We start from the raw sequence: 54,561 nt of genomic DNA, 5'->3' as shown, positions 1-54,561 counted from the left end.
GGCGGGGATGATGTTGGTCAGGAAGCCGACCAGCGTCGTCTCGTGCGCCTTGGCGGCGTAGCCGGAGACGGCCTTGGGGTCGAGCGTGGCGGGGTCCACGTTCAGCCCGGCGCCGGGCTGCACGATGTTGGCCACGATCAGCCCGACGATCAGCGCCAGGGTGGAGAAGACCAGGAAGTAGAGCATCGCCTTGCCGGCGACGCGGCCGACCTTGCCGATGTCGCGCACCCCGGCGATGCCGGTGACCACGGTGAGGAAGATGACGGGCGCGATGACCATCTTCACGAGCTTGATGAAGGCGTCGCCCAGCGGCTTCATGTCCGCGCCGGTCTGCGGATAGAAGTGCCCGAGCAGGATGCCGACGGCGATGGCGAAGAGAACCTGCACATACAGGTGCTGGTAGAATTTGCGCGGCGCGCCGGGCGCGGTCGCCGCTTGGATGGGTGCATAGGCCATGGATATCCCCCCCTGCCTGAAGTTCCGGCGTGGCCGTGCCGCCGCGCCGGCGGTGTCGTTCCGTGGTGTGGACCGCCGCGAGGGCGGTGCTCGGAACCCCCATGGCAAGGGGGGTGCCAGAGCGGGCAGGGTCCGGCCGCTCTGGCTTACTCCTTGATCTTATACATGTTTGTGCGGCGGCGTGGCCGGCACGCCGGCGCTGATCGTGCGGATTTCCGCACAGCTTCCAGAGGCGTTGTGCGGTTTTCCGCCCGGCCTGACGGGCATCCGGCATGAGCGCCGCGCCCGGCGCGGCCCGCCTATGGCGGAGCCTGTTCCAGGTTGTCGCGGCCCTGGCCGTGCTGCTCGCGCTCGACCGTGGCGCCGACCATCTGGCGCGGCGCTGGGTGCTGGCCGACCTCGCCGCCTCGGCCGGCGCCGCCGCCGAGCTGCGCGGCGCCGTGCTGCAGGCCGAGATCGAGAAGCAGCGCAGCCTGCCCCTCATCCTGGCGCAGGACCCCGACCTGCGGGAGGCGCTCGCCGCCCCCAGCCCGGCGCGGCTGGAGGCGCTGAACGCCAAGCTGGAGGCGCTGGCCCAGGGCACCCGCACCGCCGTGATCTACGCGCTGGACCGCACCGGCGTGGCGCTGGCCGCCAGCAACTGGCGCACCGGCACCAGCTTCGTCGGCAGCGACTATGCCTTCCGCCCCTATTTCCGCGATGCGCTGCGCGAGGGCGCGGCGGAGCACTTCGCCCTCGGCACCGTCAGCAACCGCCCCGGCCTCTACCTGGCGCGGCGGCTGGACGGGCGGGACGGGCCGGTCGGCGTCATCGTCGTCAAGGCGGAGTTCGAGGCGGTGGAGGAAGCCTGGCGCCGGCTGCCCGGTCCCGTCCTGGCCACGGACCCGCGCGGCATCGTCACCGTCACCAGCGTGCCGGCCTGGCACTTCCTGGCCACCCGGCCGCTGGCGGGGCCGGAGCGCGAGGCGATCCGCGAGAGCCTGCAATTCGGCAATGCGCCGCTCGGCGACCTCCGCCTCGCGCCGCTGGCCGGCGATGCCACGCTGCGCCGCCTGCCGCCCGGCGCCCGGCCGGAGGACAGCCCGGCCCTGCCCGTCACCCGCCCCGTGCCCGGCACCGGCTGGACACTCACCCTGCTGGCCCCGGTGCGCCCGGTGCTGGAGCCGGCCCGGCTGGCGGCCCGGCTGGGCGCGCTGCTGCTGGGCGGGGCGGGGCTGGCGGGCATGGCGCTGGCGCTGCGGCGGCGCGGCCGGCTGCGCCGCGACCTGGCGCGCGACGCCGCCCGCCGGCAGGAGCTGGAGGAGCAGGTGAGCCTCCGCACCGCCGAGCTGCGCACCGCCAATGCAAGGCTGCGCGCCGAGGCGGTGGAACGCCAGCGCGCCGAGGCCACGCTGCACGGGCTGCGCGACGAGCTGGCCCAGGCCAACCGCCTGGCCATCCTCGGCCAGATCACCGCCAGCGTGGCGCATGAGATCAACCAGCCGCTGGCCGCCATCCGCACCTTCGCCGACAACGCGCTGAAGCTGCTGGGGCGCGGCGACGCGGCCACGGCCGGGCGCGCGGTGGAGACGATCGCCGGGCTGACAGGGCGGATCGGCACCATCACCGAGGGGCTGCGCGGCTTCGCCCGCAAGGGTGGCGGCGAGAGCGAGCCGGTGGCCCTGCGCGCCGCCATCGAGGGGGCGCTGCTGCTGGTCGGCCACCGGCTGCGGCAGCACGGCGTCGCGGTGGAGGTGTCGGTGGAGGGCGAGCCCCGGCTCCGCGCCGAGCGGGTGCGGCTGGAGCAGGTGCTGGTGAACCTCGTCCAGAACGCCATCGAGGCGTTGCAGGGCCGCGCCGATGGCCGCATCCGCATCAGCGCCGCCGCCGCGCCGGAGGGCGGCGCCACGCTGCGGGTGGCCGATAACGGCCCCGGCCTCGCCCCCGTGGTGCGCCGCTCATTGTTCATGCCCTTCACCACCACCAAATCCGCCGGTCTCGGCCTGGGGCTGGTGATCTGCCGCGACATCGTGGCCGATCTCGGCGGCACGCTGGAGGCGCCGGAACGCCCGGAGGGCGCGGAAGGCGCGGAATTCGTCATGACCTTCGGGAAGGCGCTGTGATGGACGTTGTGTTCGTCGACGACGACGACACCCTGCGGGAGGCCAACCTGCAGAGCTTCGCGCTGGAGGGGCTGACGGCCATGGCCGTGCCCTCCGCCGCGCGGGCGCTCGACGTGCTGGACGCCGAATTCCCCGGCGTGGTGGTGACCGACATCCGCATGCCGGGCATGGACGGGCTGGCCCTGTTCCGCCGCCTGCGCGCCCTGGACCCGGACCTGCCGGTCATCCTCATCACCGGGCATGGCGACATCCCGATGGCGGTCGGCGCCATCCGCGAGGGGGCCTACCACTTCCTGCCCAAGCCCTACCCGGCCGAGCAGCTCCTCGCCGCCGTGCGCCACGCGCTGGAGAAGCGGCGGCTGGTGCTGGAGAACCGGCGCCTGGCCCGGGCGGTGGAGGCGGCCGGGGCGGAGGACGGGGCCTTCCTCGGCGCCGCGCCGGCCATGCGCCGCCTGCGGGAGACGCTGCGCCAGGTGGCCGACGCGGCGGTGGACGTGCTGGTGGAGGGGGAGACGGGCAGCGGCAAGGACGTGGTGGCGCGCCAGCTCCACGCGCTGAGCCGCCGCGCCGCCCGCCCCTTCGTGGCGCTGAACTGCGGCGCCCTGCCCGAGAGCGTGATGGAGAGCGAGCTGTTCGGCCACGAGGCCGGCGCCTTCACCGGCGCGCAGAAGCGCCGCGTCGGCCGCATCGAGCATGCCGATGGCGGCACGCTGTTCCTCGACGAGATCGAGGCCATGACGCCCGCCATGCAGGTGAAGCTGCTGCGGGTGCTGGAGAGCCGCGAGATCGCCCCCCTCGGCACCAACGAGGTGCGGCGGCTCGACCTGCGCGTGGTGGCCGCCACCAAGGTGGGTCTGGCCGAGCTGGTGCGGCAGGGCGCCTTCCGCGAGGATCTCTACTACCGGCTGCATGTGGTGACGCTGCGGGTGCCGCCGCTGCGCGAGCGGCGGGAGGATATCCCGCTGCTGTTCGCGCATTTCCTGGCCCGCGCCGCGGCGCGCTTCGAGCGGCCCGCGCCGGCGATCGACGCCGCCACGCGGCGCCATCTGGAGAGCCATGCCTGGCCCGGCAATGTGCGCGAGCTCTCCCACTTCGCCGAGCGGGTGGCGCTGGGCCTGGCCGATCTGCCTGCCGCGGCCGGGGCGGCCCCGGCTGGGGCGATGGCGGGGGCTGCCTCCCTGCCGGAGCGCGTCGATGCCTATGAGGCGGCGCTGCTGGCGGAGGCGATGGCGGCGCACCAGGGCGATGTGCGGCAGGCCGTCGCCGCCCTCGGCATTCCGCGCAAGACCTTCTACGACAAGCTCAAGCGCCACGGCATCGCGCCGCAGGACTACCGCGGCGGCAGGGAGGAGGGCGCGGCCGGGTGAGGCGCCCCGCCCGCCGCCGGGCGTTCAGTCGATGCGGCGCAGCCCCTTGGCGAAGCGGCGCCAGTTCCGCACGTAGTTCTCGGCCGAGGCGCGCAGGCCGGCGATCGCCGCCTCGTCCAGCTCCCGCGCGGCCTTGGCGGGCGAGCCGATGATCAGCGAGTTGTCGGGGAATTCCTTGCCCTCGGTCACCAGGGCATTGGCGCCGATCAGGCAGTTGCGGCCGACCCGCGCATTGTTCAGCACCGTGGCCCCCATGCCCACCAGCGTGCCGTCGCCGATGGTGCAGCCATGCACGATGGCATGGTGGCCGACCGTCACCCCGGCGCCGATGGTCAGCGGCGCACCGGGATCGGCGTGCAGCATCGCGCCCTCCTGGATGTTGGTGCCGGCGCCGACGATGATGGGCGTCCGGTCCCCGCGCAGCACGGCGCCGAACCAGATGCCCACATCCTCGCCCAGCGTCACGTCGCCGATCACATGCGCGTCGGGGGCGATCCAGTAGCGGCCGGCCTCCGGCAGGCGGGGCGCGATTCCATCCAGTTCATAGAGCGGCATGGCGTTTCCTGTGTTCTTCCCGGCGGGGTGGCCCCCGTCCGCGCGGCAGGATGCGTCAGGGGGCGGCAATGGTCCAGCACCCCCCTCCCCCGCGCGCCAGGGCCCCTTGCCCCTGCCGCCGGAAGCCTCTAGCGACGGCGGCATGACCCGGTCCGCCTCCGCCATCACAGTGCTCGGCGCCTCGGGGCGCACTGGCGCGGCCCTCTGCCGCGCCCTCCTCGCCCGCGGCGACAGCGTCATCCCCGTGGTGCGCAACCCGGCCCGCTGGGCGGCGCGCGGCATCCCGCTCGAGCCCCGCCTGGCCGAGATCGGCGACCACAAGGCGCTGGCGCGGGCGCTGGAGGGGGCGGAGCGCATCGTCTCCACCGCCCATGCGCGCTGGGCGGCCGCCATCCAGCGGGCGGCGCCGCCGGGGGCCACGCTGGTGCTGATCGGTTCCACGCGCCGCTTCTCGCGCTGGCCGGACGCGCATGGCGATGGCGTGCGTGCCGGGGAGGCCGCCTTCCTGTCGGGGCCCCAGCCGGGGGTGATGCTGCACCCCACCATGATCTACGGCGCCCAGGGCGAGAACAACGTGCAGCGCCTGGCGGCCCTGCTGCGCCGGCTGCCCGTGGCGCCGCTGCCGGGGGGCGGCCGCGCCCTGGTGCAGCCCATCTACCAGGACGACCTGACCGCCTGCCTGCTGGCGGCGCTGGACCGCGACTGGCCCACCCCCCGCACCCTGGTGGTGGCCGGCCCGGAGCCCGTCGCCTACCGGGATTTCCTGGCGGCGGTGGCCCATGCCGCCGGGCGCCGGGCGCCGCCGGTGCTGCCCATGCCGCTGGCGCCGCTCGTCCTGCTGGGCCGCGTGGCCGCGCTGGTGCCCGGCCTGCCGCGCATCGGCCCGGACGAGTTGCGCCGCCTGACCGAGGACAAGGCCTTCGACATCGCCGAGATGCGCGCCACGCTGGGGGTCTCGCCCCGGTCGCTGGCGGAAGGGCTGGCCGAAACCTTCGCCCACGCCACGGGTTGAGGGCGGCGGCCGCCCGGGCCGGTGCTGTGGCAGAAAGGTTACGCCTTCTGCCATGTCGGTCATCATGACGGTGCAGCCGCAACCGTACGTTGTTCCGCTCCGTTATCCTGCCGAGACGCAAGCGCCCGGGAGGGCGAAGCCCGTGACTGATGACAGGCCACAGACGATGAAGACGCAAGCTCCGCCCGCCCTCCGCAGCCTGCCCGACCGGGCGCTGGATGCCTGGCTGCGGGCCAATCTCGAGCAGCCTGCCGCCCTGGAGCAGGACGAGGATCTTCCGGCCGAGCTGGTGGCGCTGGTGCGCCATGCCAGCTTGAACTGACCGCCGCCTCCGCCTGAGGGAGAGCCACGCCGCTCTCCCTCCTCTCCACGCCTTCAGCGGGTGGCCGCGCAGAGCAGCTCCACCGCCTCGGCCCGCCCCAGCACCACGGGCCGGCGCCAGCCCGCCAGTTCCTCGGCGGCGCCGAACCCCGCGAAATCCTCCCACCCTTCTGCGCCAAGGGTGCGGATGGTGCCCCCCGCCGCCTGCACCAGCGCGAACCCGCCGGCCACGTCCCAGGCATTGGGCCGCTCGAACCGGGCCACTTCCAGCAGCCCCGCCGCGATGAAGGCGCATTCGATCGCGGCCGAGCCGGTCCGCCGCACCTCCCAGGCGGAGGGGATGTTCGGCGCATGGTTGGCCAGCCCGGCGAGGCGCCGGCGGATCGCTGGATTGTAGGCGCGGGCGACGGGCTCCTCCTCGAAGCGCAACGTGCTCTGCACCGTCGCGTGATAGACACCGGCGCGCAGCGCGTGGCTCGAGGCGCACCACACCGCGCCCGCGATCGGCCGGCCGTCCAGCAACACGCCCACGGAGCCGGAGAAAAGCGGAAAGCCGTTGATGAAGTTGGCGGTACCGTCCACGGGGTCCACAGCCCAGACGAAGCGGCTGCCGAAGGCGGGGCGGTCCGGCATCTCCTCGCCGAGCACGTCATGGTCGGGAAAGCGCTCCGCCAGCCGGGCGCGCATCAGCACTTCCACGGCGCGGTCCACTTCCGAGACCGGGTCGCGCAGGCTGAGCTGCCCGGCGGGATCGCTCTTGTATTCCACGGCCAGGGTATGGCCCAGCGCCTGCGCCATCTGCGTCCCGGCCAGACGGGCCAGTTCCAGCGCCATCGCCTCGATCTCGGCCAGAAGGGCGGGGCTCAACCCATCCGGCAGCCCGGCTCCGGCGGCGCTCATGCCACGCCCTCCGCCGCGGCGGGAACCAGCACGGTGAGCGCCTCCTGCTCCAGCCCCAGGCGGATTTCCTCGGGCAGCGTCTCGTCGCGGCACGTGTCGTCCTGCCGCACCGGGCCGGCGGGCCATGAGAGGACGATCTCATGCGCGGCGCGGCTTAACGTCGGCGGCGGCCCCTGCTCGGGGGCGTGCAGCCACGCGATCATGGCCTCGCGCCGCTCGGGTGGCAGCACCACAAGGTCCAGCCGGCCGTCTCCGGGGCGGGCCTGCGGCGCGATGGCCAGGTTGGGGCCGAAGAGCGGGATGTTCATGGCTTCGGCGAACAGGCTTTCCCCTTCCCATGGCTCGCCGTCCAGCAGGGCCCGGAAGCGCCGCGGCTCGGCATGGGAGAGGATGGTGCGGAAGGCGGCACGCCCGGCCTCGATGCCTTCCGTGCCGCTCTTGTCGGCATGGTCCACAGCGCGCGCGAGCGCACCGAAGCCCACCGCCTCCAGGAAGCGCTGGCGCTCGCCCAGGCCTTCCACGAAGGCGCGGTCGAGCCGGACCTGGCGGGCCTGCCTCCAGGATTCGGCGAAGGCCCGATGCGAATCCCACAGCCCCAGGGAGCGTGCCAGGTTGTTGGCGGTGCCGAAGGGCAGGATGGCCAGATGGGCCCTGTTGGGCATCCGCGTGGCGATGCGCCCGACCGTGCCGTCGCCGCCGGCCACGATGACCAGATCCGGCGCCGTCTCCAACGCGCTGGCGACGGCCTCGCCCTTGCTGGGACAGACGCGCAGGGAGAGGCCGGCTCTCTCGAGCGCCGCCGTGAGCTCCCGCAGGGAATGGTCGCCCTGCCCCGCGGAAGGATTGTGGAACAGAAGAGCTTGCATGCCGAGGTAACACAGCATGGACGCCGCCGTTCCCCGGCCCCTTGAAGGGAGGAGGGGATGGCGCTTCTCAACTTCGCGCGCGGACCGCAAACAACTGTAGAAAAAAACGGACGAAGCGCGTTAATTCATCGCCATCAAAACAAATTCTATCAATTCTTCCGCGCATGCGGTTATCATGTCGCTTCACCAGTCATGTTAGTATCCAACAGCGGGCCGCCGAGAAGCGAACCCACCGCTCCCGCACGGACCGGCTTCGGAGGACAAAAGTTTCGTGAACCTGACGCCTGAAGAGGCCGCCATTGCGAAGGCGCGCGGCTGCCGCCTGATCGCGGCTGATGCACAACAGGTGGCTGTGTTGTCGATGCAACGGCGCGTGTTCTGGATCCAGGGCGAGCCCTGGCTGATCATGCGGGAGGATGGCTTCTTCGAAACGGCCGCCACGCTCCGGCATCTTCTGGAACAGCCCGGGCCCGTGGCGGTTCCCGCGCCCGAGGCGCCCGCTGCTCCTGCCGCGCCGGCTCCCGCCGCCGCGGATGCCACCGCTTCCGACATCGCCGCGTCCGAGCCGCCCGCCGCCGAGCCGCCCGCCGCCGAACCACTTCCGGCGGCAGTCCCTGCCGGCATGGCCGCGGCGCAGGAACCGGCGGAGATGCCGGCGGATGCCGGGGCGCCGGAAGCGGAGGACACGCCGCCCCTGCCTTCTCCGCCGCTGCCTTCTCCATCCCTGGCTTTTCCGCCGCTGCCCGTGCCGCCGGACCTGCCGATCGCCGGTGGCATCCTGGCGCTCGGGGCGCAGGATGCCCCGCCACGGACCATTCCGGCGGCGCTGGTGATCACCGCGAACATCGTCTCGCGCTATGTCGCCGCCACGCCGGTGGACACGAAGGACCTGCCGGACCTGATCCGCAGCATCCATCGCAGTGTTTGTGCGTTGCAACCAAGCAAGGAAGGGGCCTGATCCCGGCTTCCTTCCGCGCGGTTTCCTCCGCGGTGCCGGGAGCAGCCCTGCCGCCCGGATGATCGGAGGCGCGCACAACGCTGAAAGGATGACCGTGACGCTTGCGCTGCATGGCCTGGACAGGTTGATCCGCCTGCGCCAGCGCTGGAGCCGCCTGTTCGTCGGCGCGCCGGAAGGCCCCGCGGATGATGGCCGCCTGAACGAGATCGCCGATTTCGGCGAAAACCCGGGCGCGCTACGGATGCTCGTCCATGTGCCGGCCGCGCTCCGCCCCGGCGCGCCGCTGGTGGTGGCGCTGCATGGCTGCACCCAGACCGCTGCGGGCTATGACCGCGGCTGCGGCTGGTCCGCCATGGCGGACCGCCTCGGCTTCGCCCTGCTGCTGCCCGAGCAGCGCAGCGAGAACAACCCCAAGCGCTGCTTCAACTGGTTCGCCCCGGACGATACGCGCCGCGATTCCGGCGAGGCCGCCTCCATCCGCCAGATGGTGGACCACATGCTGCGCGAGCACCGGCTGGACCCGCACCGCGTCTTCGTCACCGGCCTGTCGGCGGGCGGCGGCATGAGCTCGGCTCTTCTGGCCTGCTATCCGGAGGTGTTCGCGGCCGGGGCCATTCTCGCGGGCCTGCCCCATGGCGCCGCCGCCAGCGTACCGCAGGCCTTCGAGGCCATGTTCCAACCGAAAATCCTGAGCGCCGAGGAACGGGCCGCGCCGGTGCGGGCCGCGTCCGGCCATGCCGGGCCCTGGCCGCGGATATCCGTCTGGCAGGGTGCCGCGGACCGGACGGTGGCCCCGGCCAATGCCGACGAGATCCTGAAGCAGTGGCTGGCGCTGCACGGGCAGGACCTGGAGCGGCCGGCCGGCAGCGCCACGGCCGATGGCGTGACGCACCGTCTGTGGCTGGCGCCGGACGGCCGGCGGCTGGTCGAGGCCTACAGCATCGACAGCCTGGCGCATGGCGTGCCGCTGCACCCGCCCGGCGAGGCGCAGGAGCATGAGGGCCGGATCGGCGAGGCCGGCCCCTACATGCTGGATGTCGGCCTTTCCTCCACCCATGCCATCCTGGATTTCTGGGGTCTGGCACCGGCCCCGCAAAGGGCTTTCGTGGTCAGCCGCGGCGGCGAGGCACGGGAGGTGACGGAGCGCCCCTCCCTGGCCGCCCGCCTGCTGCGCAAGGCCCGGCGTCTGGCCGGGCTGGGGAGCGATTGACCGACCCGCCCGGCCCGCGCCACAAAGCACGCGGGCGCCATGACGGGGCGTCCGCAACCATGGCGGGTGGACCCCTTGACGAATCCCTATCTCGGTCTTCCGGACCACGCCTTCTGGTCGCGCGCCGTCTCGCGCCCGGCGGCGCGGGATGCGGTCGATCCGCTGGCCGGCACCCCCTTCACCATCGGCCCGCGCGACGCCGTGGCCACGGCCGGGAGCTGCTTCGCCCAGCACATCGCGCGGCATCTGGTGGCGCAGGGCTTCAGCTATCTCCGCGCGGAGAGCGGCGGCGACCCGGAGGCCGACCCGCATGGCTACGACCTGTTCTCCGCCCGCTACGGCAACATCTACACCTGCCGGCAATTGCTGCAGACCTTCAACCGCGCCTACAGCCTGTTCGAGCCGCAGGACGATGTCTGGCAGCGGCCGGACGGGCGGTATGTCGACGCCTTCCGCCCGCGCATCCTGGAGACGGGGCATGACAGCCCGGAGGCGGTGCGGCGGGCGCGGGAGCCGCATCTGCAGGCGATCCGCCGCGCCTTCGAGGAATGCGACGTCTTCGTCTTCACCCTGGGGCTGACGGAGGGCTGGGTCAGCCGGCTGGACGGCGCGGCCTATCCGCTGGCGCCCGGCGTGGTCGGCGCGGGCCGGCCGGCGGAGGACTACGCCTTCCACAACTTCACCGCCGCCGAGACGCGCGCCGACCTCGCCACCTTCCTGGCCCGCCTGCGGGCGGTGAACCCCCGGGTGCGGGTGATCCTGACGGTCTCGCCCGTCTCGCTGATCGCCACCTACACGGCGCAGCACGTGCTGCCGGCCACGGTCTACAGCAAGTCCGTGCTGCGGGTGGCCGCGCAGGAGGTGGCCGACGGCCTGCCGGGCGTCCTCTACTTCCCCTCCTTCGAGATCATCACCGGCCCGCAAGCCCGTGGCCGGTACTACGAGGAGGATCTGCGCTCCGTGACGCCGGAGGGCGTGGCGGCGGTGATGGACGTGTTCAGCCGGCACCTGCTGCGCGCGGCGGAGGAGGAGGATGGCGAGGCCGCGGCGGCCGAGCCCTTTCCGCTGCCGGAGGAGCCCCCCGCCGGGCCGCCGCCGTCCGATACCGGGGCTGGCACGGTGCCGCCCTCCCTGCGGCAGGACTATGCCGCCGAATACGCGCAGAACCTCGACATCATCTGCGACGAGGAGGAGATCGAGCGCAGCCTGCGCTGAGGCGCCGCCGGTTTCCTATGTTTTCCTGCCCGGCCGAAGGCGCCGGGCGATGCGCCACGGGTCCTGAAGAGGTGTCAGACGTCGAGATGAAAATTCTGCTCATCGGCAATTGCCAGACGGGCTCCTTCCGGGACGCGCTCCAGATCTGGCTGCCGGGGGCGCGGATCGACCACTTCCCGACCACGCGCCCGGATACCGCCCGCCAGGCGAAGGAGATCGCCGCCGCCATTCCCGGCTACGACCATGCCTTCGTCCAGCCGATCGGCGGCGCCCGCTTCGGCCCGCTGCGCCGCCAGGCGCTGGCGCAGGCGGCGCACGCCAACCTGCACTTCATCCCCGGCGTGACCTTCGGCGGCTACCATCCGGACTGCGTCTCCCTCGGCGACACCGCGGGGAACATCCAGGGGCCGATGGGCACCGGCAATTCCGCCCTGATCGCCGCCGCCTTCGTGGCCGGCCTGCCGCCCGAGCGCACGGCCCGCATGTTCAACAGCTTCGTCTATGCCCGGCTCGGCTATTTCGACGAGTTCGCGCTGGCGAGCCAGGCCTTCACCGCCCACATGGCGGGCTTCGGCCTCGACGGCGCCGCCCTGCTGCAGGGCTGGCGGGGCCGCGCCTTCATGCACACCGTGATCCACCCCAAGCCCTACGTCATCTCGGACATCGCCCATGCGGTGCTGCGGCGGCTCGGCCTGGTGGAGGAGCACACCGGCGAGCTGGGCGATGCGCTGGGCGACCGGCTGCTCAATCATCCGGTCTGGCCCGTCTATCCCGAGATCGGCCGCCGGCTGGGCCTCCGGGGGCACCTGCATTTCCGCGGCTCGATCACCGGCAAGGGGGACCGGGAGCTCAACGTGATGGACCTCCCGGCCTATATCGCGCGCAGCTACGAGCATTACGCCACCATGCCGGAGCGGGTGGCGCAGGCGGTGGCCGGCCACCGCCGCGCCGCCGCCGCGCTGGCGCTGCTGCGCGCCGAGCTGAACCTGGCGGAGGCCGCCATCGGCGCCGCCTGAGCGCGGCGCCGCGGCACGCTCAGAACATGGCGGTGGGCGCCACGGTGGAGCCGGTGCCGCCGCTGATCTTCAGCGGCTGCAGCATGAAGGCGAACTCCGACTGGCCGCGCCGCGCCAGCTCGTCCAGCTTCATGTTCTCCAGCAGGTGCACGCCATGCACCACCAGCGCCAGCTGATGCACCGGCAGGCTGGCATCCGGCATGGTCTTGGAGGGCGCGCATTCCACCGGCCAGTTGTCGGAGCCCATCAGCATCGGGTTGCGCTGCAGGATCCACTGCGCCGCCGCCACGCCGATGCCGGGGCAGCCGGCGACGTAGCGCGCATTCTCGCGGCCCCAGAGCAGGCCCCAGCCGGTGTGGATGATGACGGCGTCGCCCTCCTCCAGCGCCACGCCCTGCCGTTGCAGCGCCTGCTCCAGGTCGGCCACGGTGATCTCGTAGTCGTCGGGCAGGGTCTGCACCCCCTTCAGCCCGGCCACGTCGATCAGCACGCCGCGGGTGAAGATGGTGCCGACCCGGTCCACCCCCATCTCGCGGAAGCCGTCGCGGCCGGCGATGTCCTCGTACTTGACGCAGTTGTACACCTCGTCGCCGATGGTCTGGTGCGGGAAGGCGTCGAGCTGCGTGCCGACCTGGCCGATCTCGGAGACCACCAGCTCCTCGTTGCTGCCGCGCCGGTTGGCCTGGGGGTTCATGAAGGTGCGCTTCAGGTGCACGTCGAAGCGGCGGGTGCCGAAGAAGGGCATGGTCTGCGCCAGGGTGTGGCCCAGCTCCACCATGGTGCCGTTGCGCACCAGCCCGGCGGCGCGCTTGGCGCGCTCCGGCGTCATCAGGTTCATGCTGCCGCGCCGGTCCTGCGGGCCCCAGCGGGAGGGGCAGCGCTCACCCGAGGCCGGCGGGCTCCAGCGCGGGGAAGAGGTGGACTGGGCCTGGGCCGGCGTGGCGCGCAACCCGAGATGCGCGCCGCCACAGCCGAGGCAGGCCGCGCCGAGCAGGAACCGGCGGGAGAGGGATTTCACGGCATATCCTCCACAGGGCTTGCTTCATGGGCGGCCTCTTGCGGGCCGCGCCTTCAGCCTGCGGGCGTGGCGGGAGGATGGCCAGAGCCAAGCCGGGGCGGCCGGGCCCGCTCAAGATTTTGTGACGAGTCCGAACCGAAAAGGCTCAGCGGCGCGTGCTCCGGTAGAGCGTGCCGTTCCAGGCGGCGCGCCGCCAGGGGCCGTTGACGAAGCGCATCTCCAGATCCTGCCAGCCCTGGCTGCGCTCGCCGGCCAGCCGCACCCGGTCGGCGAAGAAGGTGCCGATCTCGACATGGCGGCCATCGGGCTGGCGCTGCAGCACCAGCATCGGGCAATCCGCCCGGCCGAGCGGCGCGCAGCCGCGCGGGGTGGAGAGGCGGGCCAGGATCTCCGGCTCGCCATCGCCGTTCAGGTCGAGGCGCAGAGTCTCGACCTCCACTGGCAGGCCGTTGGCCCGGACACGGACCAGCAGGGGGCCGCGCGCCTGCTCCACCGCCGACAGCGCCGCCGGGTCGGCCGCCGCGAAGCGGGGCATGGGCGCCTCGGCCCGGGCCGGGCCGGCCGCCGTGAACCCCTCCAGCGCCGGGCCGAGCCCGGTGCCCAGCACCGCGCCCAGCGCCAGCATCCCCAGGCCCCGCATCATCCATCCGCCGCGCATCGCTCCGCCCTCCTGGCCCGGCATCGTCCGCCCGGCCGGCAGGATGGCGCGGCAATGCTTGCGGCGCGGTGAAGGCGGCGCCGCGCGCGCTCAGCCCGCGCGGTGGAACAGCGGCATCAGGTTGTTGGCCGGCATCTCCTCCACCGGGCCGGGGCGGAAGCCGGCGGCGACGGCGGCGGCGGTGACCGCCTCCAGGTCGCGCACGCCCCATTCCGGGTCGCGCTGGCGCAGGCTCTCGTCGAAGGCGGCGTTGCCGGGGGCGGTGTGGGCTCCGCCCCGCCGGTAGGGGCCATAGAGCAGCAGCGGCGCCCCGGGCGGCAGGCAGCGCGCGGCGCCCGCCATCAGCGCCGGCGTCGCCGCCCAGGGGGCGATGTGGATCATGTTGACGCAGAGCACGGCATCCGCCCGCGTCACCGGCCAATCCGGCGCCCGCACGTCGAGCGCCAGGGGCGGGCGGAGGTTGGGCAGGCCCGTCTCGGCCAGCCGGGCGGCGAGGCTGGCGCGTGCCTCCGGCGTCGGGTCGGTGGGCTGCACCGTCCAGCCGGGCAGGTGGGCGGCGAAGTGCACCGCGTGCTCGCCGCCGCCGCTGGCGATCTCCAGCAGCAGCCCGGCGGGCGGCAGGTGGCGGCGCAGCACCGCCAGGATGGGGTCGCGGTTGCGCAGCGCGGCGGGGGAGGAGATGCGGGGGTCTTCGCTCATCCCCCTCACCTTCCCCGCCCGGGCGGCGCCGTCAAGCGGCGCGGCTCAGCCGCGGCCGAGCAGCGCCGCGCCCATGCGGCGCAGGCCGAGCACCTGCTGGCGCCACCAGCCGCCGGTGGCCAGCGCCTCCGGCAGCGAGGATTCGCCGGTGGGGCGGAACACGTCGCGGCGGAAATCGGCGGTGCCGAACATCCAGTCCCACACCGGCAGCAGCACGCCGTAGTTGCGGCCTTCCTCGCCCGGCGCCAGCTCGCTGTGGTGCAGCCGGTGGAAGCGCGGCGAGACCAGCAGCCGCTCCCCCACCCGGCCGAAGGAGAGGCGCACATTGGCGTGGCTCAGCGCCTCCGCCAGCCGCAGCACCAGCACCACGATGGGGAAGTGCCCCGGCGGCACGCCGATCAGCAGCGCGATGCCGCCGAACCAGACGGCGCCGATGACGTCGTCCAGGATGTGGTTGCGGTCATCCGTCCAGAAGGTCATCTGGCGCTGGGCGTGGTGGATGGAATGCAGCGCCCACCACCAGCCGAAGGTGTGCTGGAAGCGGTGCCGCCAGTACTCGCCGAAATCCAGCACCACGATGTAGACGGCCAGCGCCAGCAGCGGCCAGTCCCGCAGGATCGGGAAGAGGGTCTCCAGCGTCGGCGGCACCCAGCCGCTGTCGGCCACCGAGGCCTCCCACCAGGCGCCGAGCGAGGCGAAGGCGATGAAGGCCAGCAGCGGCAGCAGCCCGAGCCGGGTGAGCACGGTGTAGAAGACATCCGTGCGGATGCTGCGCCCGTCGGTGCGCGGCTCCACCGGCTTCCAGGCCTCCAGCGGCCGGCACACGGCGTAGATCACCAGCACCTGCACCACGCCGAACAGCGCGAAGTTCATCCACTCGAAGGCGTCCTCGGCCCATTCCATCAGGCCGAGCGCGTAGAGCGCGGGCTGGACCAGCACCTCGAACAGCCAGCCCTGGCCCATGTTCCAGGCATCCTGCAGCGCGTCGATCATGCGCGCCCTCCTCTTTCCTCAGGCACCGCGTGTCGTCTCAGGCACCCGGCCTTCTCAAGCACCCGGTCTTCTCAAGCACCCGGTCTTCTCAAGCACCCGGTCTTCTCAAGCACCTTGGGCCGGCAGGGTGGCGAAGCAGAAGCCCTTCGCCAGCAGCCCGTCCAGCAAGGCAGGAAAAACCAGCCCGTAGGGCTCGCGCCGGCTGCGCACGCCCCAGTGCATCACCAGCACCTCGCCATCGCGAATGGCGCCCAGGGCGCGGGCGAGCAGCGCGGCGTTGGGGTGGGCGGCGCTGTCCAGCTCGTCGCCCAGGAAGCCGTTCGCGGTCCAGCCCTGGTGGCGCAGGCCGCAGGCGGCGGCCAGGCGCAGCGCGTTGGGGCTGGTGCGGCCGCCCGGCGCGCGCCACAGCGGCAGGATCCGGGCCTCCGGCGCCATGGCGCGCAGCGCATCGACCGGCCGCGCCAGCTCGGCGCAGAGGCCGGCGCCATCCAGCACCACCGCCCCCTCCCCCCGGCGGGAGGCGTAGCGCACCCGCCCCAGCCCGGGATCGGCGCCGAAATACCAGTGGCGGAAGGTGTGGCTGGCGAAGGCGTGGCCCTCCGCCGCGCGGGCGCGCCAGAACGGCGCCCAGCCCTCGCCCAGGGTGCGGCCGCCGCGGTAATCCGGCTCGTCGGCGACGAAGAGGGTGGCGCGCACGTCCCGCGCGCGCATGGCGGCGGCGATGTCCTCCGCCTCCCGGCCCCAGCCCGTGTCGATGGTGAGGTAGAGCGTGCCGGCGCGGCATTGCGCCAGGGCCGGCCTGGAGAGGGGCGGTTGCGCCAGGGCCTGGCTGGCGGCCGGCAGGGCGGCCAGCCCGCCCAGCGCCACGCGCAGCAGGCCCCGGCGGGAGGATGGCACCGGCATGCCGCTCAACGGGCCGGGGCGGCCGGCGCCCCGGCGGCGGGCGGAGCGGCCACTGCGGGCGCGGGCGGCGGAGCTGCCGCCGGGGCAGCCCCGGGGGCCGTGCCAGGCGCCTTCGCCGGAGCCGTGACAGGGGCCACGGCGGGCGCCGGCGCCGGGCTTGCGGTGGCCGCCGGCGTGGCGGGAGCGGCGCTCCCGGCGGCCGTGTTCCCGGCGGCCTCCGGCGCGGCGCTGGCCGCGGCCGCGTAGAGGATGCCGTGCGGCGAGCGGCCGACGCGCTGCGTCTCCAGCTTGCCGGTCTCGACATCCAGCACGCCGATGCGGCCCTGCCAGCGCAGCGTCACCCAGAGCCGGCCCTGCGGGTCGATGCTGATGCAGTCCGGCCCGCCCGGCACCTTCAGGCTGCGCACCACCTCGAGGCTGGCCGGGTCGAGCAGCGTGATGCGGCTGTCCACCCGGCTGGTGACGTAGATCGTGCTGCCGTCCGGCGAGGGGAACAGCGCGTGCGCGCCGCGCCCGACCGAGACGGTGCGCTCCACCGCCTGGGTGGCGGGGTCCAGCACCGCCACGTGGTCGCTGCCCATGATGCCGACCAGCAGCCTGTCCCGGTGCCAGATGATGCCGGCCGGCTCCGGCCCCACCGGCACGGTCCAGAGCGGCTCCAGCGTCTCCAGGCTGATGGCGGCGACGGTGCCGCTGCCCTGGAGGGTGACATAGACCACGCGGTTGTCCGGGCTGTAGGCGAGGTGGCTCGGCATGTCCGGCATGCCAAGCCGCTTGGCCAGGGTCAGCGCCGCGCCGTCCCAGCGGTAGATGTCCACCTGGTCCCGCCGCAGGCTGGTGATGACCAGGAAGCGGCCATCCGGGCTGAAGCCCAGGTGGTAGGGGTTGGAGAGCGCCTCGCGCCGGATCAGCTCGCCCGTGGCGGGGTTGATCATCAGCATCTCGTTGGCGCCGGAATCGCCCACCATCAGAGTGCCGCCATCCGGCGTCAGGGCCAGGTGGTGCACCTCGCGCAGCACGGGGATGCGGCGCACCTCCGCCCGCGTCTCGGCATCCAGCACCTGGATGGTGGCGTCGCCCGAGTTCAACACATAGACCAGCCCGGCGGCGCGCGGCGCGGCGGGCGCGCCCAGCAGCAGCGCCAGGGCCGGCAGGGCCGCCAGCCAGGGATGGGTCAGGCGCAGTCGGGGCATCCGCATCAGGCGAGGCTTTCGGGAAACGGCGGGCCGGGAGGACCAGGAGGAAGCACAGGAAAGGCGCGGCGGCCAGGATAGCAGCTTCGCCCCCCGGCCTGCCAGCGAGGCCATTCGCCTCGCCCACGCATGGTGGCCGCGCTCAGCCGCGGCCGAGGCGGCGCGGCTCCACCGGCTCCGGCAGCGCCGCCGCGACGGCGAAGCGCCCGACATTGGCCGAGGCGGCATGATGCGCCGCCACCTCCCCCACCGTCGCCACCCAGGCCTCCGGCTCCGCGGTGACGCGCGCCAGCAGCCGCTCCAGCAGCACCAGCTGCTGCGCCCGGCCGGAGATCCAGTCATGCACCGTCACGGTCATCATCTGGCCCAGCCGGTGCAGCGCCGCCCATTCGTCCAGCCAGCCCTCCAGCACCGGGCCGGGCGCCATGGGCGGGCCGCGATCCGTTGGCAGGGCGGAGAACTTGAAGTGCACCGCGTCGTCGATCGCCCACTGCACCGGCACCTCCACCACGCCCTCCATCTCGTAGGGGTGGTCGGCGCCCATCAGCGAGCTGTCATAGAGGCCGTGGCGGCGCAGCTCGGCCAGCATGTGCGGCGTCATCTCCCAGGCGGGGGAGCGGAAGCCGCGCGGCGCGGCGCCCGTCTGCCGGCGGAACAGGCCGAGCGAGGCCTCCAGCGCCGCAGTGAACTCGGCATCGCTGCTCTGCGCCACGATCTCGTGGAACCAGCCATGCAGCCCCACCTCGTGCCCGCGCTCCAGGAAGGCGGGCAGCAGGTGCGGGTTGGCCTCGGCCACCACGCCGGGGACGAAGAAGCTGCCCTTCACCCCGAAGCGGTCCAGCAGGTCGAGCAGGCGCCAGATGCCCTGCCGCAGGCCGAAGCGGCGCTGCTCCAGCTGGCCCAGCATGCGGGCATCCTCCGGCCGGCGCTGCGCCCAGAGATAGGGCGCGTCCGCGTCGACATCGACGCTGAGGCAGAAGGCACTGCGCTTCCCCTCCGGCCACTGGTAGGCCGGCCAGGGGCCCCGCTCCGCCCCGCTCACAGCGCCGACTTCTTGTCCTGGTGCACGGCGAGCGAGCCGATGGAGTTGCCGCCATCCACCGTCATGGTGCCGCCCGTCATGTAGGCGGAGGCGCTGCTGGCCAGGTAGACCAGCGCGTTGCCGACATCCTCGGGCGAGCTGCCGCGGCCGAGCGGAATGGCCGCCACGGTGGCCTCCACATGCGCCGCCGTCAGCGGGCTGGCGGTGCTGCCGGGGGCAAAGCCGGGCTCCAGCGCGTTCACGCGGATGCCGTATTCCGCCAGCTCGATGGCGAAGCCCTTGGTCAGCCGGTCCAGCGCCGTCTTGGAGACGCAGTAGGGCACCACCGAGCGGCGCATCTTGCGCGAGGCGCCGGAGGAGATGTTGATGATGCTGCCCTTCACCCCCTGCCCCACCATCTGCCGCGCCAGGGCGCGGGTCAGCACGAAGGGCGCGCGCAGGTTGACATCCATGATGCGGTCCCACTCCGCCGCGTCGATGTCGAGCAGGAAGCCGCTGGGATAGACGCCGGCATTGTTCACCAGCACCTCGGCCGCGCCCCAGCGCGCGCCGATCTCGGCGGCCAGCGCCTCGATGGCGGCGGCGTCGGTCAGGTCCACGGCGCGGGCGAAGCCGCCCTCGCCCAGCGGCGTGGCGGCGGCCAGCGCCTCCAGCCCGGCGGCGTCGGCGTCCGTCAGGCAGAGCCGCGCGCCGGCGCGGGCGAAGGTATCCACGATCCAGCGGCCCACCACGCCGCAGGCACCCGTCACCACCACCCGCCGGCCGGCCAGTTCCTGCGTGAAATCCATGGAGGTCGCTCCTCTTGCTGGCGAAGGCTCCGGGGCTATCCGAGCGAGAGAGAAGTGAAAAGGGCGGGGGAAGGAATTCCCCCGCGCCCCCATCTTTTTTCTGTCAGGTGCGGCGGGGCCAGTCGCCGGATTCGAAGCGGGCCGCGTCCATGGTGGGCAGGTCGAAATGGTCGCGCGTGCGGGCATAGGCGTGGCCGCCCATGCGGCCCACCGCGTCCAGCCCCGCCGGGTCCACATGCAGGCTGTCGTTGACGATGCCGGCGTGCAGATGGGCGTGCACCACCTCGCCCAGCACGATCTCGCGCGAGGCGCCGATCTCCAGGAAGGAGTGCAGCCGGCATTCCAGCGCCGCCGGCGCGGCGGCGATGCGCGGGCTGGCCACCGCCGTGCCGGGCAGCAGCGCCAGGCCCGCGCGCTCCAGCTCGTCCACCCCCGGGGGGAAGGGCACGGCGCAGACATTCATCGCCTCCAGCAGCGCGTCCGAGACGATGTGGACGGTGAAGCAGCCCGTCTCGCGGATGTTGCGCCCCGTGTCCTTGGGCGAGCCGTCGGCGCGGAACTCGATGCCGAGCGCCACGATCGCCGGGTCGGCCGAGAGGCAGTTGAAGAAGCTATAGGGCGCGGCGTTCGGCCGGCCGGCACCGTCCACCGTCACCACCCAGGCGATCGGGCGCGGCACCACGGTGCCGATCAGCAGCTTGTAGCGCTCGCGCGGGGTGAGGCTGGCGAAGTCGAAGTCACGCGTCTCGGTCATGCGGCGGCCCTGGGCTGGGTGGGGAGGGTCGGGAGGGGATGGGCGGGCGCGCGGGCCGGGGCGGTTCCGCCCCCTCCTGGCAGGGCCTGCGGGAATCGCATACCGTGCCCGGGCCGGGCGCGCCAGGGCGTGGCCGCGGCCCCACCCCCGACGCCGTCCTGGCCCTGCCGGAGCCTGCCCGCCGCATGACCGCGCTGCCCGTCACCTCCCTCTACGCCGCCCTCTCCGGGCTGCTGCTGCTGGCGCTCTCCCTGCTGGTGATCCGCGCGCGGCTGGCCGCGCGCGTGGCGCTCGGGCTCGGCGAGGATGTCCGGCTGCTGCGGGCCAGCCGGGCGCAGGGCAACTTCACCGAATACGCGCCGCTGACCCTGCTGCTCCTGCTGCTGCTGGAGGCCGCCGGCAGCGGGCCCGCCCTGCTGCACCTGCTGGGCGGCCTGGCGCTGGCGGGCCGGGTCCTGCACGCCATCGGCATCTCGCGCGAGCCGGAGACGCTGATCCTGCGCCAGGCCGGCATGGCGCTGACCTTCGCGGTGCTGGGCCTGGCGGCGCCGCTGCTGCTCCTGCGGCTCGCCGCCGGCTAGCCGCGCCCCGCACCCCCTTTGTCCCCGCGCGGCGCCGCCGCCAGCCCCGGAAGGCCCCATGACCCAGGATCTGCTGATCACCGACATCCGCCCGATGGGCGGCACCCCCGCCGCCCTGCTGATCCAGGGCGGCCGCATCGCCGGCCTCGGGCCGGAGGTGACGGCGCCGCCCGGCGTGCCGGTGGAGGCCGGCGGCGGCGCCCTGCTGATCCCCGGCCTGGTCGAGGCGCACACCCATCTCGACAAGTCGCTGCTCGGCATGGGCTGGCGGCCGCACCAGGCCGGCCCGGCGCTGATCGACAAGATCGACACGGAGCGGCGGCTGAAGCGCGAATGGGGCATCGACCCGGCGCGGCAATCGGCGCGGCAGGTGGTGCAGTCGCTGCGCCACGGCACCACCCATATCCGCAGCCATGTCGATATCGACACCGAGCTGGGGCTGGAGGGGCTGGAAGGCGTGCTGGCGACGCGCGACGCCTACCGGGAGGCGATGGACATCGAGACCGTCGCCTTCCCGCAATCCGGCCTGCTGGCGCGCCCGGGCACGCTGGCGCTGCTGGAGGCCGGGATGCGCATGGGCGCCGACGTGGTGGGCGGCCTCGACCCCTGCGCCATCGACCGCGACCCGAAGGGGCATCTCGACGCGGTGTTCGGCCTGGCCGAGCGCTTCGGCAAGCCGGTGGACATCCACCTGCACGAGCCCGGCCTGCTCGGCGCCTTCAGCCTGGAGCTGATCTTCGAGCGCACCCTGGCGCTGGGCATGCAGGGGCAGGTGGTGGTCAGCCACGCCTTCTGCCTGGGCGATGCCGACACCGCCATGGTGGACGGGCTGCTCGACCAGATCGCGGCGCTCGACATCGGCATCATGACCACGGGCTCCGCCAGCCGCCCCGTGCCGCCCGTGGCGCGGCTGCGGGCGCGCGGCATCCGCGTCTGCTCGGGCTCGGACGGCATCCGCGACACCTGGGGCCCCTACGGCAATGCCGACATGCTGGAGCGCGCCATGCTGCTCGGCCTGCGCAACAACTTCCGGCGCGACGACGAGGTGGAGATGGCGCTCTCCGTCTGCACCGAGGGCGGCGCGGCGGTGATGCGCCTGCCGCATTACGGCCTGCGCGTCGGCGATTTCGGCGATGTGGTGCTGGTGGAGGCGGAGACGCTGGCCGAGGCGGTGGTGGCCCACCCGCCGCGCCGGCTGGTGGTCAAGCGGGGCCGGGTGGTGGCGCGCGGCGGCGTGGCGCTGGTGCAGGCGCCCTGACGCGCCGGCCTGCCCCTGGTCAGGCCGCGCGCCGCCCCCAGATGCGGCGGAGAGGCAGGGCAAGGGGAACAGGGCCATGGATCGTCCGCAGCGCGTCGAGCCGGGGCCGGGGCAGGAATCGGTGTGGGACTATCCGCGTCCGCCCCGGCTGGAGCCGGTGCCGGAGCGGCTGCGCGTGGTCTTCGCCGGGCAGGTGGTCGCCGAGACCACCGCCGGGTGGCGCGTGCTGGAGACCAGCCACCCGCCCGTCTACTACTTCCCGCCAGCCGACATCCGCCCCGGCGTGCTGCAGCCCGCCCCCGGCCAGTCCTGGTGCGAGTGGAAGGGCCGCGCCGCCTACTGGACCCTGGCGCTGGACGGCCACACCGCCCCCGAGGCGGCCTGGAGCTATCCGGAACCGGTGCCCGCCTTCCGGCCCATCGCCGGCCACCTCGCCTTCTATGCCGGCCGCGTCGACTCCTGCTGGGTGGGGGAGGAGCAGGCGCGGCCACAGCCCGGCGGCTTCTATGGCGGCTGGGTGACCAGCCGTGTCACCGGCCCCTTCAAGGGCGAGCCGGGCACGCGCGGATGGTGAGCCGCCGCGCCCTGCTGGCCGGCCTCGCCTTCTCCGCCACGGCCCGCGCCGAGGCGCCCGACCTCTGGGCGGCGCTGCGCGCGGGCGGCCATGTGGCGCTGATGCGCCACGCCACGGCCCCTGGCGTGGGCGACCCGCCCGGCTTCCGGCTGGAGGAGTGCGCCACGCAGCGCAACCTCTCCGAGGCCGGCCAGCAGGAGGCGGCGCGCATCGGCGCGGCCTTCCGCGCGCAGGGGCTCGGCGCGCTGCCGGTCTGGTCCAGCCAGTGGTGCCGCTGCCTGGAGACGGCCCGCCTGCTCGGCCTCGGCCCGGTGGAGGCGCTGCCGGCGCTGAATTCCTTCTTCCGGGACAGCGCGGCGCAGCCGGAGGCCACCGCCGCGCTGCGCCGCTGGATCGCCGACCGCGCGCCGCGCGGCGCCGCCCTGCTGGTGACGCACCAGGTGAACATCACCGCGCTGACAGGCCTCTTCCCCGCCTCCGGCGAGGTGGCGGTGCTGCGCGCCGACAGCAGCCCGCTCGGCCGCTGGCGCCTGCCCGGCTGAGCCGCGCCCCTCCCGCCCCGGCTCGACGGCCGCGCCGGAAGCCGACATGGTGGCCGCCGGAGCACCCGGGAGGACACCACACCGCATGACGACGCAGGGCGCGATCCTGGCGCTGGACCAGGGCACCACCTCGACCCGCGCCATCCTGTTCCGCCCGCCGGCGCTGGAGCCGCTGGCCGTGGCGCAGGAGGAGTTCCCGCAGCACTACCCCGCCCCCGGCTGGGTGGAGCACGACGCGGAGGACCTCTGGCGCACCGCCCTCTCGACCCTGCGCGGCGCGCTGGCGAAGGCCGGGCTGGCGGCGGGCGCCGTCGCCGCCCTCGGCATCGCCAACCAGCGCGAGACGGTGGTGATCTGGGACCGCGCAACGGGCCGCCCCATCCACAACGCCATCGTCTGGCAGGACCGGCGCACGGCGCGGGCCTGCGCCGAACTCCGCCGCGGGGGCCATGCCGGGGCGGTGGCCGCCAGCACCGGCCTGCTGATCGACCCCTATTTCTCCGCCACCAAGATCGCCTGGCTGCTCGACCATGTGGAGGGCGCCCGCGCCGCCGCCGAGGCCGGGCGGCTGGCCTTCGGCACGGTGGACAGCTTCCTGCTCTGGCGCCTCACCGGCGGAAGGGTGCACGCCACGGACGCCACCAACGCCGCCCGCACCCTGCTCTACGACATCCATGCCGGGCGCTGGGACCCGGCGATGCTGGACCTGTTCCGCGTGCCCGCCGCCCTGCTGCCCGAGGTGCGGGACTGCGCCACGGAATTCGGCCACACCGAGCCGGGGCTGCTCGGCGCCGCCATCCCCATCCGCGGCATCGCCGGAGACCAGCAGGCGGCCACCATCGGCCAGGCCTGCTTCACGCCGGGCATGGTGAAATCCACCTACGGCACCGGCTGCTTCGCGCTGCTCAACACGGGGGCCGAGCCGGTGCGCTCCGGACACCGGCTGCTCACCACCATCGCCTACCAGTTCCACGGGCGGCGGGCCTATGCGCTGGAGGGGGCGATCTTCGTCGCCGGCGCGGCGGTGCAATGGCTGCGCGACGGGCTGGGGCTGATCCGCGCCGCCGCCGAGAGCGGGGAGCTGGCGGCGCGCTCGGAGGCCGCGCGGCGGCTCTACATGGTGCCCGCCTTCGTCGGCCTCGGCGCGCCGCACTGGGATGCGGAGGCGCGCGGCGCCGTCTTCGGCCTCACCCGCGATTCCGGCCCGGCCGATTTCGCCCGCGCCGCGCTGGAGAGCATCGGCTACCAGACGCGCGACCTGATCGAGGCTATGCACGCCGACTGGGCCGCGAGCCAGACGGCGCCGGGCGAGATCCCGGTGCTGCGCGTCGATGGCGGCCTCGCCGCCTCGGACTGGACGATGCAGTTCCTGGCCGATGTGCTCGACGCGCCGGTGGACCGCCCCGCGGTGCAGGAGACCACGGCGCTGGGCGCGGCCTATCTGGCCGGGCTGCAATCCGGCCTCTGCCCGGAGCCGGAGGGCTTCGCGGCGGGGTGGCGGCTGGAGCGGCGCTTCACGCCCGACATGCCGGCCCGGGCGCGCGCGGCCGCCTATGCCGGCTGGAAGGATGCGGTGCGGCGCACCCTGTCCTCCCCCGGCTAGGCAAGGGCGCGGGCCGCCGCCTGTTGCCCCGCCGCGTGCAGGCCGCGTAAGGACGGGCGACCATGCGCCACTTCCCCATCTTCCTGGACCTCCAGGGCCGCGACGTGCTGCTGCTGGGCGCCGGCGAGGCGCTGGAGGCCAAGGCCGCGCTGCTCGCCGCCGCCGGCGCCCGCCCGCGCCATGCCGCCCGCTTCTCGCCCGCGCTGCTGGAAGGCATCGCGCTGGCCTGCGCCGCCGGCGCGCCGGAAGAGGATCTGCGCGCCCTGGCGGAAGCCTGCCGCGCCCGCGGCATCCCGGTGAACGTGGTGGACCGGCCGGAGCTGTGCGGCTTCATCACCCCCGCCATCGTGGACCGCGACCCGATCACCATCGCCATCGGCTCGGGCGGCGCGGCGCCGGCGCTGGTGCGCATGGTGCGGCAGCGGATCGAGACGGTGCTGGCGCCGGGCCTCGGGCGGGTGGCGGCGCTGGCGCGGCACTTCCAGCGCGCCGTGCGCGCCCGCCTGCCCGACCTCGCTGCGCGCCGCCGCTTCCTCGACGCCGCGCTGACCGGCCCCGCCGCGCAACTGGCCGAGGCCGGGCGCGAGGCCGAGGCGCGCGCCGCCTTCGCCGCCGCGCTGGATGCGGCCGAGGCGGCGCCGGCCGGCAGCGTGCATCTGGTCGGCGCCGGGCCGGGCGCCGCCGACCTCCTCACCCTGCGCGCGCTGCGCCTGCTGGGCGAGGCCGATGTCATCGTGCATGACCGCCTGGTGCCGGCGGAGGTGCTGGAGATGGCGCGGCGCGACGCGCGGCGCATCTATGTCGGCAAGGTGCGGTCGCATCACTGCGTGCCGCAGGCGGAGATCAACGCGCTGCTGGTCCGCCTGGCGCGGGAGGGCATGAAGGTCGTGCGGCTGAAGGGCGGCGACCCCTTCATCTTCGGCCGCGGCGGCGAGGAGAAGGAGGCGGTGGAGGCCGCCGGCCTTGTCTGCGAGGTGGTGCCCGGCATCACCGCGGCGCTGGCCTGCGCCGCGCAGGCGGGCATTCCCCTCACCCACCGCGACGCCGCCCGCAGCCTCACCCTCGTCACCGGCCACACGCGGGAGGGCCGGCTGGATGTGAACTTTGCCAGCCTGGCCCAGCCGGGGCAGACGGTCGCGGTCTATATGGGCGTCACCACCCTGCCGGCGCTGTTCGCGGGCATCGTGGCGGCGGGGGGCGACCCTTCGCAGCCGGCGGCCTTCATCGAGCGCGGCGGCACGTCGCGGCAGCGCGTGCTGCGCGGCAGCTTCGCCGAGGTGGCGCGGCAGGCGCAGGGCTGGGTGGAGGACGGCCCCGCCCTGCTGCTGCTGGGCGAGGCCTGCGCGCGCGGCGGCCTGCCGCTGGCCGCCGCCGCCGAGGAGCACGCGAGCCCCGCCCCTTGACCGCACCTTGACCGCTCACGCAACCGGGCCCATGGCCGCGCGTTGCCAATGGCCGGTGCGCCGCCGGCGGAACAAGGATGAACGACAATGCGGCTGGATGGTCCGGAAAGCCGGAATATCGAGGATCGGCGGGGCCAGGGTGGCAGCCGGGGCGGCGGCCGGGGCCTCGCCGTGGGCGGCGGGCTGGGCGGCGTGGTGCTGGTGGTGATCTGCCTGGCGCTGGGCATCGACCCTTCCGTGCTGTTCATGGATGAGGGCGGCGTGCCCACGCAGCAGACCCAGCAGACCCAGCAGGCCCGCCCCGGCCCGGGCGGCGAGGCCACCGCCGGCGGCGATGCGGAACGCCGCTTCGTCGCCCAGGTGCTGGGCGACACGGAGCTGGTCTGGAAGGCGCAGTTCCGCCAGCTCGGCCGGCCCTACCAGGACCCGGTGCTGGTGCTGTTCAACGGCGCCGTGCAGTCCGGCTGCGGCGCGGCGCAGTCCCAGGTCGGCCCGTTCTACTGCCCGAACGACCAGCGCATCTACATCGACCTCGACTTCATGGCACAGCTGCAGCGCCAGCTCGGCGCCAATGGCGATTTCGCCGCCGCCTACATCGTGGCGCATGAGGTGGGGCACCATGTGCAGCAGCAGCTCGGCATCCTCGACCTGACGCGCTCCCTGCAGCAGCAGGCGGGCGAGCAGACGGAGGCCAACGCCATCCAGGTGCGGGTGGAGCTGCAGGCCGATTGCTTCGCCGGGCTCTGGGCCAGGCAGGCCGACCAGGCGCGCGCCATCCTGGAGAAGGGCGACGTGGAGGAAGGGCTGAACGCCGCCGCCGCCGTGGGCGACGACCGCCTGCAACGCCGTGCCCAGGGCCAGGTGCAGCCCGAGAGCTTCACCCACGGCTCCTCGCAGGACCGGGTGCGCTGGTTCCGCACCGGGCTGGAGCGTGGCGAGCTGGCCGCCTGCGACACCTTCGCGGGCCTGCGCTGACACCACCGGCCTTGACGCCTGCCGGCGCGTGGTGGCCCATGCTGCCACCACACGCCGGATGCCGACTCTTCCCATGACCCTACCGCCGCCCCTGGCCCTGACGATGGGCGAACCCGCCGGGATCGGCGGCGAGATCGCGGCGCGCGCCTGGGCGGCGCTGCGGGAGAGCGGCCCGGCCTTCCTGTTCCTGGGCGACGTGGCGCTGCTGCCCGGCATCCCCACCCGCACGGTGACGGAGCCGGCGGAGGCTGCTGGCCTGTTCCGGGAGGCCCTGCCGGTGCTGCCGCTGCCGCTGGCCGCCCCCGTGCGGCCCGGCCGGCCGGATGCGCGCAACGCGCCCCCCGTCATCGCCGCCATCGAGCGGGCCGTGGCGCTGGCCCTCGAAGGGCGCGTGGGCGGGGTGGTGACCAACCCGATCCAGAAATCCGTGCTCACCGCCGCCGGCTTCCGCCACCCCGGCCACACCGAGTTCCTCGCCGCCCTGGCGCCGGGAGACGGCCCGCCGGTGATGCTGCTGACCGCCGCCGGGCTGCGCGCCGTGCCGGTCACCATCCACCAGTCGCTGCGCAGCGCCATCGAGAGCCTGACGGTGGAGAGGATCGTCGCCATCGGCCGCGCCACGGCGGCCGGGCTGCGCCAGGATTTCGGCATCGCCGCGCCGCGTCTGGCGCTGGCCGGGCTGAACCCCCATGCCGGCGAGGACGGCACCATGGGCACGGAGGACCGCGACATCGTCGCCCCCGCCGTGGCCGCGCTGCGCGCCTGGGGTATCGACGCGCGCGGCCCCTACCCGGCCGACACGCTGTTCACCCCCCAGGCCCGCGCCGGCTACGACGCGGCGCTCGGCATGTATCACGACCAGGCGCTGATCCCGGTGAAGACGCTCGACATGCATGGCGGGGTGAACGTCACCCTCGGCCTGTCGGTGGTCCGCACCAGCCCGGACCACGGCACGGCGCTCGACATCGCCGGCCAGGACCGGGCCGATCCCGGCAGCCTGATCGCCGCGCTGCGGCTGGCCGCAGAGCTCGCCGCGCATCGCCAGAGGAGAGAGTGTCCGTGAAGCCGCTGCGCCTTTCGGTCAATGTCGACCACGTCGCCACGCTGCGCAACGCGCGGGGCGGCCGCTTCCCCTGCCCGGTGGAGGCGGCGCGCGCCTGCCTTGCCGCCGGGGCGGACGGCATCACCATCCATCTGCGCGAGGACCGGCGCCACATCCGTGACGAGGATGCCCGCCGCATGGCGGCCGAGCCGGGGCTGCGGCTGAACTTCGAGATGGCGGCCACCGAGGAGATGGTGGGCATCGCCCTCTCCCTCGCCCCCGCCGCCTGCTGCCTGGTGCCGGAGAAGCGCGCCGAGCTGACCACCGAGGGCGGGCTCGACGTGCTGCGCGCCGGCCCTTCCCTGGCCGAGGCGGTGCACCGGCTCGCGGGCGCCGGCATCGAGGTCTCGCTCTTCGTGGAGCCCGACCCGGCGCAGATCGACGCGGTGGCCGCGCTCGGCGCGCAGGCGATCGAGCTGCACACCGGCACCTATGCCGACACCGCGCCCGGGGCGCGCGGCCCGCTCCTCGCCCGGCTGCGCGCCGCCGCCGGGCACGCCGCCGGCCTCGGCCTCGCCTGCCATGCCGGGCATGGGCTGGACTATGAAAGCGTGGTCGGCATCGCCGCCATCCCGCAGGTGGAGGAGGTGAGCATCGGCCACTTCCTGATCGGCGCCGCGGTGTTCGAGGGGCTGCCGGGCGCCGTGGCGCGGATGCGCGCGGCGATCGCCGCCGGCCGCTCGGAAACCGGCCATTGAGGAAAGAAGCACCGGGGCAGGAACGCCCAGGTTGAAAATTGTCTCGCGGATTTATAGCATTCGGATGTCGAGACTGCGTGGCAAAGCGAGTACGATCACACTGACCGTGTCGCCGGGCAGAGGCTGAGCGGCACCAGACCTTCCAGAAAGGGGGCCGGGTGGAAGCACAGGGTAGCCGCCATGCAAGGCGGAGCGGGTGGGCGAATCGCCCGGCCCGGCTTTGCCGGAGATGCCCTTGCCCGATCCATCCCTAGGACCGGGCCGGGGGCGGCCAGCACCGGGCGCCGTCGGGCGCCGCCCCAGGCGCTCCCTCGCCTTCTATCTGTTCCTGCTGTGCTTCGTGCTGCTGGTGCCGGTCGTGTTGCTCTCCGGGTTGATGCTGCACGGCCTGTTCGAGGCCGAGCGGGAGCGCCTGTGGCGCGCCGCGCATGACCGCGCCCGGGCCATCACCATCGTGCTGGAGCGGGATCTGGCGAGCCGCATTGCCGCGCTGCAGGCGCTCGCCGCCTCGCCGGAACTGGACGAGGCCGTGCCGGAGCCATCCATGCTGGAGGGATTCGCCCGCCAGGCGCGCGCCATCGAGACCCTGCTGGACGGCAGCGTCACCCTGCTCGACCCGGCCGGCCACTTCGCCGACCCGCGCGGCACGGCTGCGGCGGACGGGGACAGGCCAACACTGCCCGGCTTCCTGGAGGTGCGGGCCGATGAAGGCGCGCCGCTGCGGCTGGTCGTGCCGGTGTCGCGGGGGGGCCGGCTGCTTCGGGCGCTGAGCCTTGACATGAGCCCGGACTGGCTGCGCCGGCAGTTGCTGCAGGCCCGGCTGCCACCGGGCTGGATCGCCGTGGCGGTCGACAGGGACGGGCGGCTGATGGCGCGCACGGAACGGCAGGAGGAGTTCCAGGGCCAGCGGATCGACGCCGCGCTGGTGCTGGCGGATGAGCAGACCACCCTCTGGCAGACCCGCAGCCTGACCGGCGAGCGGGTGCTGGTGGGCTATGCCGTTTCCGAGCTGTTCGGCTGGCGGGTGGGCGTGCTGGCCCCGGTGCGGCTGGTGGAGGACGCCCTCTATCCCTCCAGGACCTTCATGGGTGCGGCCTTCCTGCTCCTGGCGCTGGTGGCGGTCCTGCTGGCGCTGCTCTTCGCCCGGCGGATCGCCCGGCCGGTGCGGGCCCTGGCGGAGGCGGCGAAGGCGCTGGGCCAGGGCCGCGCGGTGCGGCTGCCGAACCTGCCGGTGCGGGAGCTGAACGATGTGGGGGCCGCCCTGGCCGAGGCCAGCCAGGCGCTGCAACGCCGGACCGCCGCCCTGGCCGAGAGCGAGGCGCGGCTGGCGCGCGCCCTGAAGGCGGGCCGGATCGCCACATGGGAATGGGAGGCGGCGGGCGACACCCTCACCGGCTCCCCGGGGCGGGAGGCGCTCTATGGCCGCCCGCCCGGCAGCCTCGGGGACCACGCGGCGCTGCTGGCGGCAACCCATCCCGAGGATCGGCCCCGCCTGCGCGCGACCATCGCCGCCGCGCTGGCGCCGGATGGCCCCGACCTCTACGACGTGAAGTTCCGCATCCTCCGCCCGGAAGGCACGGTGCGCTGGCTGCGCAGCCAGGGCGCGGTGGTGGAGCGCGAGGCCGACGGCCGCCCGGCCCGGCTCAGCGGCGTGGTGATGGACATCACCGCCGCGCAGAAGGCGATCGAGCGCGAGCAGGTGTTGGTGAGCGAGGTGGACCACCGCGCGCGCAACGTGCTGACCGTGGTGCAGTCGCTGCTGCGCATGAGCCGGGCCGACGACCCGGCCGACTTCGCCGAGGCGGTGCGCGGCCGGGTCGGTGCCCTGGCCAAGGCGCACACCCTGCTGGCGCGGGAGCGCTGGAGCGGCGGCGAGTGGCATGCCCTGCTGCACGAAACCCTGGCCGCCTACCAGGCGGGGAAGCGCGTCCTGCGGCAGGGGCCGCCACTGACGCTCGCGGCGCACAGCGTGCAGCCCCTGGCGATGGTGCTGCACGAGCTGGCCAGCAATGCCGCCCGGCACGGCGCCCTCTCGCACGAGGGCGGGCGGGTGGAACTGTCCTGGTTCGTGCGGGAGGGCCGGCTGACCCTGCTCTGGGCGGAGCATGGCGGACCGGCCCTGGCCGGGCCGCCCCTGCCCGGCTTCGGGCTGCGGCTGGTGGAAAGCACCATCCGCCGGCAGTTGGGCGGCGGGGTCGAGCTGGGCACAGCCGGCAACGTCCTGACCTGCCGCATCAGCCTGCCGGCGGAGCGGGTGCTGCGCGACGACAGCATGCCGCCGACCGCCTTCAGCCCCAGCGAGGCGGCTATCGCCCGCTTCGGCTGAGGCGGCGCGCCTCGGCGGCGTTCACAGCGCCTTCGGGCAGGGTGCCGGCGGCGAGGGCGGCCACCTGCCGCACCGTGTCCATCGCCTGGTGCTCGGTGGCCGCGCGCGTCAGGCCGCCGATATGCGGGGTGGCCACCACATCCGGCCGGTGGGCCAGGGCGGGGCTCGGCATCTGGTCCGGCGCGCGGCCGACATCGAGCGCGGCACCGCCGAGGTGGCCGCGCTCCAGCGCCGCCGCCAGGGCGGCCTCGTCCACCAGCTCGCCGCGCGCCAGGTTGATGAAGAAGGCACCGCGCCGCATCCGCGCGAAGGCGGCCTCGTCCATCAGGTCGCGGGTCTCCGGCGTGGCGGGGGCGAGGCAGACGACGAAATCGGCCTCGGCCAGCAGCGCCGGCAGGTCCAGGAAGGTCACATCCTCCGTGGCCGGCGGATGGGGGTCGTTGGCCAGCACCCGCATGCCGCAGGCCCGGGCCAGCGCCCCCAGCCGCTGCGCGATGCGGCCATAGCCCACCAGCCCCAGCGTGGCGCCGCGCAGCTGCGTGCCCATGGCCGGCACCATGGCCTGCCCGGCCCGCGCCGCCCGCACGGCGGTGGAGACGCCGCGCGCCAGGTCGATCATCAGCCCGAGGCCCAGCTCAGCCACGGAATCGGTGAAGCCCGGCGTGGCCCGCGTCACCAGCACCCCGGCCGCCGAGGCGGCGGCGACGTCGATGGTGCTGATGTCGACCGCGCAGCGCAGGAAGGCCACGAGATCGGGCGCGGCGGCGAAGGTCTCGGCCAGGCCCGGCGTGGCGCGGTCGGCCACGATGGCGTGGCAGCCGGCCGCGGCCTCGGCCAGGGCGGCGCCCTGCAGCACGCGGCCGGTGGGGTTGCGCACCACCTCGGCGTGGCGGCGCAGCGCCGCCAGCGGGCGCTCGCCATAGTAGTTGGCGAAGGCCGTCTCGGTGTGGGTCAGGAAAACCTTCATCGGACGGCCCCCTCGCCGCTCAGCCCAGCGCGCCCGCGCGCGGGTCGTGGCGCGCCACGCGGGCGAGCAGGTACTCCACCTCGGCCTTGGCCTTGGCGGTGAGGCTGGCGCCCGGCTTGCGCTGCGCGTCGGAGGCGATGATGCCGCGCCGCGCCATGACGTACTTGCGCACGGCCAGCCCCGTCGGGCCCTGCTGCTGCTCGTAGCGCAGCAGCGGCAGGTGGGCGTCGAACAGGTCGTGCGCCGCGTCGCGCTGGCCCTCGGCCTGCAGCCGCACCACGTCGCACAGCATGTCGGGGAAGGCGTAGCCGGTCATCGCGCCATCGGCGCCGCGCTCCACCTCGAAGTCGAGGAACAGCCCGCCATTGCCGCAGAGGATGGAGATGGGGCGCATCGAGCCATCCGCCTGGAAGCCGCGCAGGGCGGAGATCTTCTCCAGGCCCGGCCAGTCCTCGTGCTTCAGCATCACGCAGGCCGCGTTCTCCTGCACGATGCGGCGGATGACGGCGTTGGTCATCACCACGGAGAAGGTCTGCGGGAAGTCCTGGATGACGAAGGGCACGTCCTCGCCGATCGCCTCGGAGGCCTGGCGGTAGTAGGTGGTGATCTGGTCGTCCGTGCGCAGCGTGTTGGGCGGCGCGATCATCACGCCGGCGGCGCCGGCCTCCATCGCGTTGCGGGCCAGGGCGCGCATCGCCGCGAAGCCGGGGGCGGAGACGCCGACGATCACCGGCAGCCCCTCGGCGCGGCGGATGAAGCGGCGGGCGATCTCCAGCGCCTCGGCGCCGTCGAGCTTCGGCGCCTCGCCCATCACGCCCAGCACCGTCATGCCGGTGCTGCCGACCGAGCGGTAGAAATCCGTCATGCGGTCGATCGAGGCGTAGTCCACCTGGCCATCGGCATGGAACGGGGTGGGAGCGATCGGGTAGACACCCTTGGCGGTGTGATCGAGCGGCATGCGGGAATTCCCTCCGGTACGGTGCGGATTCCTTTACCCGAGAAGCACCGGCAGGCAAACCGCGCCCCGGCGCGCCACTCTTGCGGGCGCGCAGCGCTGTGGCAGGGTGGGGGCATGGCCAGACGCAGCAAGGATGCGCTCGGGAAAGCCGCCCGTCACGCGGCGATTCTCGAGGCGCTCGCGACCGACCCCACCGTCCGCATCAGCACGCTGGCGGATGGCTTCAACGTCTCCGCCGAGACGGTGCGGCGCGATGTGGAGGAGCTTTCCGCCCGGGGCATGGTGCGCCGCACCTATGGCGGCGCCTCCGCCTCGCACCCCGCTGTGCAGCCGGGCCTCGGCGAGCGCGAGCGCGTGCTGGTGGCCGAGCGCTCGCGCATCGGGCGGGAGGCGGCGGCGCTGGTGGAGGAGGGCGCGGTGGTGATGCTGGATGCCGGCAGCACCACCACCCATTTCGCCCGCGCCCTCGCCGCGCGCGGCGTGCGCGCCACGCTGCTGACCAACAGCCTGGACGCGGCGCTGGCCGCCGGCACCTCCGAGGCGCTGCGCGTGCTGGTGGCGCCGGGGGAGCTGAGCGTGGTGGAGCGCGGCCTCTACGGCGCCGAGACCCATGCCTTCCTGCGGCGCTTCAACGTGGACATGGCGGTGATCGGCGCCTCCGGCCTCACCGAGGAAGGGCCGTGCGAAGCGGAGAGCCGCGCCGCCTGGGTCAAGCGCGCCATGCTGGAGCGGGCGGAGCGGCGGCTGCTGCTTGTGGACTCTTCCAAGTTCGGCCGCGCCTTCCTGGAAGTGCTGGCACCGCTGGAGAGCCTGACCGACGTGGTCACGGAGGCCCCGCCCCCGGCGGCGCTGGAGGCGGCGCTGGGGCGATGTGGGACTCGCCTCACAATCGCCGTGGAATCCTGAAAAACCTGTTTGACCTGCCACATTGAAGCGTGGCAGTTGTGTCATATATATGACACAAGAATCCGCCCCTCCCCGGCCGCTCAGCGACGCCCCCGCCACAGGGCTGGCGGGGCTGCGCTACGTGCTGACCGACATCGACGACACCCTGACCACCGATGGCCGCCTGCCGGCCGAGGCCTATTCGGCGTTGCAGGCGCTGGACGCCGCCGGCATCGCCGTCATCCCCGTCACCGGCCGCCCGGCCGGGTGGTGCGACGCCATCGCCCGGCATTGGCCGGTGGCCGCGGTGGTGGGGGAGAATGGCGCGCTGTGGTACGCGCTGGACCGCCAGGCGCGGCGGATGCTCCGCTGGCAGGCCCAGACCGAGGCGGAGCGCCTGGCCAACCGCGCGCGGCTGATGGCGCTGGCCGATGCGGCCATGGCCGCCGTGCCGGGCGCCGCCATCGCCGCCGACCAGCCCTTCCGCCTCTTCGATGTGGCGGTGGATTTCTGCGAGGATGCCGGGCCGCTCGACCTCGGCGCCGCGCGGCGCATCGCGCAGGTGTTCCTGGACGGCGGCGCCGAGGCCAAGGTCTCCTCCATCCACGTCAATGCCTGGATCGGCGGCTGGGACAAGCGCGCGGGCATCGAGGCGCTGTTCGCCGCCCGCTTCCGCCCCTTCGCCGCGCTGCGCGACAGCGTGGCCTTCGTGGGCGACAGCGGCAATGACGCGCCGCTCTTCGGCGCTGTGCCTTTCTCCGTGGGGGTGGCGAATGTCGCCCCCTTCCTGGCCGGCATGGCGACGCCGCCGGCCTACATCACCCGTGCCGAGGGCGGCGCGGGCTTTGCCGAATTCGCCGACGCGCTGCTCCAGGCGCGTGGCGCGATGCGAGAGGAAACGGCCGCATGAAGAACACGATCCTGGCGAGCACCGCGCTCGCCCTCACCCTCTGGGCCCTGCCCGGCGCGGCGCCCGCCCTGGCGCAGGACGGCGCCTGCGCCTTCCGCGGTTCGCTCGACGAAGGCTATTGCGACGCCAACCGCGACATGGTGGCCGACACCCCGGCCGACGCCTCGAAGCTGCGCGACCCCTCCACCATCGTCTTCACCTACACCCCCGTGGAGGACCCGGCGCTCTATTCCAGCCAGTTCCGCCCCTTCCTGGAATACCTCGGCAAGTGCACCGGAAAGCGCGCCGTGTACTTCCAGGTGACCTCGAACGCCGCCCAGGTGGAGGCGATGCGCTCCGGCCGGCTGCATGTGGCGGGCTTCTCCACCGGCCCCACCGCCTTCGCGGTGAACCTCGCCGGCGCCGTGCCCTTCGCCGTGAAGGGCAACGCGGATGGCTTCGAGAGCTACAAGGTCGTCATGCTGGTGAAGGCGGACAGCCCCTACAGGACGCTGGCCGACCTCAAGGGCAAGCGCGTGGCGCACACCTCCGCCACCTCCAACTCGGGCAACCTGGCGCCGCGCGCCTTCTTCCCCGGCCTCGGCCTGACGCCGGAGACCGATTACCAGGTGGTCTATTCCGGCGGGCATGACCGCAGCGTGATGGGCGTCAACGCCGGCGACTACGATGCGGCGCCCGTGGCCTCCGACGTCTGGACCCGCATGGTGGCGCGCGGCCAGGTGAAGCGCGAGAACTTCCGCATCCTGTGGGAGAGCGAGCCCTTCCCCACCAGCGGCTTCGCCGTGGCGCACGACCTGAAGCCGGAACTCTCCCAGAAGATCCGCCAGTGCTTCCTCGACTACCGCTTCCCCGAGCAGATGGCCAAGGACCTCGGCGGCAATGACCGCTTCTGGCCCGCCACCTATGCCGAGCAGTGGGCCCCGGTGCGCGCCGTGGCCGATGCCGTGAACGCGCCCTACAACCGCGCCGCCTTCGACGCCGAGGCCCGCAAGGAGCTGGAGGCCGAGGCCCGCAAGCGCGCCCAGCAGCAGCCCGCCGCCCCCACCCATGTCGCGCCCACGGGTGCCGCCCCCGCGGCACGCTGAGCGCCGGAAAGCCAACGCCATGTCCGCCACGCTGACCGCCGCGCCGCCGCCGGCAACCCGCCTCGAGCATGCCCTGGAGATCCGGGGCCTGTTCAAGGAGTACACCGCCGGCAAGCCGGTGCTGAAGGGCATCGACCTCGCGGTCGCGGCCGAGGGGATCACCGCCATCATCGGCCCCTCCGGCACCGGCAAGTCCACCCTGCTGCGCTGCATCAACCGGCTGGTCGAGCCGACGCGGGGCGAGATCCGCCTGCGCGGCACCGAGCTGACCGGGCTGCGCGGCAGGGACCTGCGGCTGGCGCGGCGGCGCATCGGCATGGTGTTCCAGGAATACAACCTGGTGGAGCGCCTGACGGTGATGGAGAACGTGCTGAGCGGAAGGCTCGGCTACGTGCCGTTCTGGCGCGCCTGGCTGCGCAAGTACCCGGAGGCCGACATCCAGCGCGCCTTCATGCTGCTGGACGCGGTGGGCCTGCCTGAGCACGCCACCCGCCGCGCCGACGCGCTCTCGGGCGGCCAGCGCCAGCGCGTCGGCATCGCCCGCGCGCTGATGCAGCGCCCCGAGATCCTGCTCGCCGACGAGCCCACCTCCTCGCTCGACCCGCGCACCGCGGTCGAGGTGCTGGAGCTGCTGGCGAAGCTGACGGCGGCGGAGAACGTGCCGGTCATCATCAACATCCACAACGTCGATCTCGCCAAGCGCTACGCCCGCCGCATCGTCGGCATGGCCGGCGGCAGCGTGATCTTCGACGGCCCGCCGGAGGCCCTGCAGACCCACCACCTGCAGGCCATCTATGGCGGCGAGGATTGGCTGTGAGCGCCACGCATCCCTCGCCGGAGGCGGCGCGGCGCGTCGCCTTCGCGCCCAACTGGCCGATGCGGCTGGCGCTGCTGGCGATCGTCGCCTACGCCATCTGGGCCAGCTCGCGCCTGGGCCTTAGCTGGGACCGGCTGGGGCACGGCCTCGGCGAGGGCGGGCGGCTGCTCGCCCGCATGGTGCCACCCAATTTCGAGCGCTGGGGCCTGCTGCTGGAAGGCATGCTGGAAAGCCTGCAGATCGCGGTGCTGGCCTCGGCCATCGGCATCGCCATCTCGCTGCCGCTCGGCGTGCTGGCGGCGCGCAACCTCTCGCCCTGGTGGATCTCGGGGCCGGTGCGCGCGGTGATCGCCGTCTGCCGCTCGCTGCACTACGTCATCGTCGCCATCCTCTTCGTCAAGGCGATCGGCTTCGGCGCGCTGGCCGGCACGGCGGCGCTGGTGGTGGCCTCGGTCGGCTTCATCGCCAAGCTCTTCGCCGAGGCGATCGAGGAGATCTCGATGAAGCAGGTGGAGGCGATCCGCGCCACGGGCGCGGGCGTGATGAAGGTGCTGGCCTATGCGGTGCTGCCGCAGGTGGCCTCGCGCTTCATCGGCTTCTGCCTCTACCAGCTCGACAGCAACCTGCGGAACTCCACCCTGGTCGGCATCGTCGGCGCGGGCGGCATCGGCGGCACGCTGTTCGCGGCGTTCAAGCGCTTCGACTACGACTTCGTCGCCGCCATCCTGCTCTCCATCATCGCCCTCATCTTCCTGGCCGAGATCATCTCCGGCCGCGTCCGGGCCGCCCTGCGATGAACAGCATGACCTCCCCCTCCTTCGGCGACCCGATGGCGCCGCTGCGGCGTGAATGGACGCGCCACACGCCGGGCCAACGGCTCTCGCGCTTCGCGGTGTGGCTGGTCTGCGTCGCCGCCATCGTCTGGGCGGTGCGCAGCATCGACATCATCCCGGAGTTCCTGGCCGACGCGCCGGAGCAGATGGCCGACCTGCTGATCCGCATGTGGCCGCCCAATGTGGCGCACTACTACCCCGAGGTGCACAACGCGCTGATCGAGACGCTGCACATCGCGACGCTCGGCACGCTGTTCTGCTTCATCCTCGCCGTGCCGCTGGCGCTGATGGCGGCGCGCAACATCTGCCCGATCAAGCCCCTCAACGTGGTGGCGCAGTTCAGCCTGGTGGCCTCGCGCTCGGTCAACTCGCTGGTCTGGGCGCTGCTCTTCGTCGCCATCTTCGGCCCCGGCGCGGCGGCGGGCGTCTTCGCCATCGCCTTCCGCTCGGTAGGCTTCGTCGGCAAGCTGCTCTCCGAGGCGCTGGAGGAGACCAACCACGGCCCGCGCGAGGCGCTGCGCGCCGCCGGTGCCTCCTGGGGGGCCGAGATGCTGAAGGGCGTCTGGCCGCAGGTGCAGCCGGCCTTCTGGGGCATCGCCCTGTTCCGCTGGGACATCAACGTGCGCGAGAGCGCCGTGCTGGGGCTGGTGGGCGCCGGCGGCATCGGGCTGGTGCTGGACGACGCCATCAACTTCTTCCAGTGGGACCGCGTCTCCACTGTGCTGCTGGCGATCCTGGCCGTGGTGCTGGTGGCCGAGATCATCGTCACCCGTCTCCGTTCGAGGCTTCTCTGATGACCACCGACACTGTCGATCTGCTGGTGATCGGCGGCGGCGCCAATGGCGCCGGCATCGCGCGCGACGCGGCGGGGCGGGGCCTCTCAGTTCTGCTCGCCGAGCGCGGCGACCTGGGCGGCGCCACCTCCTCCGCCTCCTCCAAGCTGGTGCATGGCGGCCTGCGCTACCTGGAGCACTACGAGTTCCGCCTGGTGCGCGAGGCGCTGGGCGAGCGCGAGGTGCTGCTGCGCCTCGCCCCGCACATCGTCTGGCCGATGCGCTTCGTGCTGCCCCACCTGGCGGGCATGCGCCCGCGCTGGATGCTGCGCGCCGGCCTCTTCCTCTACGACAACCTCGCCCGGCGCGTGACCCTGCCGGCGAGCGAGGCGCTGGATTTCCGAACCCACCCCTGGGGCGCGCCGCTGAACGGCGAATCCCGCCATGGCTTCGCCTATTCCGATGCCTGGGTGGAGGATGCGCGCCTCGTCATCCTCAACGCGCGGGACGCTGCGGCGCGCGGCGCCACCATCCTGGTGCGTACCGCCTTCACCGGCGCGAAGCGCGATGCCCAGGGCTGGACCGCCACGCTGCGCGAGGAGGGCGGCGAGGTACGCACCGTGCGCGCCCGTGCCATCGCCAACGCGGCCGGGCCGTGGGTGATGCAGGCGCTGGGCGAGACGGGCGTGGCGGCGAAGGACCGCATCCGCCTCGTGCGCGGCAGCCACATCGTGGTGCCCGCGCTCTACGAGGGCGACCAGGCCTATATCCTGCAGAATGACGACCGCCGCGTGGTCTTCGTCATCCCCTACGAGGGCCGCTTCACCCTGATCGGCACCACCGACGTCCCGCACGACGCCGATGCCGGCGCGCCGCGCTGCACGCCGGAGGAGGCGGCCTATCTCTGCCGCGCCGTCTCCCGCCAGTTCCGCCGCCCCGTCTCGCCCTCGGACATCGTCTGGAGCTATTCCGGCGTGCGGCCGCTGCACGATGACGGCGCCGAGAACCCCTCCGCCGTGACGCGCGACTACGTGCTCAAGATGAACACGGACGGCGCGCCACTGCTCTCCGTCTTCGGTGGCAAGATCACCACCTACCGCCGCCTCGCCGAGGATGCGGCAGGGCAGATCGCCACGGCGCTCGGCCATGCGGGGGCGGCCTGGACGGCGGGCGCCACCCTGCCGGGCGGCGACCTCGGCGGCCGCTCCAGCGCCGAGTTCCTGGCCGAGGCGGCGCGGCGCTACCCGTTCCTGCCGGCGGCCCAGCTCCGCCGGCTGTTCCACTGCTATGGTGGCGAACTGGATGCCGTACTGGGGCAGGCGCGAAGCGCCGCCGACCTCGGCCGCGACCTCGGCGGCGGCATCACCGAGCGCGAGCTGGACTGGATGGTGCGCCAGGAATGGGTGCGCACGCCCGAGGACGCCCTGTGGCGCCGCACCAAGCGCGGGCTGCACATGACGGAGGCGGAGCGCCAGGATTTCGCGCGCAGCTTCCAGGAAGTGCGGCAGGCGGCCTGAGGCAGGCTGGGGGAAGGAATTCCCCCAGACCCCCATCTTTTTTCTGCAGGTTCAGTCCGTGCCGGCGCAGTGCAGGCGGTTGCCGGAAAGACGGCTGATCCAGGCAGGGGCATCGGGCGTCATCTGCCGCACCGCCTCCAGCTCCAGGTCGCGCAGGATCACCACCAGCGCCTCGGGCGTGCGCGGGCCGCGCGGCATCGGCACCATCGGGCTGAACAGCGTGCCGACGCCCTGCACCAGCACGGCTAGGCCGGGCTGCTCGGGCGGGTGCAGGAAGCCCTTCACCCGCAGCAGCCGGTCCCCGGCAAAGGCGGCGAGGTTCTCCAGCCAGTCCATCCGGTCCTCCCAGCTCGCCTCGGATGTGAACCTTGCCAGCAGCACCGAGACGCGGGGATGCGCGCCCGCCTCCCCCTCCGGCAGGGCGGAAGGGCGGCCGGGCGGGGCGGTGAAGGCGGCCAGCGCCCGGCGCGCGCAGTCCGCTTCCAGAACGGTCGTGGCCAGCGGGTTGATCGATTCCACCAGGGCCAGGGCGGCCTCGGGCGGAGTCTGGTCCAGCTTGGTGAAGACAACCGTATCGGCGGCGGCGATCTGGGCGGCGAACTCCTCGAAATGCGCGGCGCGCTCAGCGGCCTGGGCGGCGTCGCAGGTGGCCACCACACGCACTCGCAGCCCGTGTGGCGCGAGCGGCCCCAGCGAGCGCAGGATCGGCCCCGGCCTCGACAGGCCGCTGCATTCCAGGATGATCCGGCGGAAGGGCGCGCCCCCCGCCTCCTGCCGCTGGCGCAGCAGGTTCTCCACGGTGAAGACGAGGTCGTTGGTCAGCGAGCAGCAGACGCAGCCATTGCTCAGCAGCGCCAGCGGCAGCGTGCCCTCCGCCGCGATCACCGCGCCATCGACGTCGATCTGCCCCGCCTCGTTGACGATCACCGCCGTGTCCGCCGCCTCCGGCAGGCGCAGCCACTCGGTCAGCAGCGTGGTCTTGCCGCTGCCGAGGAAGCCGGCGAGCAGGATGAACTCCGCCGGCGCGTCCTCCGCCTCCCTCATGCGGGCGTGGGCGCCTTCGCCGCCTCCGCCTCCACCGCCTTCTGCTCGGCCACCATGCGGCGCAGATCGGCCAGCAGCTCCGGCACGTCCAGCACCAGACCGGCGCGGATGGTGTGGCGCAGCGCCTGGCGCCATTCGGGCTGGCCGGTCGCGTCATTCAGCCGCAGCGCGCCGGTGCCGTAGAGCAGCTTGAAGTCCTCCAGCGGGTTCTCGTCCAGCACCAGCAGGTCGGCGCGCTTGCCGACCTCGACGCTGCCCGTCTCGCCATCGATGCCGAGCAGCTCGGCGCCCTGCAGCGTGGCCGAGCGCAGCACCTCCAGCGGGTTGAAGCCCGCCTCCTGCAGCAGCTCCAGCTCGCGCACATAGCCGAAGCCGAAGGTCTGGAAGATGAAGCCGGAATCGCTGCCGGTGCAGACCCGCCCGCCACGGTTCTTGTACTCGTTGAGGAAGGTCATCCAGAGCTTGTAGTGGGTCTTCCAGTCCACCTCGTTGCCGATGGTCCAGCGGAACCAGTAGGAGCCGTGGCCGCCGCGCGCGGGCTGGAAGAAGCGCCACATGCTGGGCCAGGTGTAGGCATCGTGCCAGTCGGCGCGGCGGGTGCGCATGACGTCGCGGTTGGCGTCGTAGATCGTCATGGTCGGGACGAAGGTGAAGTCGAGGTCGAGGAAGCGCTGCATCACCGCGTTCCACTTGGCGCTGCCGGGCTCGGCCGCCTGCTGGAAGGTCTGGCCGGCGGAGGAGAAGCGGAAATACTCGTCGTTGTAGTTGTAGCCGTTGGGGTAGCTCTGGACGATGCGGTTGTCGTAGAGCGCCTCGGGCAGGCCGTAATAGTGCTCCGCGCTGGTCAGGCCCCATTCGGCGGTGGTTAGCGCGTTCATCCGCGTCACCGCCTGCTGCGCGTGGTGGCAGCCGCTGCGCAGGCCGAGGCTGCGGCACTCCTCCAGCGCCGCCTTCATGATGGCGGGCGGCGCGCCGAAGAACTTCACGCCATCCGCGCCACGCTCGGCCAGGCGGCGCAGCCAGGCGCGCCCCTCCTCCGGCGTGTGGATGGTCTTCAGCATGTCGTTGACGGCGGGGAAGTAGGAATGCGCGACGATGTTGGGCGCGGCGATGCGGTTGGCCGCTGAGGCCGCCTTCTGCTCCAGCATCCAGCCCAGCCCGCTGAAGCTGCCCATCTCGCGGATGGTGGTGACGCCATGCGCCAGCCACAGCTTGTACACGTAGTCCGCCGGCGCCGGCGTGCCGTGCAGCGCGTGGTAGGGCACGCCGGTGTGGGTGTGGCAGTCGATCAGGCCCGGCGTCACGAACTTGCCGTGGCAGTCGATCTCCACCTCGCCCTCGGGCGGGCGGCGGGAGGGGCTGATCGGCTTGCCCGGCACGCCGACCGCGACGATGGCGGCGATGCGGTCGCGCTCGATGACGATGTCGGCTGGCCCCCAGGGTGGCGCGCCGGTGCCGTCGATGATGGTGGCGCCGCGCAGCACCAGCCGCCCATAGGGCCCCTGCCCGCGGTCGCGCGACGTCGCCGCCGGGACCGGCGGCATGCCCATCTTCAGGTTGCGCCCGGTGATTTCCTCACCGACATTCGTCATCTCCGCCATGGTTGGCGTTTCCTTCCAGGCTGTGGGCGTCACGCCGCGCGGTAGCGGCGGCCGAGCAGGGTGCTGCCGACCACCGTCAGCACCAGGGTCACCGCGAGCAGGATGAAGGCCAGCGCCGCGCCGAAGGGCCAGTTGTTGCCGCGCACGAACTGGTCGTAGACGGCGGGCGCCATCATCTTGAACTGCGGCCCGCCGAGCAGAACCGGCGTGGCGTAGGCGTTCATGCACAGGATGAACACCAGCACCGAGCCCGCCACCACGCCCGGCAGCGCCAGCGGCAGCACGACGCGGCGGAACACCGTCATCGGCCGGCCGCCGAGATTGGCCGCCGCCTCCTCCGCCTGGCGCGGGATGCCCTCGATGACGGCAGCCAGCGTCAGGATCATGTAGGGCAGCACCACGGCGACGATGCCCACCACCACCGCGCCGCCATTGTAGAGCAGCGGCAGCGGCCCGCCGGTGATGCCGGCCCCCATCAGCGCCGCGTTGATGGCGCCCTCATTGCCGAGCAGCGCCATCCACCCGGCCGAGCGGACGACGTTGCCCACCAGCAGCGGGAACAGCACGAGGATGGTGGCGAGGCTCTTCCAGCGGCTTTCCATCCGCGCCAGCCAGTAGGCGGCGGGAAAGCCGAGGGCGAGGGCCAGCACGGTGCAGCCCAGCGCCACGCCCAGCGTGGTGCCGAGCACCTGCTGGTAGTAGGGGTCCTGCACCGCGCGCCAGTAGTTCTCCGCGGTCGTCGCCTCCACCATCAGTTCGGTCGGGCTGAAGCGGTTGAGCGAGATGCGCGCCAGCAGCGCCATCGGCGCCACCAGCAGCATGACCACCAGCAACCCGGCGGGAAGGACGAGCGCGGCCATCGGTTACGCCTTGAACTGCTTGTTCCAGAAATCCAGGATCTCGCTGTGCGACTTCAGCAGGTAGTCGTAGTCCGGCGCGCGCAGGCGCTCCTGCTCGGCCTCGCTGAGGCTGATCTGCTGGGCGATCGCGGCCGGCAGCGGCGCGTCCTTCACCGTGGGCAGGTAGCCCATGCGGTCGGCGAAGGCGGCCTGGGCGGAGGGCTGCAGCATCGCGTCCAGATAGGTGTAGGCGTTGTCCTTGTTGCGGCTGTTCTTCGGGATCGCCGCCTCGAAGACGATGGCGTAGGCGCCCTCCTTCGGCACCACATGCTTCACTGGGATGCCGGCCTTCTGCCACATGAAGCCGCGCGCCAGCCACATCGGCGTCAGCCACACCTCCTCGGACTTCAGGGCGCCGGCCAGCGCCTCGTTCGAGGGGTAGATGCGGGCATCGAGCGAGCGCATCTCCATCAGCTTCTTCTTGGCGGGCTCGTAATCGCTGAAGCTGCCGCCGCCGGCCATGGCGGCAGAGAAGGTGTTGGTGCTGTAGAGGATGTCCGAGAAGCCGACGCGGCCGCGGTACTTCGGGTCCCACATGTCGGCGAAGCCGGTGGGCGGCGTGGTCACCTTGCTCGGGTTGTAGAGCAGCACCAGCGCGGAATAGATGTGCGGCACCGCATAGGGCTTGGCCAGCGCCGGCAGGATGGCGGAGCCGCGCTTCAGCTTGCCCATCTCCAGCGGCTCGAACACGTTCTGCGCCGCCACCATGTGCATGTCGGTGTCTGACAGGCAGGCGATGTCGTAGGTGCCGCGGCGGGCCTGGCGCTCGGCCAGCAGCTTGGTCTTGCGCGGGTCGGCCACCGCGATGTCCTGCAGCACCTCGATGCCCTGCGGCACCACCAGGGGCTGGTCGATGTTCTGGCGCAGCAGCTCGCCATAGTCGCCGCCCCAGGTGCCGACCACCACCTGCTTCGACTGGGCGCGGGCCAAGCCGGGCAGGCCGGCGGTGAGGGATGCGAGGGCGGCAGCGCTGCCGGTCAGCGCCGCGCGGCGGGTTGTCGTCATGCCTTGTCTCCCGTTGTTTTTGGGCATCGTCGTCGTCATTCGGCGGGCAGCAGCCGCGCGGCGGCGGCATCCCAGCTGAGCACCACCGCATCCCCCACCGCAAGCCGCCGCAGCGGGTCGCCGAGCGGCGCGGTCGGGCGGGCCACCAGCAGCGCCGTGCCGTCCTGCTCCACATGGTACTCGGTCTGCGCGCCGAGATAGGTGACGGCGGTGATGCGCGCGCGCCCCGCCGGGTCCGGCGCCAGCCCGATCCGCTCCGGCCGCAGCGCCAGCAGCGCCGCGCCGGTGGGGGCGGGGCCGGGGGCGGCACCGCTGTCGCAATGGAGCAGCGCGCCGCTCTCGGCGCGGAAGGCGTCCGCCGCCTCCAGCCGCCCGGGGATCAGGTTGCAGCGGCCGACGAAGCCGGCCACGAAGGGGTCGGCCGGGTGCTCGTAGAGCTCCTCGGCGGTGCCCACCTGCCGCACCCGGCCGCGCTCCATCACCACCAGCCGGTCGGCCATGGTCAGCGCCTCCTCCTGGTCGTGCGTCACGATCAGGGTGGTGAGGCCGAGGCGCTGCTGCAGCGCGCGGATCTCCATCCGCACCTCGCCGCGCAGCTTGGCGTCGAGGTTGGAGAGCGGCTCGTCGAGCAGGAACACGGCCGGGTTCACCACCAGGGCGCGGGCCAGCGCCACGCGCTGCTGCTGGCCGCCCGAGAGCTGGCGCGGCAGCCGGTCCGCCAGATGGTCGAGCCGCACCAGGCGCAGCGCCTCCATCACGCGGGCGTCGCGCTCGGCGCGACCGACCTTCCGCATCTCCAGCCCGAAAGCGACGTTCTGCGCCACGCTCATATGCGGGAACAGCGCGTAGGACTGGAACACCATGCCCGTGTCGCGCGCATAGGGCGGCGTGTGCGTCACGTCCTGGCCGCCGATGATGACGCGGCCGGCGGTGGGCGGAATGAAGCCCGCCACCATGCGCAGCGTCGTCGTCTTGCCGCAGCCGGAGGGGCCAAGCAGCGCCACCATCTCGCCTTGCGTCACCTCCAGGTCGACCCGCTCCACCGCGGTGGAGGAGCCATAGCGCTTGCTCAGCGCCTCCAGCACCAGGCTGCCCATCAGCTCTCGTCCTCAGCCCGGTGTGGCACGGTCAGACAACCCTCGACAGTTTCACGAAGCGGTCGGTGATGAGCATCAGCCCGGCCACCAGCACGATCTGCACCGTGGCGACGGCGGCGAGCGTCGGGTCGATGCGGAATTCCAGGTAGCTCAGCATGGCCACCGGCAGGGTGGTGCGCCCCGGCCCCACCAGCAGCAGCGTCAGCTCCAGATTCTCGAAGCTCTGGATGAAGGAGAACAGCGCGGCGGCGACGATGCCGGGGCGGAGCATGGGCAGCGTCACGCGGCGGAACACGGTGAGCGGACGGGCGCCGAGATTGGCCGCCGCCTCCTCCGCCGCGCGGTCCAGCCCCTGCAGGCTGGCCGAGACCAGCCGCACCGTCCAGGGGATGGTCAGCAGCACATGCGCGGCGACCAGCCCCTCCAGCGTCGCCGTCAGGTCCCGGTCCAGCCAGAACTCGGCGCGCAGGTAGAACATGTAGAGCGCGGTGCCCGCCACCACGCCGGGCACGGCCAGCGGCCCCAGCAGCAGCGTGTTCAGCGCGCCCTTGCCGCGGATGGCGCTGCGCTGCAGGGCCAGCGCCGCCGCCGTGCCCAGCGGCACGCCGATGGCCGTGGCCAGCAGCGCCACCTGCAGGCTGGTGACGAAGCCGCGCGCGAATTCCTGCCGCGCCCAGGCGTTCACGTACCATTCCAGCGTCAGGCCGGGCGGCGGGAAGCTGACGATCTCCTGCCGGAACACGCTGATGACCATCACCATCGCGACCGGCGCCAGCATCAGCAGGAAGGCCGCGCCGATCGCGGTGCGGAACAGCAGGGTGCGGGGAGCGGGCAGAAGCATGCGGTGGAACCTCCGGGCCGTAAATTGCCCGTGCCGGCCGCCCGCGTCGAGGGCGGCGCGGCCGGCGCCGGCCATGGCCGCCGGGTCTCGCAATTGCCGTGCCGGTTTGCAAGCGGCGTGGCCGGCGGCATCATGCCGGCATGACCGCCCCGGCCCTGAACCTGCTGACCGACATCCCCGGCCTCGCCGTCGGCCATGCCACCGACCTGCGGCTGGGCTCGGGCGTCACGGTGGTGCTGTTCGATACCCCGGTGGTCGCCGCCGTGCGAATCAGCGGCGGCGCCCCCGGCACGCGGGACACCGCCCTGCTCGACAGCGACGCCACGCTCGACCGGGTGGACGCCATCGTGCTCTCCGGCGGCTCCACCTTCGGGCTGGACGCGGGGGGCGGGGTGCAGGCCTGGCTGCGCGAGCAGGGGCGCGGCCAGGTTTTCGCCAGGATGCCCATTCCGCTGGCACCCCAGGCCATCCTGTTCGACCTGCTGAATGGCGGGGACAAGGATTGGGGCCGCTTCCCGCCCTATCGCGAGCTGGGCTACGCGGCGGCGCGGGAGGCGGCGCCGGGGGCCTTCGCGCTGGGCAGCGTTGGCGCCGGCACGGGCGCCACCACCGCCACGGTGAAGGGCGGGCTAGGCTCCGCCAGCGGCGTCACCGCCAGCGGGCATTGCGTGGCGGCGCTCGTCGCGGTCAACGCCGTCGGCTCGCCGCTGGTGGGGGACGGGCCGCATTTCTGGGCGGCGCCCTTCGAGCAGGGGGCGGAGTTCGGCGGCCTCGGCCTGCCGGCGCGCTTCACGCCGGCGGATCTCGCCCCCCGGCTGAAGGGCGGCGCGCCCAGCGCCACCACCATCGGCCTGGTCGTCACCGACGCGGCGCTGAGCAAGGCGCAGGCGAAGCGCCTCGCCATCATGGCCGATGACGGGCTGGCGCGCGCCGTGCTGCCGGCGCATGCCCCCAATGACGGCGACACGATTTTCGCCGCCGCCACGAGCGCGAAGCCGGGCGCCGACCTCACCGCGCTCGGCCATCTGGCGACCCAGGTGATGGCGCGGGCCATCGCGCGCGGCGTGCATGCCGCCACGGCGCTCCCCTGGGCGGGGGCGCAGCCCGCCTGGTCCGACCGCTTCGGCGGCTGATGGCCGGGGCCCAACCCGGCCCCCGCCCTCAGGCGCTCCGCCGCGCTAGGCGCCAGCCGGCGCCGTGCCCAGCCGGGCCAGCAGGGTGGCGGCGAGGCGGCGCTCCGCCTCCGTCACGCCGTGCAGGTCGCCATCCCGGAGATGCAGGGTCACGTCGGCGCCGAGGCGGCCCAGCGCATCCTCCGTCTCCAGCACGCGGGCGAGCGGGATCTGCCGGTCCTCCCTGCCGCCGGCGAGCAGCACCGGCAGGCCGGCCAAGCCGGGCTCCGGCGCCGGGTCGGGTGGCGCCGCGCCCATCAGCCCGCCGCTCAGCGCAATCACGGCGCCCAGCCGCGGGCGGCGCCGCACCACATATTCCAGCGAGACGCAGGCGCCCTGCGAGAAGCCCATCAGCGCCACACGCTCCGGGGGCAGGCCGGCCGCGGCGATCAGCCCATCCACCACGGAGAAGGCGGAGTCCAGATGCGCCGCATTCTCCGCCAGCGGGCGGACGAAGCGGGCGGGATACCAGCTGCGCCCCTCCGCCTGCGGCGCCAGCAGGGCGAGGTCCGGCTGGCCCAGCACCCGCGCGTGGCGCAGGATGGCGTATGGGTTGCCCGCCCGGCCGTGCAGCAGCACCACCGCCGCGCGGGCCCTGTGCAGCGGCGCCCCCTCCAGGGCGACGGGCAGGCCGGCATGCGCGCCGGTGCCGCGCGACAGCCAGCTCAAAGCGGCTTCAGCCCCCGCTCGATGGCGGCGCGCCGCGGCTCCAGGAAGGGCGGCAGGGCCAGGCGCTCACCGAGCGATTCCTTCGGCTCGTCGGCGTCGAAGCCGGGGCCGTCGGTCGCGATCTCGTAGAGGATGCCGCCCGGCTCGCGGATGTAGAGGCTGCGGAAGTAGTAGCGGTCCACCGGGCCGCTGGAGGGCAGGCGGTAGCGGTCGAAGCGGTCCACCCAGGCGCCGTAATCGGCATCGGGGATGCGGAAGGCCACATGGTGCACGGCGCCGGCACCCTGGCGGGCGCGGGGCAGGTGCGGCTCCACCCGCATGTGCAGCTCGGCCGCCGGGCCGCCCTCGCCCATCGCGAAGACATGCACCGTCACCGGGGCGGCGTCGTCCGACTGGTAGGTGCGGACGCGGCGCATGCCCATCACCTCCGTGGCGAACGCCTCGGAATGGGCAAGGTCGGCCACGCTCATGGTGATCGGGCCGAGGCCGCGGATCTGCATCTCCGCCGGCACCGGGCTGCGCGCCCAGGGGTGGGCAACGCCCGCGCCGCCATCATCGACCAGCGCCAGGCGCTGGCCCTCGGGGTCCTCGAAATCGAGTTGCAGGCGGCCATCGATCTCGCGCAGCGGGCCGGGGGTCACGCCGTTCCCCGCCAGGCGCTCCGCCCACCAGGCCAGGGCCGCCTCGCCCGCCACCCGAAGCCCGGTGCGGGTGACGCTGGCGGTGCCGCGCCGCTCGCGCTCCACCGGCCAGTCGAAGAAGGTGAGGTCGGTGCCGGGGCTCGCCTCGCCATCGGCGTAGAACAGGTGGTAGGCGCTGGTGTCGTCCTGGTTCACCGTCTTCTTCACCAGACGCATGCCCATCGGGCCGGTGTAGAAGGCGTGGTTGCCCCGGGCATCGGCCGAGACGGCGGTCAGGTGATGGATACCGTGCAGTTGCATGGCGGGGGTTCCTTTCCGCTGTCACGGCTCATGGCCGGGGCCGGAGCGATGGCCGGGATGGGGGGCGGGGTTGATGGTCGCTGCCAGGAGGCGCCCCGGGGAGGAGGGGGGAGAGCGCCTCCTGGCCTTCGCGCGTCAGCCGGCGCGGCCGCGAACCAGGGCGGAGGTCACCTCGGCCACATGGCGGCCCTGGAACTTCGCCATCTCCAGCTCCGCCTCGGAAGGCTGGCGGGAGCCGTCGCCATTGGCGATGGTGGAGGCGCCGTAGGGCGTGCCGCCATTGACCGTGCTGATGTCGGTCAGGCGCTTCTCGCTGTAGGGCAGGCCGACGATCGTCATGCCGAAATGCATCAGGTTGACGATGGTGGACATGATCGTCGTCTCCTGCCCGCCATGCTGGCTGGCGGTGGAGGTGAAGACGGCGCCGACCTTGCCCACCAGCTTGTCCTGGAACCACAGCCCGCCCGTCTGGTCGAGGAAGCTGGCCATCTGCGAGGCCATGCGGCCATAGCGGGTGGGGGTGCCGATGATGATGGCGTCGTACTCCGGCAGCTCCTGCACGGTCGCGACCGGCGCCGCCTGGTCGAGCTTGAAGTGGGCGGCCTTGGCCACCGCCTCCGGCGCCGTCTCCGGCACGCGCTTGACCACCACCTCGGCGCCGGGCACCTGCCGGGCGCCCTCGGCGATGGCGCCGGCCAGGGTCTCGATATGGCCGTAGGTGGAGTAGTACAGGACCAGGATCTTGCTCATCGGCGGGTGCTCCTCTGCGTTGCTCCCAAGGTGCGTTCGCACGGCCGGGGCAGCAACGGCTTGTATGGAAACGCTGCGTTCGCTATCCGCGAACGATGCGCCCTGATGTGGATGCCCTCGCCACCTTCGTGCAGGTGGTGGACAGTGGCTCGGTCACCGCCGCCGCCGCCCGGCTCGGCCTTGCCAAGTCGGTGGTCAGCAAGCGTGTCACGCAGCTTGAAGCGCAGCTGGCCACCCCTTTGTTGCACCGCGCCCCCCGCCATGTTTCCCCCACCGAGGCGGGCGCCCTGCTGGCCGAGCGCGCCCGCGCCCTGCTGGCGCAGCTCGACACCGTGGCCGACGACGTGATGGCGCAGTCCGGCGCGCTGCAGGGCCTGCTGCGGCTGGCGGCGCCGCTCAGCTTCGGCAGCCGGCATCTCGGGCCGCTGGTCGCCGCCTTCATGGCCGAGTATCCCCGCATCGAGGTCTCGCTCGACCTGGACGACCGGCATGTGGACCTGCTGGGCGGCGGCTACGACCTGGCGCTGCGCATCGGGCGGCTGGCGGATTCCGCGCTGCGGGCGCGGCGGCTCGGCCTCAGCCGGCGGGCGCTGTGCTGCAGCCCGGACTACGCGGCGCGGCACGGCCTGCCCGCCACGCTGGACGCGCTGCCGGGCCATTCCTGCCTTGGCTACGCCAACACCACGGCGGGGCATCTCTGGCGCTTCGCCCCCGCCGGGGAGCCGGAGGGCGAGCCGCGCTCGCTGGTGCTGCGCGGCCGCCTCACCGCCAACAGCGGCGAGGCGCTGCTGGACGCCGCCATGGCCGGCATCGGCCTGGTGGTGCTGCCCCGCTTCCTGCTGTGCGACGCGGTGCGGCAGGGCCGGCTGCTGCGGGTGGAGATTCCCGGATGGGAGCCGGTGCCGGACGTGATCCAGCTCGTCTATCCGCCCACCCCGGCCCTGCCGCTGAAGACGCGCCGGCTGCTGGACTACCTGACGGCGCGCATCCGCGAGCCCTTCGCCTGGGACATGCCTTTCCAGCCGGGCGCTTCCACGGCAGGCTGCGGGGCAGGATGAGGAGACCCGAATGAGCGCCACCAGCCTCGTGCCCGATGCCGAAGTCGCCGCCGCCCAGGCCCGCTGCCGCGAGGCCGGGGTGGCGAATGGCGACGTGCTGACCCAGCCCATCGCGGCGGCGCGTGCCAGCACCCAGGCCTACCAGGCCTTCCTGAACGCCGGCGGGCCGCAGATGGCGCGGGTGGAGGAGGTGGTGCTGGACCACGCCACGCCGCCGCTGCGGCTGCGCCTCTACCACCCGCGCGGCGGCAGCGCGCCGCGCCCGGCCTATCTGCACATCCATGGCGGCGGCTTCGCCGTGGGCAGCCTGGACTCGCTCGACCGCTGGAAGCGCGAGATCGCCGACGAGGCGGACATGGTGGTGGTGGGGCTGGACTACGCCCTGGCGCCCGAGCACCCCTACCCCACCGCCATCCACCAGGTGCTGGCGGCGCTGCGCTGGCTGCGGGAGCATGGCGCGGCGCATGGCATCGACGGCGCGCGGCTGGCGGTGGGCGGCGACTCTGCCGGCGGCAACATGGCGCTGAACGCGCTGCTGCGGCTGCGCGATGCGGGCGAGCCGCTGCCGGCGCTCGGCGTCATCGTCTATGGCATGCTCTCGGCGCGGCACGGCACGCCTTCGCACCGCGACCGGGGCGATGGCCGGTTCGGCCTCTCCACCGAGAAGCTGGACTGGTTCTGGACGCAGTACCTGCCCGACCCCGCGCTGCGCGAGGATGCCGGCGCCGCGCCCCTGCTGGCCGATCTCCACGGCCTGCCCCGCCTGCTGCTGCAGGCCGCCGCGCTGGACCCGCTGCTGGACGACACGCTGGACCTCGGCAGGCGCCTGACGGAAGCCGGCGTACCGCATGGCATGACGGTGTATGAGGGCGTGCCGCACGGCTTCATCGGCCAGACGGCGCTGCTGGGCAAGGCGAACGCCGCCCGCCGCGAGGTGGTGGCTGCGCTTCGCAAGGCCTTCCCCGCCCACTGACAGAAAAGAAGGGGGTGCGGGGGAACTCCTTCCCCCGCCGCTTTCTTCCTCAGGCCAGTGCCTGCGCCAGATCCTCGACAAGGTCCTGCGGATCCTCCAGCCCCACGGAGAGGCGGAAGGTCCCCTCCCCCGTCCAGTCCCGGTAGGCCTGCGCGGCCTCCCCTTCCAGCTTGAAGGAGGCGCGCAGCACGTCCTCCGTGGGGATGTGGAAGAGCAGGCTCTGCGCCTTGCCGAGCGAGACGGCGTAGGTCCAGACCTTCAGCCGCGCCGCGAGCTGCCGGGCGAGGTTCCTGTCATCCTCGGCGACGAAGCCGACCATGCCGGAGAAGTTGCGCATCTGCCGCCGCGCGAGCGCGTGGTGCGGGTGGCTGGCAAGCCCTGGCCAGTAGACGCGCCGGATGCGCGGATGGCCCTCCAGATACCCGGCCACCACGCGGGCATTGGCCTCGTGCAGCGCCATGCGGGCGGGCAGCGTCTCCAGCCCGCGCAGGATCAGCCAGGCGGCGAAGGGGCTGATGGCGCCGCCGAGATGGATCACCGCCTCCTTGCGCAGCGCCTCGATGCCCGTGGCGCGGCCGATGACGGCGCCGCCGAGTGCGTCGCCATGGCCGCAGGCGTATTTCGTCAGCGAATGCACCACCCAGTCCGCGCCCAGCGCCAGGGGCTGCGTGGCGATGGGCGTGGCCATGGTGGAATCGACCGAAAGCTCCGCCCCGCCCGCATGGGCGATATCGGCCAGCGTGGCGATGTCGGCCAGCTTCAGGATGGGGTTGGCGGGGGTCTCGACATGCAGCAGCCGCGTCTCCGGCCGCATGGCGGCGGCGACGGCGGCGGGGTCCGACATGTCCACCGTGGTGACGGCCACGCCGTAGCGCGCCAGCGTCTCCTGCGCGAATTCGGCGACGCCGGCGTAGCAGACATCGCTCAGCAGCAGGTGGCTGCCGGGGGCGAGGCGGTGCAGCAGCAGCCCGGCGGCGGCGGCCATGCCGCTGGCGAAGGCGAGGGCCGCCTCGCCGCCTTCCAGCGCCGCCAGCCGCTGCTCCAGCAGCGCCACGGTGGGGTTGCCCCAACGCGTGTAGAACATCGGCGCCGCCGCGCCGAGGTCGTTGGCGGAGAAGCCGATGGCATCCGGGCCGGTGTGGAAGCTGGTGGCGGCGACCAGCGGCGGCGTGACCGGCGCGCCGATCTCCCGCGCGGGGGCGGCGGCGTGGATGGCCTGGGTGGCGGGTCGCATCATTCTCCCTCCCGTTTTCGGCGGGCGGGCGGCGAAGGCGCGGCCCGCGCCGCGTTCAGCTGCGCGACGGCTTGCTGCCGTGCGAGACATCCGGCGTGCCCCGGAACAGCGACATGTGCGTGTGCGTCGCCACCCAGGGTTCCCCCAACGCCGCGCGGGCGAAGGAGATGGTGGCCCGCCCGCGCCGGTCGAAGGGCGTGCCATCGGGCAGGTAGCCGGTGGAATCCCAGATGGCCAGCCCCATGGCGAAGAGGCGGTCCGGCGAGACCAGCGCCTTCACCTCGTCCAGCCGCCAGGTGAATCCGTCGATGGTCGGCCACACCTTGCGCCACTGGTTGGCCTCGGCATGGTCGCGGCCATAGACGAAGTCGCTGAAGGTGCCGAAGGCCAGGAAGTCCTCGGCGAAGAGGTGGCGGGCAGCGGCGAAATCGACCGCCTGCACATGCTCGGAGAGTTCGCGGAACCAGTCCTGGACCTTCTGGTGGTCGCCGGCATCGACCGGGGCGGTGGCACGCACGCTCATGCTCGCATCCTCCTCTGGCGGAGCCGCAGCCTGCACCGGGCGCGGCGAAAGCTGAAGGGGCCGGGCTTCCTGCCCGGCCCGGCAGGAGACGCCAGCGCGCCGGCGGCCAGGGTCAGGCGACAGGCTGCAGGCGCGGCGTGCGCTGGGTGCCGCGCTCGCGTTCCAGCAGCAGGCGTGCGACGCGCGCCGCCTCGGCCGGGCTGCTGAAGCGGGCGCCGTCGAGATCGTCCACCTGCGGGTCGATGGCCTTGAAGTGCCAGCCATCATGGCCGGAGACGGCGACGCCGACGAAGCGGCCACTGATATCGACGGGACGGGAGGTGATCATGGCTGTTCTCCGCGCCGCGCGGCGGCGGCGCCCTGTGCGGTCCGGGAAAGGTGCGGGAGCGGCGGTGTTGCCGGGTTCAGCGACAACAGCGGCGCATTCGGCGCGCCACGGACCACTCGCCACAGGACCGGCGGGAGAACGGGAGGCGCTTTAGCGTTTGGTGTCGCGGTGCAAGCTGCATGGGTCAAATCCCCGCGGGGCGGCCGATCCGCCCGGTGACGGCGCCGAATTCAACATATTCAAACGGTGCTTTCAAGCTATTTCATCATTTGAATTCGGATGATCTTGCGGGTTGCGGCCCCGCCGAAAGGCATGACGCCGCGCCGCCTGTCCGCTAGGCCGCCCTCCAGCGGCAGCCGCGCGGGATGACCGATTGCCGGGCCATAATTGGCCAGGGCATCGCGGCAAGGCGGCACTGACCGGACCCGCCACAGGGAAGCCGCCTTCGGGAGCGTGAATTAGCGACAGCGACTGGCCGGCCATGGGGCGGGCGGCCGGGGGCAACCCGCCGGCACGGGCCGGGGTTCTCCCCGCACAACCCCGAACCAGAGGAGGCCCGCATGGCCGAGCAGGACAAGCCGAAGAAGACGGAT

56 protein-coding genes (2 of these 56 cut by a window edge) are annotated in these 54,561 nt (G+C 73.3%); 29 read left to right on the top strand and 27 right to left on the bottom strand.

Annotated features, from left to right (window positions below):
• On the bottom strand, positions 1–456 hold the 5' portion of the coding sequence (locus CR165_RS12355) for a dicarboxylate/amino acid:cation symporter (RefSeq protein ID WP_109517297.1). The gene continues 885 nt to the left of window position 1, outside the view; the window shows 456 of its 1,341 coding nt (coding positions 1–456); its start codon is at positions 454–456; its stop codon lies off the left edge, out of view.
• Positions 457–728: 272 nt separating this feature from the next.
• On the opposite strand from CR165_RS12355, the gene CR165_RS12350 reads away from it, so the two are divergent.
• Positions 729–2,558 carry a sensor histidine kinase gene (locus tag CR165_RS12350; RefSeq protein WP_109517296.1) on the top strand — a complete coding sequence of 610 codons (1,830 nt, stop codon included), beginning with the start codon at positions 729–731 and terminating at the stop codon, positions 2,556–2,558.
• The gene (locus tag CR165_RS12345; protein WP_181378137.1) at positions 2,558–3,925 is read left to right on the top strand and encodes a sigma-54-dependent transcriptional regulator; all 1,368 of its coding nucleotides are present in this window, start codon (positions 2,558–2,560) and stop codon (positions 3,923–3,925) included. The genes CR165_RS12350 and CR165_RS12345 overlap by 1 nt, the downstream gene beginning before the upstream one ends.
• Before the next feature lie 24 nt (positions 3,926–3,949).
• Here the strand turns inward: CR165_RS12345 and CR165_RS12340 are convergent, their stop codons facing one another.
• Positions 3,950–4,480 carry a gamma carbonic anhydrase family protein gene (locus CR165_RS12340; RefSeq protein ID WP_109517294.1) on the bottom strand — a complete coding sequence of 177 codons (531 nt, stop codon included), beginning with the start codon at positions 4,478–4,480 and terminating at the stop codon, positions 3,950–3,952.
• Between the two features lie 142 nt (positions 4,481–4,622).
• On the opposite strand from CR165_RS12340, the gene CR165_RS12335 reads away from it, so the two are divergent.
• Both CR165_RS12335 and CR165_RS25035 read left to right on the top strand, forming a co-directional pair.
• The gene (locus CR165_RS12335; protein ID WP_109517293.1) at positions 4,623–5,492 is read left to right on the top strand and encodes an SDR family oxidoreductase; all 870 of its coding nucleotides are present in this window, start codon (positions 4,623–4,625) and stop codon (positions 5,490–5,492) included.
• A 166-nt stretch (positions 5,493–5,658) separates the two neighbouring features.
• On the top strand, positions 5,659–5,814 hold the full coding sequence (locus tag CR165_RS25035) for a hypothetical protein (RefSeq protein ID WP_181378136.1): 156 nt from the start codon (positions 5,659–5,661) through the stop codon (positions 5,812–5,814).
• Positions 5,815–5,867: 53 nt separating this feature from the next.
• On the opposite strand, the gene CR165_RS12330 is transcribed toward CR165_RS25035, so the two are convergent.
• Positions 5,868–6,713, bottom strand: a complete 846-nt coding sequence (locus CR165_RS12330; RefSeq protein ID WP_109517292.1) for an inositol monophosphatase family protein — start codon at positions 6,711–6,713, stop codon at positions 5,868–5,870.
• Positions 6,710–7,579, bottom strand: coding sequence for a diacylglycerol/lipid kinase family protein (locus CR165_RS12325; RefSeq protein WP_181378135.1), 870 nt, complete (start codon positions 7,577–7,579; stop codon positions 6,710–6,712). The genes CR165_RS12330 and CR165_RS12325 overlap by 4 nt, the downstream gene beginning before the upstream one ends.
• A gap of 355 nt (positions 7,580–7,934) precedes the next feature.
• Between CR165_RS12325 and CR165_RS12320 the strand changes: the two genes are divergently transcribed.
• From CR165_RS12320 to CR165_RS12305, 4 genes are all read left to right on the top strand, one after another.
• Positions 7,935–8,537, top strand: coding sequence for a hypothetical protein (locus CR165_RS12320; protein WP_146201895.1), 603 nt, complete (start codon positions 7,935–7,937; stop codon positions 8,535–8,537).
• Positions 8,538–8,625: 88 nt separating this feature from the next.
• Complete coding sequence (locus CR165_RS12315) at positions 8,626–9,747, top strand: extracellular catalytic domain type 1 short-chain-length polyhydroxyalkanoate depolymerase (RefSeq protein WP_245906372.1); 1,122 nt, start codon at positions 8,626–8,628, stop codon at positions 9,745–9,747.
• Positions 9,748–9,822: 75 nt separating this feature from the next.
• On the top strand, positions 9,823–10,962 hold the full coding sequence (locus CR165_RS12310) for a GSCFA domain-containing protein (protein WP_219929735.1): 1,140 nt from the start codon (positions 9,823–9,825) through the stop codon (positions 10,960–10,962).
• Between the two features lie 86 nt (positions 10,963–11,048).
• A complete protein-coding gene (locus CR165_RS12305; RefSeq protein WP_109517288.1) occupies positions 11,049–11,978 on the top strand; it encodes a WcbI family polysaccharide biosynthesis putative acetyltransferase in 930 nt (309 codons plus the stop codon).
• Between the two features lie 19 nt (positions 11,979–11,997).
• On the opposite strand, the gene CR165_RS12300 is transcribed toward CR165_RS12305, so the two are convergent.
• The 9 genes from CR165_RS12300 to CR165_RS12260 form a co-directional block, all read right to left on the bottom strand.
• On the bottom strand, positions 11,998–12,996 hold the full coding sequence (locus CR165_RS12300; protein WP_109517287.1) for a cyclase family protein: 999 nt from the start codon (positions 12,994–12,996) through the stop codon (positions 11,998–12,000).
• 145 nt (positions 12,997–13,141) lie between these two features.
• Positions 13,142–13,654 (bottom strand): hypothetical protein, encoded by a 513-nt coding sequence (locus CR165_RS12295; RefSeq protein WP_109517286.1) that lies wholly within the window; start codon positions 13,652–13,654, stop codon positions 13,142–13,144.
• Between the two features lie 90 nt (positions 13,655–13,744).
• A complete protein-coding gene (locus CR165_RS12290) occupies positions 13,745–14,353 on the bottom strand; it encodes a DUF938 domain-containing protein (RefSeq protein WP_109517285.1) in 609 nt (202 codons plus the stop codon).
• Between the two features lie 45 nt (positions 14,354–14,398).
• Positions 14,399–15,346 carry a sterol desaturase family protein gene (locus CR165_RS12285; protein WP_109517284.1) on the bottom strand — a complete coding sequence of 316 codons (948 nt, stop codon included), beginning with the start codon at positions 15,344–15,346 and terminating at the stop codon, positions 14,399–14,401.
• A 105-nt stretch (positions 15,347–15,451) separates the two neighbouring features.
• Positions 15,452–16,249: a polysaccharide deacetylase family protein gene (locus CR165_RS12280; protein ID WP_109517283.1), complete on the bottom strand. Its 798-nt coding sequence runs from the start codon at positions 16,247–16,249 to the stop codon at positions 15,452–15,454.
• 5 nt (positions 16,250–16,254) lie between these two features.
• Positions 16,255–17,448: a YncE family protein gene (locus tag CR165_RS12275; protein ID WP_146201894.1), complete on the bottom strand. Its 1,194-nt coding sequence runs from the start codon at positions 17,446–17,448 to the stop codon at positions 16,255–16,257.
• 136 nt (positions 17,449–17,584) lie between these two features.
• Complete coding sequence (locus CR165_RS12270; RefSeq protein ID WP_109517282.1) at positions 17,585–18,484, bottom strand: polysaccharide deacetylase family protein; 900 nt, start codon at positions 18,482–18,484, stop codon at positions 17,585–17,587.
• On the bottom strand, positions 18,481–19,272 hold the full coding sequence (locus CR165_RS12265) for an SDR family NAD(P)-dependent oxidoreductase (protein WP_109517281.1): 792 nt from the start codon (positions 19,270–19,272) through the stop codon (positions 18,481–18,483). Before CR165_RS12265 ends, CR165_RS12270 begins: the two co-directional genes overlap by 4 nt.
• A 103-nt stretch (positions 19,273–19,375) precedes the next feature.
• Complete coding sequence (locus tag CR165_RS12260) at positions 19,376–20,026, bottom strand: flavin reductase family protein (protein WP_109517280.1); 651 nt, start codon at positions 20,024–20,026, stop codon at positions 19,376–19,378.
• A gap of 104 nt (positions 20,027–20,130) precedes the next feature.
• Between CR165_RS12260 and CR165_RS12255 the strand changes: the two genes are divergently transcribed.
• The 10 genes from CR165_RS12255 to CR165_RS12210 all read left to right on the top strand — a co-directional run bounded on the left by CR165_RS12255 (position 20,131) and on the right by CR165_RS12210 (position 31,088).
• Complete coding sequence (locus CR165_RS12255) at positions 20,131–20,607, top strand: MAPEG family protein (RefSeq protein WP_219929734.1); 477 nt, start codon at positions 20,131–20,133, stop codon at positions 20,605–20,607.
• 58 nt (positions 20,608–20,665) lie between these two features.
• The gene (locus tag CR165_RS12250; protein WP_109517279.1) at positions 20,666–21,865 is read left to right on the top strand and encodes an amidohydrolase family protein; all 1,200 of its coding nucleotides are present in this window, start codon (positions 20,666–20,668) and stop codon (positions 21,863–21,865) included.
• Between the two features lie 76 nt (positions 21,866–21,941).
• Positions 21,942–22,439: a DUF427 domain-containing protein gene (locus CR165_RS12245; RefSeq protein ID WP_109517278.1), complete on the top strand. Its 498-nt coding sequence runs from the start codon at positions 21,942–21,944 to the stop codon at positions 22,437–22,439.
• Positions 22,433–22,981, top strand: a complete 549-nt coding sequence (locus CR165_RS12240) for a histidine phosphatase family protein (protein ID WP_109517277.1) — start codon at positions 22,433–22,435, stop codon at positions 22,979–22,981. Before CR165_RS12245 ends, CR165_RS12240 begins: the two co-directional genes overlap by 7 nt.
• 85 nt (positions 22,982–23,066) lie before the next feature.
• On the top strand, positions 23,067–24,584 hold the full coding sequence (gene glpK, locus CR165_RS12235) for a glycerol kinase GlpK (RefSeq protein WP_109517276.1): 1,518 nt from the start codon (positions 23,067–23,069) through the stop codon (positions 24,582–24,584).
• Positions 24,585–24,646: 62 nt separating this feature from the next.
• Positions 24,647–25,987 carry a siroheme synthase CysG gene (gene cysG, locus CR165_RS12230; protein ID WP_109517275.1) on the top strand — a complete coding sequence of 447 codons (1,341 nt, stop codon included), beginning with the start codon at positions 24,647–24,649 and terminating at the stop codon, positions 25,985–25,987.
• An 87-nt stretch (positions 25,988–26,074) separates the two neighbouring features.
• On the top strand, positions 26,075–26,962 hold the full coding sequence (ypfJ, locus tag CR165_RS12225; RefSeq protein ID WP_109517274.1) for a KPN_02809 family neutral zinc metallopeptidase: 888 nt from the start codon (positions 26,075–26,077) through the stop codon (positions 26,960–26,962).
• 73 nt (positions 26,963–27,035) lie between these two features.
• Complete coding sequence (pdxA, locus tag CR165_RS12220) at positions 27,036–28,025, top strand: 4-hydroxythreonine-4-phosphate dehydrogenase PdxA (RefSeq protein WP_109517273.1); 990 nt, start codon at positions 27,036–27,038, stop codon at positions 28,023–28,025.
• Positions 28,022–28,762, top strand: a complete 741-nt coding sequence (locus CR165_RS12215) for a pyridoxine 5'-phosphate synthase (protein WP_456316317.1) — start codon at positions 28,022–28,024, stop codon at positions 28,760–28,762. Before pdxA ends, CR165_RS12215 begins: the two co-directional genes overlap by 4 nt.
• A gap of 235 nt (positions 28,763–28,997) precedes the next feature.
• Positions 28,998–31,088, top strand: coding sequence for an HWE histidine kinase domain-containing protein (locus CR165_RS12210; protein WP_181378134.1), 2,091 nt, complete (start codon positions 28,998–29,000; stop codon positions 31,086–31,088).
• Here CR165_RS12210 and CR165_RS12205 read toward each other — a convergent pair.
• Together CR165_RS12205 and CR165_RS12200 are read right to left on the bottom strand one after the other, a co-directional pair.
• Positions 31,069–32,055: an NAD(P)-dependent oxidoreductase gene (locus tag CR165_RS12205; protein WP_109517271.1), complete on the bottom strand. Its 987-nt coding sequence runs from the start codon at positions 32,053–32,055 to the stop codon at positions 31,069–31,071. The two genes, CR165_RS12210 and CR165_RS12205, sit on opposite strands and share 20 nt — an antisense overlap.
• A 19-nt stretch (positions 32,056–32,074) precedes the next feature.
• Positions 32,075–33,013 (bottom strand): dihydrodipicolinate synthase family protein, encoded by a 939-nt coding sequence (locus tag CR165_RS12200; RefSeq protein WP_109517270.1) that lies wholly within the window; start codon positions 33,011–33,013, stop codon positions 32,075–32,077.
• Positions 33,014–33,127: 114 nt separating this feature from the next.
• Between CR165_RS12200 and CR165_RS12195 the strand changes: the two genes are divergently transcribed.
• Genes CR165_RS12195 through glpD form a run of 7 tightly spaced genes read left to right on the top strand, consistent with a single transcriptional unit; the run spans position 33,128 to position 39,833 of the window.
• A complete protein-coding gene (locus tag CR165_RS12195; RefSeq protein ID WP_109517269.1) occupies positions 33,128–33,919 on the top strand; it encodes a DeoR/GlpR family DNA-binding transcription regulator in 792 nt (263 codons plus the stop codon).
• 49 nt (positions 33,920–33,968) lie between these two features.
• Complete coding sequence (locus CR165_RS12190; RefSeq protein WP_181378133.1) at positions 33,969–34,808, top strand: HAD family hydrolase; 840 nt, start codon at positions 33,969–33,971, stop codon at positions 34,806–34,808.
• Entirely contained in the window at positions 34,805–35,893 is a 1,089-nt protein-coding gene (phnD, locus tag CR165_RS12185; RefSeq protein WP_109517268.1) for a phosphate/phosphite/phosphonate ABC transporter substrate-binding protein, read from the top strand. Before CR165_RS12190 ends, phnD begins: the two co-directional genes overlap by 4 nt.
• A 19-nt stretch (positions 35,894–35,912) precedes the next feature.
• The gene (phnC, locus tag CR165_RS12180; RefSeq protein ID WP_109517267.1) at positions 35,913–36,710 is read left to right on the top strand and encodes a phosphonate ABC transporter ATP-binding protein; all 798 of its coding nucleotides are present in this window, start codon (positions 35,913–35,915) and stop codon (positions 36,708–36,710) included.
• Positions 36,707–37,507 (top strand): phosphonate ABC transporter, permease protein PhnE, encoded by an 801-nt coding sequence (gene phnE, locus CR165_RS12175; RefSeq protein WP_109517266.1) that lies wholly within the window; start codon positions 36,707–36,709, stop codon positions 37,505–37,507. Before phnC ends, phnE (CR165_RS12175) begins: the two co-directional genes overlap by 4 nt.
• Before the next feature lie 5 nt (positions 37,508–37,512).
• A complete protein-coding gene (gene phnE, locus CR165_RS12170) occupies positions 37,513–38,337 on the top strand; it encodes a phosphonate ABC transporter, permease protein PhnE (RefSeq protein WP_245906370.1) in 825 nt (274 codons plus the stop codon).
• Entirely contained in the window at positions 38,337–39,833 is a 1,497-nt protein-coding gene (gene glpD / locus CR165_RS12165) for a glycerol-3-phosphate dehydrogenase (RefSeq protein WP_109517264.1), read from the top strand. The genes phnE (CR165_RS12170) and glpD overlap by 1 nt, the downstream gene beginning before the upstream one ends.
• A gap of 51 nt (positions 39,834–39,884) precedes the next feature.
• On the opposite strand, the gene CR165_RS12160 is transcribed toward glpD, so the two are convergent.
• From CR165_RS12160 to CR165_RS12135, 6 genes are read right to left on the bottom strand one after another with little or no spacing between them, the layout of a single operon-like run.
• Positions 39,885–40,877 carry a CobW family GTP-binding protein gene (locus tag CR165_RS12160; protein ID WP_109517263.1) on the bottom strand — a complete coding sequence of 331 codons (993 nt, stop codon included), beginning with the start codon at positions 40,875–40,877 and terminating at the stop codon, positions 39,885–39,887.
• Positions 40,874–42,478, bottom strand: coding sequence for an amidohydrolase family protein (locus tag CR165_RS12155; RefSeq protein WP_245906368.1), 1,605 nt, complete (start codon positions 42,476–42,478; stop codon positions 40,874–40,876). Before CR165_RS12155 ends, CR165_RS12160 begins: the two co-directional genes overlap by 4 nt.
• Before the next feature lie 29 nt (positions 42,479–42,507).
• Entirely contained in the window at positions 42,508–43,338 is an 831-nt protein-coding gene (locus tag CR165_RS12150; RefSeq protein WP_109517262.1) for an ABC transporter permease, read from the bottom strand.
• Between the two features lie 3 nt (positions 43,339–43,341).
• Complete coding sequence (locus CR165_RS12145; protein WP_109517261.1) at positions 43,342–44,382, bottom strand: ABC transporter substrate-binding protein; 1,041 nt, start codon at positions 44,380–44,382, stop codon at positions 43,342–43,344.
• A 35-nt stretch (positions 44,383–44,417) separates the two neighbouring features.
• Complete coding sequence (locus CR165_RS12140) at positions 44,418–45,479, bottom strand: ABC transporter ATP-binding protein (protein WP_109517260.1); 1,062 nt, start codon at positions 45,477–45,479, stop codon at positions 44,418–44,420.
• A gap of 31 nt (positions 45,480–45,510) precedes the next feature.
• Positions 45,511–46,320: an ABC transporter permease gene (locus CR165_RS12135; protein WP_109517259.1), complete on the bottom strand. Its 810-nt coding sequence runs from the start codon at positions 46,318–46,320 to the stop codon at positions 45,511–45,513.
• Positions 46,321–46,460: 140 nt separating this feature from the next.
• Between CR165_RS12135 and CR165_RS12130 the strand changes: the two genes are divergently transcribed.
• On the top strand, positions 46,461–47,453 hold the full coding sequence (locus tag CR165_RS12130) for a P1 family peptidase (RefSeq protein ID WP_109517258.1): 993 nt from the start codon (positions 46,461–46,463) through the stop codon (positions 47,451–47,453).
• A 45-nt stretch (positions 47,454–47,498) separates the two neighbouring features.
• On the opposite strand, the gene CR165_RS12125 is transcribed toward CR165_RS12130, so the two are convergent.
• From CR165_RS12125 to wrbA, 3 genes are all read right to left on the bottom strand, one after another.
• Positions 47,499–48,161: an alpha/beta hydrolase gene (locus tag CR165_RS12125; RefSeq protein WP_109517257.1), complete on the bottom strand. Its 663-nt coding sequence runs from the start codon at positions 48,159–48,161 to the stop codon at positions 47,499–47,501.
• Positions 48,158–49,102, bottom strand: coding sequence for a ring-cleaving dioxygenase (locus CR165_RS12120; protein ID WP_109517256.1), 945 nt, complete (start codon positions 49,100–49,102; stop codon positions 48,158–48,160). The genes CR165_RS12125 and CR165_RS12120 overlap by 4 nt, the downstream gene beginning before the upstream one ends.
• 135 nt (positions 49,103–49,237) lie before the next feature.
• Positions 49,238–49,852 carry an NAD(P)H:quinone oxidoreductase gene (gene wrbA / locus CR165_RS12115; protein ID WP_109517255.1) on the bottom strand — a complete coding sequence of 205 codons (615 nt, stop codon included), beginning with the start codon at positions 49,850–49,852 and terminating at the stop codon, positions 49,238–49,240.
• 95 nt (positions 49,853–49,947) lie between these two features.
• On the opposite strand from wrbA, the gene CR165_RS12110 reads away from it, so the two are divergent.
• Together CR165_RS12110 and CR165_RS12105 are read left to right on the top strand one after the other, a co-directional pair.
• Positions 49,948–50,910, top strand: coding sequence for a LysR family transcriptional regulator (locus CR165_RS12110; protein WP_109517254.1), 963 nt, complete (start codon positions 49,948–49,950; stop codon positions 50,908–50,910).
• A gap of 10 nt (positions 50,911–50,920) precedes the next feature.
• On the top strand, positions 50,921–51,883 hold the full coding sequence (locus CR165_RS12105) for an alpha/beta hydrolase (protein ID WP_109517253.1): 963 nt from the start codon (positions 50,921–50,923) through the stop codon (positions 51,881–51,883).
• 49 nt (positions 51,884–51,932) lie between these two features.
• Here the strand turns inward: CR165_RS12105 and CR165_RS12100 are convergent, their stop codons facing one another.
• The 3 genes from CR165_RS12100 to CR165_RS12090 all read right to left on the bottom strand — a co-directional run bounded on the left by CR165_RS12100 (position 51,933) and on the right by CR165_RS12090 (position 53,968).
• Complete coding sequence (locus tag CR165_RS12100; protein WP_245906366.1) at positions 51,933–53,120, bottom strand: trans-sulfuration enzyme family protein; 1,188 nt, start codon at positions 53,118–53,120, stop codon at positions 51,933–51,935.
• Positions 53,121–53,172: 52 nt separating this feature from the next.
• A complete protein-coding gene (locus CR165_RS12095; RefSeq protein WP_109517252.1) occupies positions 53,173–53,640 on the bottom strand; it encodes a YybH family protein in 468 nt (155 codons plus the stop codon).
• A 112-nt stretch (positions 53,641–53,752) separates the two neighbouring features.
• Positions 53,753–53,968, bottom strand: coding sequence for a hypothetical protein (locus tag CR165_RS12090; protein ID WP_109517251.1), 216 nt, complete (start codon positions 53,966–53,968; stop codon positions 53,753–53,755).
• Positions 53,969–54,528: 560 nt separating this feature from the next.
• Between CR165_RS12090 and CR165_RS25030 the strand changes: the two genes are divergently transcribed.
• Positions 54,529–54,561, top strand: partial view of a hypothetical protein gene (locus CR165_RS25030; RefSeq protein WP_181378132.1) — the start only. 138 nt of this gene lie beyond the right edge of the window; only the first 33 of its 171 coding nucleotides appear in the window; its start codon is at positions 54,529–54,531; its stop codon lies beyond the right edge, outside the window.

Source organism: Teichococcus aestuarii, from assembly GCF_003116135.1.
Classification (GTDB): domain Bacteria; phylum Pseudomonadota; class Alphaproteobacteria; order Acetobacterales; family Acetobacteraceae; genus Pseudoroseomonas; species Pseudoroseomonas aestuarii.
Note: the sequence above shows the minus strand (reverse complement) of the source record. Positions and strands in the feature narration are given on the sequence as shown.

Excerpts from the sequence above, each read along its gene's own strand:
- CR165_RS12350 (WP_109517296.1), top strand. The coding sequence starts at position 729 with ATGAGCGCCGCGCCCGGCGCGGCCCGCCTATGGCGGAGCCTGTTCCAG.
- CR165_RS12345 (WP_181378137.1), top strand. The coding sequence starts at position 2,558 with ATGGACGTTGTGTTCGTCGACGACGACGACACCCTGCGGGAGGCCAAC.
- CR165_RS12340 (WP_109517294.1), bottom strand. The coding sequence starts at position 4,480 with ATGCCGCTCTATGAACTGGATGGAATCGCGCCCCGCCTGCCGGAGGCC.
- CR165_RS12335 (WP_109517293.1), top strand. The coding sequence starts at position 4,623 with ATGACCCGGTCCGCCTCCGCCATCACAGTGCTCGGCGCCTCGGGGCGC.
- CR165_RS25035 (WP_181378136.1), top strand. The coding sequence starts at position 5,659 with ATGAAGACGCAAGCTCCGCCCGCCCTCCGCAGCCTGCCCGACCGGGCG.
- CR165_RS12330 (WP_109517292.1), bottom strand. The coding sequence starts at position 6,713 with ATGAGCGCCGCCGGAGCCGGGCTGCCGGATGGGTTGAGCCCCGCCCTT.
- CR165_RS12325 (WP_181378135.1), bottom strand. The coding sequence starts at position 7,579 with ATGCAAGCTCTTCTGTTCCACAATCCTTCCGCGGGGCAGGGCGACCAT.
- CR165_RS12315 (WP_245906372.1), top strand. The coding sequence starts at position 8,626 with ATGACCGTGACGCTTGCGCTGCATGGCCTGGACAGGTTGATCCGCCTG.
- CR165_RS12305 (WP_109517288.1), top strand. The coding sequence starts at position 11,049 with ATGAAAATTCTGCTCATCGGCAATTGCCAGACGGGCTCCTTCCGGGAC.
- CR165_RS12295 (WP_109517286.1), bottom strand. The coding sequence starts at position 13,654 with ATGCGCGGCGGATGGATGATGCGGGGCCTGGGGATGCTGGCGCTGGGC.
- CR165_RS12290 (WP_109517285.1), bottom strand. The coding sequence starts at position 14,353 with ATGAGCGAAGACCCCCGCATCTCCTCCCCCGCCGCGCTGCGCAACCGC.
- CR165_RS12285 (WP_109517284.1), bottom strand. The coding sequence starts at position 15,346 with ATGATCGACGCGCTGCAGGATGCCTGGAACATGGGCCAGGGCTGGCTG.
- CR165_RS12280 (WP_109517283.1), bottom strand. The coding sequence starts at position 16,249 with ATGCCGGTGCCATCCTCCCGCCGGGGCCTGCTGCGCGTGGCGCTGGGC.
- CR165_RS12275 (WP_146201894.1), bottom strand. The coding sequence starts at position 17,448 with ATGCGGATGCCCCGACTGCGCCTGACCCATCCCTGGCTGGCGGCCCTG.
- CR165_RS12265 (WP_109517281.1), bottom strand. The coding sequence starts at position 19,272 with ATGGATTTCACGCAGGAACTGGCCGGCCGGCGGGTGGTGGTGACGGGT.
- CR165_RS12260 (WP_109517280.1), bottom strand. The coding sequence starts at position 20,026 with ATGACCGAGACGCGTGACTTCGACTTCGCCAGCCTCACCCCGCGCGAG.
- CR165_RS12250 (WP_109517279.1), top strand. The coding sequence starts at position 20,666 with ATGACCCAGGATCTGCTGATCACCGACATCCGCCCGATGGGCGGCACC.
- CR165_RS12245 (WP_109517278.1), top strand. The coding sequence starts at position 21,942 with ATGGATCGTCCGCAGCGCGTCGAGCCGGGGCCGGGGCAGGAATCGGTG.
- CR165_RS12240 (WP_109517277.1), top strand. The coding sequence starts at position 22,433 with ATGGTGAGCCGCCGCGCCCTGCTGGCCGGCCTCGCCTTCTCCGCCACG.
- glpK (WP_109517276.1), top strand. The coding sequence starts at position 23,067 with ATGACGACGCAGGGCGCGATCCTGGCGCTGGACCAGGGCACCACCTCG.
- cysG (WP_109517275.1), top strand. The coding sequence starts at position 24,647 with ATGCGCCACTTCCCCATCTTCCTGGACCTCCAGGGCCGCGACGTGCTG.
- ypfJ (WP_109517274.1), top strand. The coding sequence starts at position 26,075 with ATGCGGCTGGATGGTCCGGAAAGCCGGAATATCGAGGATCGGCGGGGC.
- pdxA (WP_109517273.1), top strand. The coding sequence starts at position 27,036 with ATGACCCTACCGCCGCCCCTGGCCCTGACGATGGGCGAACCCGCCGGG.
- CR165_RS12205 (WP_109517271.1), bottom strand. The coding sequence starts at position 32,055 with ATGAAGGTTTTCCTGACCCACACCGAGACGGCCTTCGCCAACTACTAT.
- CR165_RS12200 (WP_109517270.1), bottom strand. The coding sequence starts at position 33,013 with ATGCCGCTCGATCACACCGCCAAGGGTGTCTACCCGATCGCTCCCACC.
- CR165_RS12195 (WP_109517269.1), top strand. The coding sequence starts at position 33,128 with ATGGCCAGACGCAGCAAGGATGCGCTCGGGAAAGCCGCCCGTCACGCG.
- CR165_RS12190 (WP_181378133.1), top strand. The coding sequence starts at position 33,969 with ATGACACAAGAATCCGCCCCTCCCCGGCCGCTCAGCGACGCCCCCGCC.
- phnD (WP_109517268.1), top strand. The coding sequence starts at position 34,805 with ATGAAGAACACGATCCTGGCGAGCACCGCGCTCGCCCTCACCCTCTGG.
- phnC (WP_109517267.1), top strand. The coding sequence starts at position 35,913 with ATGTCCGCCACGCTGACCGCCGCGCCGCCGCCGGCAACCCGCCTCGAG.
- phnE (WP_245906370.1), top strand. The coding sequence starts at position 37,513 with ATGACCTCCCCCTCCTTCGGCGACCCGATGGCGCCGCTGCGGCGTGAA.
- glpD (WP_109517264.1), top strand. The coding sequence starts at position 38,337 with ATGACCACCGACACTGTCGATCTGCTGGTGATCGGCGGCGGCGCCAAT.
- CR165_RS12160 (WP_109517263.1), bottom strand. The coding sequence starts at position 40,877 with ATGAGGGAGGCGGAGGACGCGCCGGCGGAGTTCATCCTGCTCGCCGGC.
- CR165_RS12155 (WP_245906368.1), bottom strand. The coding sequence starts at position 42,478 with ATGGCGGAGATGACGAATGTCGGTGAGGAAATCACCGGGCGCAACCTG.
- CR165_RS12150 (WP_109517262.1), bottom strand. The coding sequence starts at position 43,338 with ATGGCCGCGCTCGTCCTTCCCGCCGGGTTGCTGGTGGTCATGCTGCTG.
- CR165_RS12145 (WP_109517261.1), bottom strand. The coding sequence starts at position 44,382 with ATGACGACAACCCGCCGCGCGGCGCTGACCGGCAGCGCTGCCGCCCTC.
- CR165_RS12140 (WP_109517260.1), bottom strand. The coding sequence starts at position 45,479 with ATGGGCAGCCTGGTGCTGGAGGCGCTGAGCAAGCGCTATGGCTCCTCC.
- CR165_RS12135 (WP_109517259.1), bottom strand. The coding sequence starts at position 46,320 with ATGCTTCTGCCCGCTCCCCGCACCCTGCTGTTCCGCACCGCGATCGGC.
- CR165_RS12130 (WP_109517258.1), top strand. The coding sequence starts at position 46,461 with ATGACCGCCCCGGCCCTGAACCTGCTGACCGACATCCCCGGCCTCGCC.
- CR165_RS12120 (WP_109517256.1), bottom strand. The coding sequence starts at position 49,102 with ATGCAACTGCACGGTATCCATCACCTGACCGCCGTCTCGGCCGATGCC.
- wrbA (WP_109517255.1), bottom strand. The coding sequence starts at position 49,852 with ATGAGCAAGATCCTGGTCCTGTACTACTCCACCTACGGCCATATCGAG.
- CR165_RS12110 (WP_109517254.1), top strand. The coding sequence starts at position 49,948 with ATGCGCCCTGATGTGGATGCCCTCGCCACCTTCGTGCAGGTGGTGGAC.
- CR165_RS12105 (WP_109517253.1), top strand. The coding sequence starts at position 50,921 with ATGAGCGCCACCAGCCTCGTGCCCGATGCCGAAGTCGCCGCCGCCCAG.
- CR165_RS12100 (WP_245906366.1), bottom strand. The coding sequence starts at position 53,120 with ATGATGCGACCCGCCACCCAGGCCATCCACGCCGCCGCCCCCGCGCGG.
- CR165_RS12095 (WP_109517252.1), bottom strand. The coding sequence starts at position 53,640 with ATGAGCGTGCGTGCCACCGCCCCGGTCGATGCCGGCGACCACCAGAAG.
- CR165_RS12090 (WP_109517251.1), bottom strand. The coding sequence starts at position 53,968 with ATGATCACCTCCCGTCCCGTCGATATCAGTGGCCGCTTCGTCGGCGTC.